We start from the raw sequence: 57,671 nt of genomic DNA, 5'->3' as shown, positions 1-57,671 counted from the left end.
GCTTAGCGATGAAATAATCTAGGCTAGTGTAACGACCACCGCCTAAGGTAAAAAGCGCCAGCAACATAATAAAATAGGTGATCGCAAACTCAATACCATTATTAAGCACAGCAAAATCACCTGAACTGGTCAGCCAGTCATAGTTACCGTGCTCCTGCAATAACTCTTTGGCTTTTATCAGTTTATCCCCTGCTTCAAGCACTCTGTCGTTGGCTAGCCAAGAACTACCATCTGCAATCGCTAACCAGCCATTTGGCCAATGCACAGTCAATGCGGCGACCAACATAGTGACCATTAAAGGGATTGAAATCAGTCGCGTCGCGAGCCCAAGCAGTAACAAGATAGCGCCAAAGAACTCAGTTCCCGCCGCCAGTCCTGCCATTAACGCCGGCATTGGCAGACCTAAGCCCCAATCGGGATTGGCAAACCAAGCAACCGTATCTTCAAAGTGAGCGAGCTTGTTATAGCCTGCTTGCATCAACACAGGTGCAAGGTAAATCCTAAGGGCTAATGGCGCTAAGCCTTCGAAATAGCGGCTCATATTGAGTAGTTTCTGATAAAGGGATACGAGTGGCATAAGGTCTCAATTTAGTAGTTAGTAGGCTGATTTATTGGCTTGCAGGAATAGACCCTAGCAAGGCAATAAATCTTTCATGGCCTAGGCTTCTTTTTCAATCGCTTCTTGATTCAGTTCCTTGAGATCTTGAATGAGTCCACCTAACTTTTTATAAAAATGCTTAGACTGCTGCTCCGATAAGCTCGCATTCATCGCCAACAACAAAGTCCCAAATGCCTCAGTATTTTTACGTAAAAACACTTTATGTTGTTCTGACTTAAGCTCATCGGGCTGCGTCATCAGCAAGGTTAAACGCTCGGTTAATAATGTTTTATCGGCGCGCTGACCCAGTGCAACTTCAAACTGGCGTAACCATTCGTGTCTGTACTCAAGCCACATATCTAAGGTGGATAAACGCTGTTGATTATATTGGTGAATAAGCACTTTTTGCTCCACAGTTACACTTCCAAGCCAATCATCAAATTGGGTTTGAAGGTTTTCATCGGCATCTTTTTGTAACTGTTCAGGGGTTTTTCCCGCAAATTCTTTAACGAGCTCCTGCTCTTCCTCCCGTAATTTTGTGAGGATCTGCTTCACCTGTTCATCGGACAAATACATTATGATAGGTAGAAGCTCGGGCAAGGCGAACTCAAACAATCGAAACCAATGCCGCTTAGCAATATTCACATGATCTGCCCATAGCACTGGCGTTAACGTATTGGTTTTTATGAGGCCTTCGACTTCGGTCAATTGCACCACATAATGAGCTAACTCTTTGGATTGGTGCCAAATGACAAATTTTTCAATGAGGGCATCAAATGCCTTTTGCTGAGATTTATCTAAGGTAACATAATCCTCTTGCTCCCAGCCGATGGCCCAGTCGAGGAAATGGTAACTGAATTTAGTGGAGCAGGCGCTTAAGCCTAAGAGACACACAAGTAGCATCACGCCTTTTTTCATACTGAATAATCCATCCTAGAATTGTTGCTAATAAGACGCTTGAGACTATATAAAGTTGCTTTTTATATCAAACAAGTTTGTCTAATAAAGGTTTTCAGTATGTTCTACCCGCATGTCCCACCATAGCGCGGTCAATGCCATAAGGGAATGAGCCATTATCATCAGATGGAAACTAAGCACACGCAATAATGACTATTTGGGGGTGATCAGCGGCCAGAAGCAATCAAACCAAGCAAGGTAGTCGGCGCTACGACTGGGTTCTGTTTGCGCTGCCATCAATAATGCCCAGTAGCAAGCAAATACCCAATACATGTCAATAGCGGCAGGCACTGCCGTTACGGCTTGTGCAGTAACATAAGGATGTCCACTCAGATACTGTTTCACCAACACACTTTGCTGATAGGGCGTTAACGCATGGGTCGCTAACACTACAGCCAACTCACACAGTGGATGCGACGCCGTCGCATACTCAAAATCAATACAACACAAGCGGTTATTTTTAAGTAACAAATTATGGGGATTAAGATCGCGATGGCAAAACTGCGGCTTGATTATGCAGGCTGCTAACTCATCACACCAATGTTTAATGTCGATTTGAATTGCAAGCAGCTTAGCCACCCGCTCATTCCAATCGTGAGTATTGCTATCACCAATATCACTACCCTGCTTCAATGGCACAGGTCGCCTTAATACTGGCTCACTAAATGTTGCAGAAGCCTGATAGGCAAGTATTTGCTGGTGATATTCCTGCCACTGCTCAGTGATACTAATAGCGTAAGGCCCTGTAGGCAGATTGCGTAATTGCAGCAATAACGCCAATAGCAAACAATGGGCTTGGTTAGGATGCGTTTCTTGTTCTGCTGCCGGACACTGTAAATAATTAAACGTCGATTGCCCCAGCACAAAATCAGCAGCACTCGTTTGGCGCTCTAACGCTGGCCAGTGGATTAAGCCTTCGTTTTCAATATCGTCACTTTCAATATAATCACTTTCAATAAAATCACTGAGGTAATAACGCTCATCTTCGCTCACCCACAACAGTTCAGGAGCAAGTTTAGCTTGAGCCAATTGCTGCCAGTAAAAACGCTCCTGCTGGCGGTTGCAAAAACTGTCCGCCGCATCCGCATTCACCCGCAGCACATAACTGCCTGTGGGCGTAGTGATTTTATAGTTGTGATTACTTAAGCCGCCCGCAAGCTCATGAATACTTAACACGTTAACTAACCCTGCACTTTTGAGTAAGGGGTAAAGTGCTTTGAATGGCTCGCCTGCTGAGCGTTGCATCGAGGCGTTTATATCGAGCATTAACTGAGTAACTTCAAGGTATTAGCTTCACGGGCGTCGGCTAACGCGGTTCGCCACAGGAAATACCCCACGACCGCCAGCCCCACATAAAGCACGAATAACAAGGATGTCAGCATCAAGCCTTTGCTGAGGTAAAGGTAAATCGACACTATGTCGATAACCACCCAATAAAGCCAATTCTCAAGTACCTTTTTTGCCACTAAATAAGTCGTCATCACGGCGAAACAGGTTGTCGCCGCATCTAGATACGGGAATGCGGCTTGGGTATACGTCGCCATACCGTGACCAACCAAAAGCGAAATCACGCCCGTCGCTGCGATCAACTTTAAATGGGTTTTCAATGGCCAAGTGGTCACTTTTACGCCTTGATGCTTATCACCACCTTGGGTCCAGAGCCAATATCCATAGAGCGCCATCGCCATGTAATAGACGTTAAGCACAGACTCCATCAGTAGCGACACCTTCCAAAACAACACAGTGTAAATGGCTGTACTGGCAAAGGCCGCCGCCCAGCACCACACACTGGCCTTCATCGCCAGCAGTAAATATGCCATCGCCAGCAATACCGCGAGTGCTTCCCATACGGTCATCACATGGACTTCACCAAAGGCCGTATTAACGCTCTCGACCAAGGTTAACCATAAATCTGTCATAGTGTTGTTCTCATTGCCTATTTGTCGCTTACATGGCGGTCAATCATTATTCGCTGTGGGCTAAATTCAGCTCACCACCGATAAACTTACACACAAATACCGCCTTGCCCCACTTCTCATGGGCCGCTTGCATCTCGGTCGCTAGCATAGTCATCACATCTAAATAATCGCCGCACACTTGAGTTGCCATCGCATTAGTCACGCGCTCGATATTGGGATAGCTATCCACGCGGCCAATAAACCACTTGATAGGATCGAGGTAATTTTCATTAAAGGGATACATGCTAATTTCTGCGGTCAGTTTCATTTTAATTCCTTGATATTCTGAAGTAAGGCTGTAGCCCAAATACTGGGCTACAGTTCAGTTAACACTTAAATAATTATGCTCATTTTAAAATGAGCTATTACATAAACTTAACGTTAAAGGTTACGCCAATCTGACGCGGATCGCCGTAACGAATATATTGCTTTTCCGCCCAACCGTTATCTGGCTCATTGCCAAAATAGAAGCCACGCACACCGTATTCTTCATTAAACAGATTGCGTCCCCATAAATATGCCGACCAGGCGCTCGCCTCATAACCCACGCGGGCATTGACGATAGTGTAGGGTTCAGAGCGGGATTCATTGCTGTCTGAATAATAGAATTCACTCTTACCGCTAAGATTCAGGTTAGCAAACCAACCCGAATTAGCACGATAAGTCCCGCCAAGGCTGTAGGTAACATGTGGAGAATGGGCTAGATCGCGGCCAGTTAAATCCACCTCAGTGCCATATTTGTCCTGATACTGATAGTCACCGTAGGCCGTTTCTAACCAACCTAAGCTTGAGTAAACTTGCAGATTATCCGTGGCATACCAGGTTGCATCTAACTCAGCGCCATAGTTATTCGAACTGCCTGCATTTTCAGTGAACAAGATAAAACGCTGTGGTTTATCGGGATCTTGCTGTGATGCAGCCACCTGTTGATCTTGTCTGTCCATATAGAACAGCGCCAAATTAGTATCGATAAGTCCCGCTAACCAATGGGATTTAAGGCCGATTTCATAGTTATAGAGCGTCTCAGTACTAAACTCTTTTTTATCGTTCAATTCGACGGGCAAAGTCATGTTGAAACCGCCCGCCTTGTAGCCGCGTGCGACTCGGACATAAGCATTGTGTGAGTCGTTCAGCACTTTACTCACAGCAATATGACCACCCCACATGGTTTCGCTCGGGTCGAAATTATCGTTATTCGTATCAGAGTAATGGCTGTTGCGGCGCTCTAAACGTAGCCCCACAGATAAAGCATAATTTGAGCCCAAATCCGTATCAAGCTGGCCAAACAGTGCATAGTTTGTCGCCTCATACTCTGAGTCTAAGACTTCATCTAGCGAAGTATTGTACTCAGAATACAATTGGTTATCTTCTTTCAGATTCATGGCATACACACCAAGCAACCAATCAGTACTCTCTGCAAAAATACGGCCCTGCTCGGTAGAACTTAGGCGAAACTCTTGCGACGCGGTTTTACGCTGACCCGTTTTATCCCAAAAATAATCGTATTGACACGGCGCCAGATTGCCATTGTCATCATTGCATTGCTTAGAGGCCCAATATTCTGAGTTAGCCCAATCGCCATCGTAACTGTAATGGTGATCGGTATTCGCAAAAGAGGTTAACGAAGTTAATTCGAAGTTTTCTGCACCAGAATAGGTCGCTTTAAAACCCGCACCTGTGGTGCGTTGGCTATCAACACCCGGTTGATCCGATGTTGTCTGGGTTGGTGAATTGGTTAAACTCCACACATCATAGCCATTATCAAAATCGGCATGCAGCACAGTTAAATCAAACTGCAAATCATCTGTCGCATACCAGCGCAGCTTAGCGCGGCCGCTGAATTCATCGCGACCATTGGTATCATCACGGTCTAAATACAGGTTATCGTGGTAACCATTTTGCTGGTGCTGCTGCATTGACACACGATAAAGCAGCTTGCCAGAATCCGTTAATGGGCCCGAGCTAAACCCGCTAAAAGTGCGTAAATTATCATCGCCTAACGACACTTCGCCGCCATGCTCAAACACATCAGTTGGATCGTTACTCTTCAGATAAATCAATCCCGCTAAGGCATTCGCGCCGTAACGCGTCCCCTGCGGTCCACGAAGCACTTCGACCTGCTGTAAATCGTACATGCTCGACACCATACCAATACCGGATAAATCGATATCATCTATGATGTAACCCACGGAAGAATTAGGTGCGCCTTGGTATTGTTCCTGTTCCCCTACACCGCGAATTTGAAAATATTTCGGCCGAGAGCTTCCACCTGACCAGTTAAAATTGGCGATAGAATTAAGCAGATCTTCAAAGTGTTGCGCACTTTCATCTTGAATTTTTTGACTGTCGATAACGGTAATGCTGGAGGGCATTTTTTCTAAGCTTGAACTGCGAAAATCCGCCGTCACCACCATGACTTCCATCTCAGGGTTGGGCTCGGGTTTATCGATAGCATCAGTTTGTGCAAAAACAGGGGTGCTCAGCGCTGCGGCGATGGCTAACGCCAGCGGCGCTCGGGCTAAAAATAAGCTTGGCGATACGGTTGAAAATGGAGATTGATGGTTTGACGTTTTACGGTTTGACATAGGACCTCAAATATAATGTTTGAGATCCGGCAACGAATAAGCGATTCAGAAGTGTGCTGTTGATTGGCCCATTCCTACGCCGGTATTAGCCGGATCAGGTTCTAAGGGTTCGTCAGATGACATCTCAGTTTGCAGCCGTCAACGTTAAAATCAGAGTAACATTAATGCACAACAAACACCCCTTGGCGGCGCCTAGTATACATGACGGAAATAAAAAGTGGGCACTCTTATCTCTGCGATTCAATTAAATGTCGCGAAAACCACTGCCCTTCACTTCGTATGATGAAAATGTCTTTAGTATCAGCCTAAATCCTTTCGTCCATTTGACCGCCTATCATGATAATGCTATAGAAGGTCGCAATTTCGAACACAGTAAGAGGATCATAGTCGATGCAGCTAAAACCTTTATCGAAAGGACGTTATAGCCAGCGATGGGAGCAAGACTATCCACTTATTGAAGCGGTTGTACTTAGCTGCATCAGCGAAATAAAAATGCTCAAAAAAGGCGCTCACCTCATGACGCAGGGGGAAGCGATGGCATCACTTGTATTGGTGAAGCAAGGTCGCGTATCACTCGGCCATACCGCGAGAAATGGTCGGTGTTTTCAATTAGGTACTATTGATTGTGATTCACAACTGTTTGGCGAAATGGAGTTCTTCACCCAGTACCACTGTCAACTAGACATTATTGCCAGTGAACCCTTAGAAATCATGTTGATTAGCGCTGAAAAACTGCAACATTGCCTCGGTCAGCACCCTCAACTCGCGCTATTCTTCGCCAGTGCAATTGCGATTGACTACCAAGACACAGTGGATATTTTTACTCGGCGACTGCTCTATCCCATCAGTTATAATGTGGCATTTGATATTTACCATGAATACTTAAATGACTTGCCCGTAGATGGCTTTAGTAAACGCTATTTAGAGGCTGAACGATTTGGCACTACCGACCGAGTCTACCGTCGGGCGCTACAAAATCTTGAGGAACGAGGCTTAATTGAGCGGAAAAAAGATGGCATTCGGATTTGTGATCTCAACGCACTCAAGAAATTTGTTGAAGCAGGTATATAACCGCTTTCAACATAACCCACACTCGACTTAATTTAACAACCGAGTGTGGGATGGATGCACAGGTAAATTAACTTACCGATGGCGAGTGTTGTTCCATAGCCGATTTCATCCGACTTGAAACGATCAATAGCATAAATATCGCTGCGTAAAGCAAAGGAATCACATACATCACAGTTTGTAATCCGATAATACGTTCAAAGAAAGAACTGATGGCTGGGCTAAACATCGCCCCTGCACTTCCGCTAATAAGTATATATGACACATTTTTGCTGCTGGCTTTTTTTACAAAAGACACGCCATAAGCAATAAATGCATTATAAAGCGCGGCACACACAAAACCATAACCATAGGTTAAATAAGCTATCCAATTAAGATTATTGGTACTGACAATGGCAGCGGTGATCACCATAGCTAAAGCAATAATACCGACTAAGAAATGGTGAATTTTTACACGAGTCACAATCACAGTCGAAATTAACGCCCCAATTAGCGCAGCGGACCAATACTGGGTAATAATATTACCGGCATCTTCAAACGGGATATCAAATTTTTGTTTTACAAATAAAGGTGCCCAAGTTAAAAAAGTATATAAAGCCTGCATTCCTAAAAATAAACCAATACCCCCACTAATAATACCGAGATTCCATTCAGACTGTTGTTTCTCTTGTGTTGTAGAAGATTGCTCGCAAATAGAGAAATGAGTGAACAAGGTAATAATGACTGTACCGAACGCCACTAAACCTACGGCTAAATAGCTATAACTCCATGATAGTGAACTTGTTAATGCATAAGTCGTTATCAATGGAAAAATAACGCCTGCAATATTAAACGTCGCATCTTGCACCACTAACATTGTGCTTTGTAATTTCTCTTGCCACACAGACACCACAATCGTACCAGCAATACATAAACCGATACCGCCACAAAAACCAATTAAGGTCATTGCTACCATCACAACTTGTAGGGAATTGGTTAGATGTAAAGCCAGAGCAGAAAGAGCAACCAGACTGTAACTTATCAAGGTCATTCTTTTGATACCCATTTTTTCAATAAATAAAAATGCTGCAATCGTCCCCGCGAGTGCACCACCATTGAGCAATGAAAAGATTGATGCAACTTCGTTAACATTAGCGGCAAATTTCTCAGCTATGGGTTCAATCAACATCCCAAATTGGGTCGCAAAGCCCGCCATAATAAAATTGGCGAGAAAACTGATGGCTGTTAAAGTAATTTTATTATTCATTATGTCATTCCATAAGTGAAATGCTAAGGGTTCAAAGGATGGCTTTAAACCTAATTGAGGGCGGTTTCTAACGCGAGCTCGATCATATTATTAAAAGAGAGTTGGCGTTCTTCGGCCGTTGTTTCTTCACCGGTTAAACAATGATCCGATACCGTTAAAATGGCTAATGATTCGATACCTTGTTGGTGTGACAATCCATAAAGCCCCGCCACTTCCATATCAATACCTAATACCCCAAAACGTTCAAGTGCGGGGATCATATCTTCATCGGGATCGTAATAAAGATCACCACTAAAGATATTGCCAACTTTTACACTAATGCCTTTCTCATTCGCTGTTGTATAGGCTTTATGCAATAAAGAAAAGGTCGCAGAAGTTGCCATTTGGTAGCCGCTACTACGCTTAGCGTTAGTAGGTGAATCCGTGCCTGCGGCTTGGGCTAAAATGACATCTCGCATTTGTACATGTTTTTGTGTTGCACCTAAACTGCCAATACGAATAATGCGTTTCACGCCAAAATAATTAATCAGCTCATGGCCATAGAGCACCATAGATGAAATCCCCATACCATGACCCATAACGGAAATGCGCTGTCCTTGGTAAAAGCCCGTGTAACCAAGCATATTGCGAACATTCGTGACTTCTACGGCATCGGTGAGATAGGTTTCAGCGATATATTTAGCACGTAGTGGATCACCCGGCATAATAACAGTTTCAGCAAAATCAGTAGGTTGAGCATTAATATGAGCAGTCATCTTTCTATCCTCATGTGGTAATATGCTGATAGTAGTGCTCAATCACTGAATGTATTTAGGACTAAAGTCCGGATTTCATCTTGCCGTAAACCTTTTTGCTTAAAAATGGGTAATTTATCGCAACTTTCAAGGTCAAAAAGACGAAAGCTAATAACATTTGAGTGACCTTAAGGTCATTGAACGTTGATGTAAAACGAATAAAAAGGCTTACTCCTTAAAAGAAGTAAGCCTTTTTAGAACGGGTTTAATATCAAAAAATCAATTAAACACGGAATAAACTAAACAGAAGCAAACTCAAGCTTAGTTTGAAAAGGTTTCACGCACGTATACATCAAATTTAACCACTTGGGCATTAGGTGCTACGGCGCCGACTTGCAATTGCTGTTTGCCGTGTAATTTCACCGATTTCCAGCTGGTCGCTTCATCTTCGATAGTAAAGCCGCTGGCATCGTACCAAGTGAATTTATATTGCACACGCATATCGGACGAGGATTTACTAACAATCAACGCAGAGCCCTGCACTAAATCACCGACTCGGCGTGCATCCACACTCTGTACCGCAATATCTCGGGCAAAGCTGGAATTATCGACGCGGGTTTCACCCAGTGAACTCACTGAAATCCCTGCGGTATGTGAGGCACAAGCACCTAAGGTAAGCGCTGCGGCCAGTAATAACCCTGTATAAACTTGTTTCATATATTCTCCTAGTCACGCCACAAAATACGCAGCTAGCGCATCATTTCCCATTAAACGACAAACTAATCGAACTGTGCTGAACTCATGCTTAATAACATAGGCTAAATAAAGCATTCTCAATCTAAAATAGTGAATCAGTCATGCTTCATCAATCTAAACTTAATCAGATTAATCAATCAAAAAATGTGCCCGTGCCGTAGCAATAAGCTGCTTACGATTGGTTTGCCAACAATCAATATTCACGTTGGCGACTCGTCGACCCTGACGGGTAATACGACACTCAGCAAAACTATCCTTGTGCAGACCTGCACGTAAATAGTCGATTGAAAAATCAACGACTTTAGGCACCTTTGCCGTTTGCATAAATACCATTAACTGCACTATCGCTGACATTTCCATAAAGCCCGCAATCACGCCACCATGAATAGCGGGCAACACAGGATTACCGATATTGTCGTCTTTAGCGGGCAATTTAAAAATCAGTTCATCACCAAAACGCTCCACCTTCATGCCAATAAATTTGGCATAGGGAACGTGCTCAAGTAAATGGCCAAAATCATTAAGTTCAGTGGCGCGTTTAACTATCCCTTGCACATCAATAGGCGCTTTAACCTGTGCGTTTTGAGTTGTACTGGCTGCATCTAGTATCGAATTATTTGCGCTCATCACTCTCTCCTATCGCAGGCACGGCTTCACCCATTAACGCTTGCCTAAAGGCATCACCGACCATTTCAGGGCTTATCCGCATAAAAGAGCCGACGGCATGGGCGATGGGATCGTCGATACTGTCTTGGTAAGCAATTGCACGGGTAAAGGCAATATTAGAAGACAACTTGTAGCATTCCGCAAATCCAAACACTGGCTTATGGGGCTGAGCGGGCTTCATGTAGTCCACCCGTAAATCGAGCGTAGGTGATATTTCTAATAATTTGAATTTATGGAAAATAGCGCTCACGACTGCACTACCACACGCGGTATCCATTAAAGTAGTGATCACCCCACCATGGATAACGCCCGTATCGGGATACCCAATTAATTCAGTGCTGTAGGGCAACTCAATCAACACATGGTGCTCACTCGCCTCCAATACGGTTAAACCGAGACGGCGACACTGAGCGAGTTGATCCACAAACCGCTGCGCCATTTGGGTCAGCGGGAAAAAATCCGAATTGACCTTCATTTTCCTTGGCTCAACATGGGCCCCAGAGGCTCCCCGCCCACAAGGTGGAAATGAATGTGATAGACTTCTTGTCCACCATGTTGATTGCAGTTCATGATCAGTCGGTAGCCATCTTTAGCGATACCCGCTTCCGCCGCCAATTTCGCCGCAACTGTCATCATACGGCCAAGCACGGGCTCATCAGAGGCTTTCATGTCGTTAGCCGTTGGGATCAAGTGATTCGGCACAATCAAAATATGAGTTGGCGCCTTAGGGGAAATGTCTCTAAAGGCAGTCACAAGTTCATCTTGATACAGAATATCCGCGGGAATTTCGCGACGAATAATTTTGCTGAAAATCGTTTCTTCGGCCATGGGGCGTCCTCCTTGGGTTAGTTGGCATAGTATATACCCAAACAACTTGAAGATGCATGATTCAGCGGGAGTTTAACGCACTTTAGGCAAGGCGGTTATTTGCGGACCTAGTGGGCTAAGTTAAAAATAACCAACACAGCATAAAGTGCGTTAAAACCCGCCGGGACGGAGCGTCTAGGGTACTCCACTCCCGTGTTGCATCAATTCAAAAGGTGGCCGACATTCTGTCATTGATGCGCCTTGAATTGAAGCACCCTAGGCGCTCTGAACTCGTATCTTCAGGTTGCTTGGGTATATTAACAATTCAATACTTTGTGTCTGCAGATATTTTGCTTTTCATTTGCCAGTTGCAGGCATTTTTGGCAGCATGGCCACCATTAAAACACTCAGGTTTTGCAGGATAAATATGATCCATTACCAGATAATCCCCGTCGATCCGAAAGCCCATTTATTCGCTGTCACTATGACATTATCACAACCCAAGCCAGTGCAGGTCTTTAGCCTACCCGCTTGGCTGCCAGGCAGTTATATGGTGCGCGACTTTGCCAAAAATATCATTGAACTCAAGGCACAAGATGCACAAGGCCAAACGCTTAAGCTCACCCAACTAGATAAGCAAACTTGGTCGGTTGACAATAATAGCAGCGAAATTATTCTGACTTATCAAGTGTATGCTTGGGATCTGTCGGTGCGCACCGCGCATTTGGACACGACCCACGGCTTCTTTAATGGCAGTAGCGTGTTTTTATCCGCCCATGGTTTCGAAGACTCTTTACACACCGTCTCTATAGAGCCACCAACAGAGCCAACATTAAGTGACTGGCGCCTTGCTACCAGCATGACTCGCACCAATGGTGACGATTTTGCCTTCGGCCAATTTTCAGCTAAAAGCTATGACGAGCTCATCGATCATCCGGTGGAAATGGGCTTATTCACCTTAGGGAGTTTTGATGCCTGTGGCGTGCGGCATGATATCGTACTCAATGGTCGCCACCGTGCTTGCATGCCAAGGCTCTGCCAAGATTTAAAGGCCATTTGTGAGTATCAGATTAACTTCTTTGGTACGCCTGCACCGTTTAAGCGTTATTTGTTTATGACCACAGTATTAGACAATGGCTTTGGCGGTTTAGAGCACAGAGCTTCTACTGCATTAATGTGTTCACGCAAAGACTTACCACTGTCGCTAGATATGCCAATCAATAATGACTATCGCACTTATTTATCCCTGTGCAGCCACGAGTATTTCCACAGCTGGAACGTTAAGCGCATTAAGCCTGAATGCTTTTTACCCTATAAACTTGAGGCCGAAACCTATACGCCACAATTATGGGCCTATGAAGGCATCACCTCCTATTACGATGACTTTCTTACCTATCGTGCAGGTCTGGTAGATGAACAAAACTATTTAGATATGCTGAGTGATACCTTCACCCGTGTCTATCGCAGCCAGGGGCGCTTTAAACAAAGTGTTAAGGACTCAAGCTTTAATGCTTGGACTAAGTTCTACAAGCAAGATGAAAACGCACAAAATGCCATCATCAGTTATTACACTAAAGGGGCTCTGTTTGCGCTGTATTTAGATTTAACCCTGCGCAGCGAAACCCAGGGCAAATACAATCTCGACCATGTTATGCAGATTTTATGGCAGGAATATGCTCTGCAAGATAAAGGCACCACAGATACTTGCCATCAAGCCATCGTGGAACGACTCCTTGGTCGTGATTGCCAAGATCTGTTTGCCTACTTAGATAGCACTGACGATATTCCGTTAGCGGCTTTACTCGCCGAATTTGGGGTCAACTTGAGTCTTCGATCCAGTCAAGGTGCGCAAGATGTGGGCGGTGGGCAAGCGAAAGGTTATGAGATTGCATTCGGCGCGAAAACCCAAGCAGCACCTATAGGATTAAAAATCGTGACTGTCACCCAAGGCAGCCCTGCACACCTTGCAGGGTTAAGTGCAGGTGATGTGTTAATTGCCGCGGATAACCTACAAGTCACAGGACAATTTGAGGCGCAGCTACAGCAGTATCCGCTGGGTGAATCGTTGAATTTACATTGGTTTAGACGGGATGAATTGATGACGGGTGAATTGATGATAACTGCCGCGCCTAAGGATACTGTCGCCCTATCCATTCGTGACAAAAGCAAAATAGCGGCTTGGCTTGGACGTTAATAGACTTTCGGCTTAAGAACACTTTTGAGAAATAATAAAAGGGGCATTAGCCCCTTTTATCTGACATAAGACTTAACTTAAACGTATATCCGTTTGTATATCAATACTGATATCGACTTAAACCACCACATCGTGCAAATAGGTTTGTGCCCACGCAATCGCTTGACCACGGCTAGACACTCCAATTTTACGGAATACTCGGTACAAATGGGTTTTTATCGTGCTTTCACTGACAAACAACTGATTGGCGATATCTAAATTAGTACTTCCCGTCAACAATGCTTGTAATACTTCACGCTCACGGATAGTTAACGGTTCAGTGTCTTCGAACAACCCAAAATCATCATTTACCCCGTTAATGAGCTGTATTGGGATGACCCTATGACCTCGTAAAATATTCGAGAGTCCTAGGCTTATCTCAGTTAAACCTGCATCGAGATAAAACACCCCTGCAGTTGTGGCAGCTTGCATTAAGAAACGAGCATCCACTTGTTTAGGGAACTGTAAATAGACAACTCGCACACTCGGTTGCTCACGGGCAAGTAAACGCTGAAATTGGTGGGCTTTTTGAAGATCAACAGTCGCTAAATCGATCACGACCATGGAGGCATTATTATCTTTGATTTTCTCACACATCTCATCAGGGCTGACTTGGGTCAACTTAACGAGAAACTCCTGCGGCCAACGTCCTGCGAGCAATTCCATCAATACTTGCGATCGTGACACTACAATCCAATGTAATATTTTGAACATCCTGCTCACTCCCTGTCTGGTTAACGATTATTCACTTTAAGGATCTAAGATCCTCCAAATACGACTTCAACATCCGTTCAATAGACTTCCAAGTCTACCGTGGTCACGATATTAGCATTAGATAAAACAGATTAAAAAGACTTACGTAAAAAATATTTACCGTACGCAAATCAAAAACTTCTAACACTTTCGTTGACTACACTATCAATCAGAAGTCTTAATTGAAACTGAAAAAAATTACTGAAATTTTAGGATAAAAGCGTAAGATCATACCAACACAAAAAATAAGGAAATTCCATGTCCAGCAGTAACCCCACCGCTTTTGAAATAAAATCCTATCCTGTGTGGGACAAACCGACACGATTATTTCATTGGATTAATGTCATTCTTGTGCTCGCACTCATCTTAGTCGGTGGCATCATGATGTATCGCACTGAGCTAGGCATATCTGAGTTAACAGGTAAAATTGGCTTGAAAACTTTACACGTGTGCATAGGATATGCGTTTGCAATAAACCTCATCGTCCGCCTTGTGTGGGGTTTTATCGGTAACAAATATGCGCGTTTCAGCCACATGTTTCCCAATGCTAATAGCAAAAGCGAATTAATAGCTTATAAGACTGAATTAGCCGCGGGGAAAAATCCGCAGTATTTAGGTCATAACCCTAAAGGTAAATTTGCCGTGCTGGCCATCATGTTGCTATTAGTGACCATAATGATCACTGGACTTTTGCGTGCAGGTACAGATATTTATTATCCGCCGCTAGGTAGTGCTGTACAAAGTTATCTTGCTGATACCAATGTCGAACCAACAAGCTTAAAACCCTATGATGCAACGGGTGTGAACGCAGAAAAAGCGGATGCACTTAAACCAATGAAAGGATTGGCAGGTCAAGTGCACGTCTATGCGGTTTATGTGTTGTTACTGCTGATGTTATTACATGTATTCGCGGTGATTTATACTGAAGTAAAACGTCAACCAGGGATTATTTCAGCCATGTTTTCGGGTAAAAAAATCATCCAAGGCCAACCCAAAGATGAGTAATGAGTGACTTTAGTCATAAAAATAACGCCAGCTATTCGCTGGCGTTATTTATTTAGACATGAAGGTATATACCAACTTTTCTAAACGTATTTTTGAGATTATTTTTTCAGAACAGTTGCAGGGGTACGACCATCATCATGGCAACTTTCACAGGTAGGTTTTTGACCGACATTCATATCATGTACCGCATGACAATCTGCACAGACTAAATTACCGTCATGTGGCTTATGCACAGCGTCCATTTCAGCATAGGTACCATGACAACTTTGGCACTGTGCAAATTCAAAGGCACCATCCGCAGAAGGTGTACCATCTTTATGACAGCTTTCGCATCCACCCGACTCAGCATGGAAATCAGACAATTTTTGATCTGCAGCAAATGCGGTTGGCGACAGCGCTAACGCTGCAAGACTTGCCCCGAAAAGCGCACTTAATAGTTTTTTGCTCACAATAGTATCCTCCAATGGCGATTGTCAGTGGAAATTCTTGTCAGGGTGACTTCCATCTCTCAACCAAAATAAATAGCACGACTCGATATAACTTAGCTAAGGATGAACGAATAAGCAAACCCAAACTAAGCGACACAACTTTATCAACATACTCAAGGGTAAAATGTGCGCTGCATCATGTAACCACATGCTTATATAAGAGTTTTACATCTACCTAACCTAGAGGCTACATAATGTAAATCCCTAAACTGGCAAGCGATAGAATAAATCCCCCTTAATCTAAAACTAAAAGCTCGATTCATGGTGATACTTAAGACAAAGTGATAATAAAAAGGAATGACAATAAGTGAATGGGTACAGAGTACTAGACGAGGATGCTTTAAATAGTGAAGGCACAACATTCAACCAAAACGCCTCTGGCACTTAATTCAAATGCCAGAAGGAGAATGAGCGATAACGGTTAACTCGCCCACTATAACCAATGATACAAATAGCTATTAGACAGGTAGGCATCAACTCGCATCAAGTTTATTGTCAGCCTCAAGCTCTGTTTTAGGCCAAGCGTTAATCACGGCTTTGACCAACGATGCTAATGGAATGGCAAAGAATACTCCCCATACACCCCATAAACCGCCAAAGACTAAAACGGCCGCTATGATGATCACCGGATGTAAATCCACCGCATCGGAGAATAAAATAGGCACGAGTAAATTACCGTCGAGCGCCTGAATAATACCGTAACCCAACATTAAATAGCCAAATTCAGAACTAAAGCCCCACTGAAAAAATGCCACTAGGGTGATAGGTAATGTAACTAAGGTTGCACCGACATAAGGGATCAATACCGATAACCCCGTTAACACACCAAGCAACGCCGAATATCGCAGTCCCATCAAGGCAAACAAAATATAAGTTGCAACGCCAACAACCACGATTTCAATCACTTTGCCACGAATGTAATTAAAAATCTGTTGGTGCATTTCAAACCACACTTTACGCGCTAACTGGCGATTTGCGGGAAAAAATCGCTTACTGCCGCTAATCAGTTGATCTTTATCTTTTAAAAAGAAAAATACCAGTAAGGGCACTAAAATCGCGTACACCATCAAGACGAGTAAAGAAGCTGAATAACCGATTAATTGCTTAGCAATATCCAACACATGTTGAGTATCGAGCAGTTTTTTAAGCTCACCAACCATCAGATCTAACTGCTCTGGATTGATAAATCGTGGATATTGATTGATCAGCGTTTGTATTGTCAGCAGGCCTTTATCTATCATGCTAGGCAAGTCGGCAATTAAGCTAACACCTTGACGCCACACACTCGGAATTAAGCCAAATGTCAGTAAAACCACTATTCCCAAAAACAACACAATAACCAAGGACGCACCAGCGGTGCGATTAATCCCCAATTTAAGCATTTGCGCCACAGGCCATTCCAATAGAAATGCCAACACAAGAGCGACCAACAGCGGAGCAAGTAAACCTGCCGCAAAATAAATCACTAGCGCGAGCCCGACAAGAATAGCCATTAAGGTCACAGCTTGTGGATCACTAAAGCGCTCTTGATACCAACGAGAAAAAACAGTAAACATGGATCATTCCAATAGTGATGGTTGGCGAGGCTTCCCAAACGCTCAGGAAAGTTTATTTATCATGATGTTATTCGAGACTTTACTCAGTTAGACTTTCGCTTCTACACATCAGCTAAATCAAAAAAATACTGACAAGAGTAAACAACCTAGCCTGAGCGGCACTCTGGCTCAGAATGAGGCGCTTGATGCTAGTCTAAGAGGATTTAAACATAAAAATCCTCAATTTATCCCTGAGATAGATCAACTTTGGTGACCATCAAGGCTAACAGACTTGCATCATTACGCAACTCTTGCACGACATGCCCTTGTTTTTTTAAATATTGGGGAACATCTCGCCGCGAACCAGAGTCTGAGAGTAAGATATGCAACTGCTCACCCTCTCGCATTGGCTTTAATGCAAGCTTCACTTTCACTAAGGGTACTGGACAACGAAAGAGCGTTAAATCAATAAAAATCATAATGAACTTGCTATAGACGAACTTGGGCCATTATCCTAAGTTGCACCTCAAACTACAAGCTAAGTGCAGTATCTGCCTTTAGTTGAGATAATTAGAAATAAAAGGATCCGCTTGCGTAACTTGACTTTTTTGACTCGATTCAAACCTTTTGTTGCAGGCGCACTCTCCTTGATGCTGCTAACCTTCGCCGCCAAAAGCTTTGCCAACAATGACTTACCGGATTTAGGTACTGCCGCAGTTAACACCTTCAGCCTTGAAAAAGAAATGGTTTACGGTGATGCTTATATGCGCATCATTCGCTCATCGGCACCTATGCTAAATGACCCCGTGTTGAGTCAATATCTTACCGAGCTTGGCAATAAACTGGTCGCCCATGCCACAGGCGTAAAAACGCCGTTTTATTTTTTCCTATTACAAAATGATGAAATCAACGCCTTCGCCTTCTTTGGCGGCCATGTTGCCGTGCACACAGGCTTATTTCTCAATGCCGACAATGAAAGCGAACTCGCTTCAGTATTAGGCCATGAAGTGACTCACGTTACTCAACGTCACCTTGCCCGATCCCTTGAAGCACAGCAAAAAAGTAATCCTGCAACAATTGCCGGTTTACTCGGCGCCATTTTGTTAACTATTGCGGTACCACAAGCAGGTATGGCGGCGCTTGCGACAACCCAAGCTATGGCAACACAATCGAAAATCAACTACACCCGTTTGCATGAAAAGGAAGCCGATCGCATCGGAATGCAAATTCTAGTGGATGCAGGCTTTAATCCTAATGCTGCAGCGGATTTCTTTGGTAAATTAGCCAGTCGTTATCGCTTTACCACAACACCACCACAAATGTTATTAACTCACCCATTGCCTGAATCGCGGATCACTGAAGCCCGTAACCGTGCCGAGCAATACCCTAAACGTTATATCCCTGATAATCTTAATTTTCAGCTAGCAAAAGCCCGTATTCAAGTCCGTTTTTCCAGCTATAGCGACGAAGCAGTATTAAGCATGTTTGATCGGCAGCTCAACAAACAGACCTATAGCTTCAAAGAGGCGGCACTTTATGGCAAAGCGCTGGCTTTATATAGATTGAAGAAGTTTAATGAATCAGAAAAAATCGTCGATGAGCTGTTAAAAATCGATGATAACAACCTGTTTTATATAGACACTAAATCTGATTTACTGATCGAACGTAAGGACTATGCAAAAGCGATTACTATGCTCGAAGCCCAGCGTAAAATGAAACCAACGTCTCAAGTGATCAATGCCAACTTAGCCAATATATATATCGAAGCCGATCAAGCCCCCAAAGCAATCCCTTTGCTGGAAGATATGATTTTCCTCGATAAACAAAATGAACTGCCCTATCAATTGTTGACTATGGTGTATAAAAAAACCGGCAATCAAGCATTGGAATATTTTTCCACCGCAGAGCTGATGGCCTTAGGTGCTAATTATAAGGGCGCAATCGATCAACTTAACTTTGCCTACCGTGCATCCGAAAATAATCCATTACAGCTTGCACGTATTGAAGCACGTATTCGCCAGTTTAAAATGGCTGATAAAGAGATGGATGCGCTTAAGTAATAAGTTGTTTTACAAATAGATTAAAGACAATTACCCATTTATGCGCCCCGAACACACTGACGGGGCGCGGTTTTTTCTGTTATTATCCGCGCCATTGTTATTTCAGCCCGTATTGAGCCTCTAGTACTATGACCCAAGCGACGATTTACCATAACCCACGTTGTTCAAAAAGCCGTGAAACCTTAGCTTTACTCGAGCAACAAGGCTGCGACATTACCTTAGTGGAATACTTAAAAAATCCCCCTACGGCTAAAGATATCGGCGACATTCTGGTTAAATTAGGCATCAGTGCTCGCGAATTAATGCGCGCCAAGGAAGCAGAATATCAAGCCTTGGGACTTGCAGACTCATCACTAACAGAATTGCAGTTGATTGAGGCTATGGTCAACACACCTAAACTCATCGAACGGCCAATTGTGCTCGCCAATCAAAGCGCAGCCATCGGCCGTCCCCCTGAGAATGTGCTTACTATTCTTTAACCCATAATTTTTAAACAAAAATGGCTTTTATTTTCAACCCTTAGGTAGACTTATGACGTCCAACACCTTATTTATCCTTAGCCGTTTAGGCTACTTTGCGCTAGTGCTGCTGTTAGGCGGTTGGTTTGTTGGCCAAGGGATTAGCGGTGAATACACCCTGCTATTTAGCCTCTTATGGATAGTGCCGTTATTACTACCCGCAAAGGGTGTTTTCCAAGGTAATCCATACACTTACGCTTGGGCAAGTTTTATTCTGTGCTTATATATGTTACATGGGCTCACCCTGCTTTATGTCACCAATGACGCCTTCGCTTTTGCCTTAATCGAAGTATTATTGATTGGCGTACTGCTAATCGCTTTCCCATTTTATGCCCGCATACGTGGTCGTGAACTGGGATTAGGCCTGAAGAAAAAATCTAAAGAATAGTCAGTTCAATGTATTTTCAGTGCCGTTTAACCTTGCTGGGTATGGCGGCATTTTTTATATTAAAAGGCCAAACCTTGGCTCAAATATCCCTTATGATCTCAGTCTGAATATCCATTTCAACCTTAGTTTCAACCTCTGTTCCGACGTCAATTCCCATCACGACAAAATTAACACTTATTATACTTACACTGACTTTTTGCAACTAAGTACCCGTGCTATAGTCAGTTTCTCACAGTATAAGCGTCCCATGACGCCACAAAAGTCTAAATAGCACAGCAGAGTTAGCAAGGGAGAATGGTGTAATGGGAATGTCGATACCACTGAAATTTTTCGGATTTATGGCTTGCTCTGGCCTACTTGCGGCATGCGGGGGCGGTGGTGATAGTAAACCAGATGATAGTGTAGTCACGCCACCATCCACTTCACTAGCACGCTGCACAGATAGCATTTCGCCACTCATTACCACCACGTCATCCTCAATTCGCTTTCAAACCGAGCCAAATTATGTGGCGGGTCAATCCAGTACTATCATTGCCAATATCCTAAATCGTGACAGCCAAGACTTAACCTTCCGTTGGCAGCAAATCGATGGCCCTAACATAGCACTCGTCAGTCAAAACAGCCCGGTATTAGCCTTTGATACTCCCACCTCAGGCGGCTACCGTTTTAGCTTGCATGTGACGGGCAGTAATCTAGATGCCACCGGAGAAATTGGCATTAATGTCGATCCCGCATCGACGGGTGTGCTAAACGTCCGTCAAGATCACCAAGTGGTTGAAGGCAATAATGTGAGCTTAAGACTCGGACAACAATCAGAATTAAGCGCAGCAAATATCTCTTGGTGTGTAGCATCTGGCCCAGATTTAATGGTCGATGTGAGCGATCCGTTTAGACCCTTGTTTACCGCGCCAACGGTCACCCAGGATACAATCACTCGGCTCAAAGTGAATGCCAACGTCAATGGCAATCAGCTTAGCGATGATGTCTTTGTGCTAACAACCTCGGCGCCAGCGATCAGCTCACCATACTTCGATACCCCAGTTGCGCGCACCCATGCCTATCGTCCGGATTCACCTTACGCCAATGTGCTAGCAAACTGTGTTTACTCCAATCAGCTTAATGATAGCTGCACTATCAATACCTTACCTTTGATAGGTCAAACATCAAGCGATCTCAATCACGAGACGATTCTAAATCGAGTACTGGTTTCCCACGATTGGATGGGTGATAGCTTTGCCGCTTTCTTAGCCCAGATGGACCCCAATAGTGACTTTGCCCGCCTGTTACAATCCGTTACAGCCGTGGTGATTAGCTATGATGTACGCCCTTCTTTTTACTGGGTAGTCACAGGGGCGATTTATCTCGATCCCAATGATTTATGGCTTACACCTACCCAGCGCGACACTATTAATGAAGCGCCGGATTACCGCAGTAATTTCGGAAATGATCTTAACTTTGTGATGCCTTGGCGTTATGTAAAAGATAACCAATATGCCTCCCTTGGCGTGCCTATCACCGTCAGAGCAAACCGCACATTAGCGCAAATCAATCCCGATCTGGCGTCCTTGTTGTACCACGAGCTCGCCCATGCCAATGACTTTTTTCCACGCAGCGTGCATGCCACACTCACAGGGCCAAGACTGTTAGATGACTACAGCCGCCGCAATACCAACAAGAGTCTAATTTCAGATCAAGTCAGCAAAACCTACCCATTAACGAGCACTGAAATGATGGGACTTGCCAATGTTAGTTTCCTCGGCGCAGCGGCGAGTAATGTGCAAAAGACCTATCAAGCATCGGATGTCAGTACTTTCTTTTCTACCGATATCGCCAGCGACTTCTATGCCTATTCCAGTACCCGTGAAGACACGGCCATGTTATTTGAGGAAGCCATGATGAGTTATCGCTATCAAATATTGCGTGATGTCGCCGTCACCAATAAACCTGCGATATTAACTGCGGATTCGCTGATTATTGACTGGGGACAAAGGGGTAGAATTGCACAAGACAGTCTAGAAAATCGCGCCGCGTTGGTGATTGATGAAATGCTGCCGGAGCTTAATGGGATCAGTCTGGTCGAAAGCCTACCCGAGCCAATTAATATGGTGCAAGGTCAAAGCTGGCGTCAAACATTAGCAATATCGCCTGCGAATACGCAGCTCAAAGGCCAAAGCAATGCAACTGCAATTAATGCCGAGTCTCGTTTTGAAGCCGAACTTCGCTTAAGTGGTGACCGTCACCAACATCCACAACAATAGCGTTTTAAATTTTAGATAAACAAAAGCCCGTATGTATTCAACATGACGGGCTTTACTCTTTTTGGCTTTAATGCCAGTAGGTTTTGTATCTTCAGAACGAACACAAGCCATGCTGTATCTAAAGGTGTAGCATCTCTTTAGCAAACGGAATCGTGAGCTTACGCTGATGCACTAATGAGGCCTTATCTAACTTATCCAATACATCAAACAAGGTACGCAAATCCCGCGCCATACGGTTCAGTAAAAAACGCCCGACATCTTCCGGTAATTGCAGGCCACGCATAGCGGCGCGGCGTTGCAGTGCGGCAAGTTTTTCATCATCTGCCATGGGTTGCAGTTGGTAATTCAACCCCCATTGCATACGTGAAACAAGATCTGGCAAGAGGAACCCAGCATCCGCAGGAGACGAGCTGCCGCTGACCACTAAGGCGCAATTCTTATTTTCTGCGACGCGATTGTAGAGATCAAAAATCGCCTCTTCCCAAACGGGGTGGCCGGCGATGGCATCGACATCATCGATACAAACCAAATCCAACTGTTCTAGGCCTTCAAGCAATGCGGTCGAAATACTCGCATGTATGCCTAAGGGAATATAAAAGCTGCGACGCTCCACTTCATTAGCGTGCGCGCAAGCAGCGTGCATTAAATGGGTTCGACCCGATTTAACTGGGCCCCACAAATAGATGGCGGCTTCACCATGCCCTTCGGCATTCGCTCTCAATTTTTGAATAAGTTCATCATTACCCGCGGCGGGGTAATAACTATTAAAGGTTTCGTCATCTGGCAAATGCACAGGTAGCGAGAGTTGCAAAGGTGAGTTTAAGGGCACTCGGTCTTCTCAATATTAAATAAAAACAATGCCGTGCTTAACTAAGCACGGCCGATAACATCTTAATGTAAACGCCATTCATACACAGGTTTGCCAGTTTGATTAGAGACAGGGCTAAATTCACCTGCACTCACAGGTGCGACCACAGAAATACGCGGCTCTAAGCTTAATAAGCGTTGTAAATCCGTCTCTGAGCCAAATAAATCTAACGAGAAAGTCACAGTATTACCTTGAATATGCGTTAACGTGGCATTTTTAATCGCGCTGAGTTGCTTCAAATATTTTTCAACTTCAACTAATTGCGCCATTTTTTGGATATTAACGAAGGTAACACTCGCACCAAGCTGAGTACCAGTATCGGCAATCGCATACTTAGTAAAATAGTATTCACCTAACGCCGCCATCATAGCGGTAATCGCTTGGGCCGAATTTTCAGCAGTACCGTTGTAACTGAATAACGGTGGCGTCAAAGAATCAATGGTAGCCTTAGTATAAAGATTTAAACGATAACGAACCTGATTCCCGGCGGCATCAATTGCCACTAGCGCCAAAAAGTCAGCTTGATAGCGGCCAGATACACTAGCTACTATGTCGGCAAACATCCCTTTAATATCGTTAGGATTAATACCCATCAACTCATCAAGATCTAAGATAGGCAAGAGTACAGGTATACCGCGGGCATAGGAAAAATCGCTAAAAATCTTACGTTCGGCTAACGCAGATGAGTCACCCAATATCATAGTGTCGCCATCACCAGGCATAGCGACCCAAAATAAGGTCAGCGGGCGTTGAGTTCCCCAAACAGGCAATTGTGCCTGACGCAGTAACGCCACTATGCGGCGGTGCTCAAAACTCGCGGTCAACAGCAATTGGCCATTTTGCTCGATATAACCATACTGGCTCAGCAAGGTATCAGGATTACTGAGCTGAGATTGGATTAGGCTGTTATCGAGGGATCGCGCAGTCCCAGTGTTCTTGATAATGACTTGCTCAAGTGCACTTTTTAAGGCTTTGTCGCGTTCAGCAACTGCGCGCGAAGACACAGGCACATTGGCCTCATCTAATTTACTCACCTCAACAGCATTGACGCTATTAATCGTGAACAGACAATATAGAAATGCAATTAAGCTCGGCTTCAATAGGAATTTCAGCATCTTTGAGTAGTTGAAGTAGCGTCAGATGAGGCAAATTGTACCATAGTTAGCGCCTTAAGCGAGTCTTGCCAAAATTTAGCCCCATTTCCGTGCCTGCCATAGCACAGAAAACCCAAACAGTGATCAACGTCGGCAAAACAGGCGATTTTCTCCTGCTCAAAATCCAACAAACTGTTATCATTTGGCGGTTTACCCTAAATTAACGAGAATAATAAATGAGACGACTCGCTATCCCCCTACAGGGCGCGCAAATGCTATTTGTGGCCTTCGGTGCCCTAGTACTAATGCCGCTACTTACAGGGCTCGACACCAGTGTGGCATTGTTTACCGCAGGTATCGGTACCCTACTCTTCCAATTGATTACTAAACGCCAAGTGCCTATCTTCCTCGCATCTTCCTTCGCCTTTATTGCCCCCATACTTTATGGCGTGCAGACTTGGGGAATTCCATCCACAATGGGCGGCATTATGGCCGCGGGCGTGGTCTACGTCATGCTCGGCGCCTTGGTTAAAGTGCGCGGTACTGACTTTATTCACAGACTATTGCCCCCAGTCGTAGTGGGACCTGTGATCATTATTATCGGCCTTGGCTTAGCCCCCGTGGCAGTGAATATGGCATTAGGCAAGAGTGGTGATGGTAGCTTGACTTTAGTCGCTACAAATACGGCGTTATTTATTTCGCTCGCATCACTTGGTACCACTATCGCGGTGGCGATTTTCGCAAAGGGCCTACTCAAAGTGATGCCGATTTTAGCAGGTATTATAGTAGGTTACAGTTTAAGCCTAGCCTTTGGTATTGTTGATTTTGCCGTCGTGACTGCTGCAAGCTGGATTGCTATTCCTAAATTTGTCGCGCCAGAATTAAACTGGTATGCCATTGCATTTATGATCCCAGTGGCAATCGCCCCAGCGGTAGAACACATAGGTGATATTCTGGCGATATCCAACGTCACGGGTAAAGATTTTATGAAAAAACCCGGCCTGCATCGCACGCTAACGGGTGACGGTATTGCCACAATTGCAGCCGCAGCCTTTGGTGGTCCACCGAACACGACTTACTCAGAAGTGACAGGTGCAGTAACCTTAACCCGAAATTTTGATCCGAAGATCATGACTTGGACTGCCATTACCGCCATCACTTTAGCCTTCGTTGGCAAACTAGGTGCGCTGATGCAAACTATCCCCGTCCCAGTGATGGGCGGTATTATGTGTTTGCTATTTGGTTCCATTGCCGCAGTTGGCCTCAACACCCTTATTCGTAATCATGTGGATTTATCTGAGCCACGTAATTTAAGTATTGTCGGTGTTACCTTAGTCTTTGGTATCGGCGGCATGGCATTTGGCATAGGTTCATTCAGTCTTACTGGTATTAGCTTGTGCGGTATTGTCGCTATTACCATGAACTTACTATTACCCGCGACTAAGCCACACAATAAACACCATGAGTCTGATGTGACGCCTCATTAATTACGGCTTGAAAACACGATCAATTTCGAAGTAGGCCGTTGAAAAATGACCACTTTATAAAATTGATCGTTTCTTAAGAAACCACCATAAAAAAGCCGCCGTGATATCAATCACGGCGGCTTTTTTATGAAGCAATATTTTTATGAAGTAAGAATTAACTCTTACTCTTCAGTCTTGATCTTAGCGGCAGCCGCTTTGATCAAAGGTTGTAATTCGCCTTTTTGGAACATGTCCACTACGATATCACACCCACCGATCAACTCGCCTTCAATCCACAATTGTGGAAAAGTCGGCCAGTTAGCAAACTTAGGTAATTCTGCGCGAATGTCTGGATGCTGAAGAATATCCACGAATGCAAACTGCTCGCCGCAGTTAATCATGATCTGAGCTACCTGTGACGAGAAGCCACAGCTTGGTAACTTAGGAGAGCCTTTCATATAAACAATGATAGGGTTTTCCGTGATCTGCTGCTTAATTTTCTCTACTGTTTCCATTTTGATTCCTAAGTAGGATGACGTTGACTCAATGCGACTATTGTACGTCAGCTAGACGCAGAACAAAATCCCACAGTTTGTAAGGTTATGTCGACATTTGATTTTTCGATGGCGTCTATCTAGTCAATTAGCTAAACAATGATTCACATCACAAATTTTATCGGTACAATAGTCCCAAGTGAGCACGTTTAAGAAACGATAACCTAAGACCATGGAGAGATACTAATGGCTTTCGAATTACCCGCATTACCATATGCAAAGAACGCACTAGAACCACACATTTCTCAAGAAACCATAGAATACCACTACGGCAAGCACCACAACACTTATGTTGTGAAGCTAAACGGCTTAATCGAAGGAACTGATTTCGCTGGCAAATCTTTAGAAGATATCATCAAGACTTCTACGGGTGGCGTATTTAACAACGCAGCTCAAGTGTGGAACCACACTTTTTACTGGAACTGCTTAGCCCCTAATGCTGGCGGCGAACCAACAGGCCCAGTTGCTGATGCAATCAATGCCGCTTTCGGTTCATTCGACGCATTCAAAGCACAATTTACTGATTCGGCAGTAAACAACTTCGGTAGCGCTTGGACATGGTTAGTGAAAAAAGCCGATGGCACTCTTGCTATCGTTAACACTAGCAATGCAGCGACGCCACTGACTGACAGCACAGTAACGCCAATCATGACAGTTGACGTGTGGGAACACGCTTACTACATCGATTACCGTAACGTGCGTCCTGACTATCTTGCCCACTTCTGGCAATTAGTTAACTGGGACTTCGTTAACCAAAACTTCGCAGGTTAATTCATTTAACCTAACATTGTTTACTGCCGAATGAGCAGTGGGTTAATCCCAGTAAAAAGAGCCCTAGTGGCTCTTTTTTTATGCCCCTCGTTTGCCGCCCATCCCTTAGCCTACCGATTTATCCTCCGCTAACTACAAGTGCAATAATTGCGTTTGCAACTATTTGTTATTGTTTTTATTTGATATTTTTTTGACACAGATAGTGAGTTTGTGTCTAAGATTAGAGTAGGAGGCTGGCTAGCCAGTTATCCGTTCCATGACATCACTGGCGTTTCAGGGGGTTTATATGGGCATTTTCGAGCATTACCAAAAGCGCTACGAACAAAAACTCGATGAAGAATATTCTTTGCAAGAGTTTCTGGACATCTGCAAGGGAGATCGCAGCGCTTACATGTCAGCATCAGAGCGACTACTGCTTGCAATTGGTGAAGCAGAAGTCATTGATACCGCAAAAAATCCAACACTTAGCCGTATTTTTTCGAATCGACTTATTTCACGCTATCCCGCATTTAAAGATTTCTTCGGCATGGAAGACGCCATAGAGCAAATTGTGGCTTACCTAAAGCACTCGGCTCAAGGATTAGAAGAATCCAAACAAATTCTATACCTACTGGGCCCAGTGGGCGGCGGTAAGTCATCGCTAGCCGAAAAACTCAAAGCCCTAATGCAAAAAGTGCCCATTTACATTCTGAGCGCGAATGGAGTCCGCAGCCCAGTCAACGATCACCCTTTCTGCCTGTTTGATGTGGAAGAAGATGGACAGCTGTTAAAAGATGAATTCAACATTCCCAACCGTTATCTGAAAACCATCATGTCGCCTTGGGCGGTAAAACGTCTGCATGAGTTTGGTGGCGATATCTCCAAATTTCGCGTGGTAAAAGTCTTTCCATCCATTCTGGACCAAGTGGCAATAGCGAAAACTGAACCTGGTGATGAAAACAACCAAGATATTTCGTCCCTTGTCGGTAAAGTCGATATTCGGCAACTCGAACATTTCTCCCAAGATGATCCCGATGCTTACGCCTATTCAGGCGCATTGTGCCGTGCAAACCAAGGGGTGATGGAATTCGTCGAGATGTTTAAGGCACCAATTAAAGTGCTGCATCCACTACTGACTGCAACGCAAGAAGGTAACTATAACGGCACAGAAGGCTTATCGGCCCTGCCCTATAGCGGGATTATTCTGGCTCACTCAAACGAGTCCGAGTGGTCAACCTTCAAAAACAACAAAAACAACGAAGCCTTCCTAGACCGTGTTTACATAGTCAAAGTGCCCTACTGTTTACGGGTCTCAGAAGAGCTGCAAATCTATCAAAAACTGCTAATCAACTCTGAGTTATCGAAAGCGCCCTGCGCTCCCGGCACCTTAGAAACCTTAGCGCAATTTAGTGTGTTGTCACGCATCAAGCCGCCTGAAAACTCCTCCATCTACTCTAAGATGCGGGTATATGACGGTGAAAGCCTGAAAGATACCGATCCTAAGGCTAAGTCTTACCAAGAATACCGTGATTACGCAGGTGTCGATGAAGGCATGAATGGACTATCCACCCGTTTTGCCTTTAAGATTTTGTCGCGGGTATTTAACTTCGACCATTCAGAGATCGCCGCCAACCCAGTACATTTATTCTATGTCCTCGAACGACAAATTGAACAAGAACAGTTCCCCGGTGATACCGCCGAACGTTATCTTGAATTCCTAAAAGGTTATTTGATCCCTAAATATGTGGAGTTTATCGGTAAAGAAATTCAAACCGCTTACTTAGAGTCTTACTCTGAATACGGCCAAAATATCTTCGACCGCTATGTCACTTACGCCGATTTTTGGATCCAAGATCAAGAATACCGTGACCCAGAAACGGGTCAGCTATTCGACCGCGCCGCCCTTAATGCTGAACTTGAAAAGATTGAGAAGCCCGCCGGGATCAGCAATCCTAAAGATTTCCGTAATGAAATCGTTAACTTTGTGCTGCGCGCCCGCGCGAACCATGAGGGTAACAATCCGCTATGGACCAGCTACGAGAAACTTCGCACTGTGATCGAGAAGAAAATGTTCTCCAACACAGAAGATTTACTGCCTGTTATTTCCTTTAACGCCAAAACGTCGAACGACGATCAACGCAAACACGATGATTTCGTCAATCGCATGATGGAGAAAGGCTATACCAAAAAACAAGTCCGACTCTTGTCTGAGTGGTATTTACGAGTTCGTAAATCTTCTTAAACTTGCGCTAACTAAGTATAGGGCTTTGGTGTTGCCAAAGCCTTCGCTGGGTTTTGGGAGGTGCGTATGGCGAACTTTATCGATAGACGGTTGAATGCGAAAGGAAAAAGCACAGTCAACCGCCAACGCTTTATCAATAGATATAAGCAACAAATTAAAAAAGCCGTCAGCGATGCAGTGACTCGTCGCAGCGTAACGGATGTAGATAAAGGCGAAAAAATCAGTATCCCAACACGGGATATCAGTGAACCTATGTTTCACCAAGGCAAAGGCGGTGTCAGGGATAGAGTGCATCCCGGTAATGACCAATTTACCCGTGGCGATAAAATTGACCGACCACCTGGTGGTTCAGGCGGCGGTTCGGGCAAAGGTGAGGCCTCAAACTCGGGTGAAGGCGACGATGACTTTGTGTTCGAAATCTCTAAAGACGAGTATCTAGAGTTATTGTTTGAGGACTTAGAACTCCCCAATCTACAAAAAAATCGCCTCAATAAACTGGTGGAATACCAAATCTACCGTGCGGGGTTCACCAATGATGGCGTCCCCGCTAACATCAATATTGTCCGTTCATTACGTTCATCCCTTGCTCGTCGCATTGCGATGTCGGCCAGTAAAAAGAAACTATTAAAAGAGTTAGAACAAGAGCTTGCTGAACTGGAAAATATTCCAGGTACTAAGGCAGAGTTGATTTTGGATTTAAAAGCCCAAATTGAGGAGTTAAAACAAAAGATTGCCAGAGTGCCGTTTATCGATACCTTCGATCTACGCTTTAATAACTATTCCAAAAGGGAAATCCCTTCTAGTCAAGCCGTGATGTTCTGCTTGATGGATGTGTCTGGCTCAATGGATCAGGCAACTAAAGATATGGCAAAACGCTTTTATATCTTGCTGTATCTGTTCCTCACTCGTACCTATAAAAATTTAGAAGTGGTTTACATTCGCCACCATACCCAAGCCAAAGAAGTCGATGAACACGAGTTCTTTTACTCCCAAGAAACGGGCGGCACCATAGTGTCCAGTGCATTGAAATTAATGCATGAAATTCAACAAGCCCGCTACCCCGCCGATGAGTGGAATATTTACGCAGCCCAAGCATCCGACGGGGATAACTGGGCTGACGATTCACCTACCTGTAGGCAATTGTTAGAACAAAAAATATTGCCACTGGTGCGCTACTACAGCTATATCGAAATCACCAATCGCGCCCATCAAACCCTGTGGCGCGAATATGAATCCCTGCAACAGCATTACGACAACATCGCCGTGCAGCATATACGTCAAGCCGAAGATATTTACCCTGTCTTTAGGGAGCTATTCAAGAAACAAGCGGTTTAAGGGGGCACTATGGGGATAACTAAATCAACACCTTGGACACCACTGAGCGATGGTCCCGACTGGAGCTTCGAGCTACTTCAGGACTACCTCAAGGAAATTGAGCGGGTGGCAGCGCTCTATAAACTCAGCACTTACCCAAATCAAATTGAAGTCATCACAGCTGAACAGATGATGGATGCGTATGCTGGCATAGGCATGCCCATAGGTTACACCCATTGGTCTTTCGGCAAACGTTTTATCGAAACCGAGCAAGGTTACAAACGTGGCCAAATGGGGCTCGCCTATGAAATTGTGATTAACTCTAACCCCTGTATCGCTTACTTAATGGAAGAAAATACCATCACAATGCAGGCGCTGGTGATAGCTCACGCCTGTTTCGGACATAACAGCTTTTTTAAAAACAATTACTTATTTAAGACATGGACAGATGCGAGCTCGATTATTGACTACCTTGTCTTTGCTAAAAACTACATCAGTGACTGCGAGCAAAAATACGGTGTAGAACAAGTCGAAAGCGTCATAGACTCCTGTCATGCGCTAATGAACTATGGTGTCGATCGTTATAAACGTCCCTCTGAAATCTCATTCAGGGAAGAACAAGCAAGACAAAAGGATCGCGAGGCTTACCTTCAAAGCCAAGTAAATGATTTATGGCGCACCATTCCAACCCATCAACATGAGCAGTCTCAATCTAAAAAACGCCGTTTCCCCGCCGAACCGCAGGAAAATATTTTATATTTCATCGAGAAAAACGCTCCTTTGCTTGAACCATGGCAAAGGGAAATAATCCGTATTGTGCGTAAAATGGCGCAATATTTTTATCCGCAAAAACAAACTCAAGTGATGAATGAAGGCTGGGCAACCTTCTGGCATTACACTATCTTGAATCACTTATACGACGATGGCGTGGTTACTGACCGCTTCATGATCGAGTTTTTGCAAAGCCATACAGGCGTTGTGGCTCAACCCGATTACAACAGTCGTTATTACAGTGGCATCAACCCATACGCCTTAGGTTTTGCCATGTTCACCGATATTCGGCGTATTTGTGAAAATCCAACCGATGAAGATAAAGCTTGGTTTCCCGACATTGCTGGCAGTAATTGGATAGAAACGTTGCATTTTGCGATGCAAAACTTTAAAGATGAAAGTTTTATTAGCCAATATCTCTCACCTAAAGTTATCCGCCAATTTAAATTGTTTGGTATCCATGATGATGAGAAACGCAATTATCTTTCGGTATCTGCAATCCACGATGAACGGGGCTATCAAGATATTCGCCAGTTACTATCACAACAATATAACCTGTCTAATATTGAGCCAAATATCCAAGTACATAATGTGGAAATCAACGGTGATCGATCCTTAACCTTACATTATGTGCCAAATAACGATATTCCCTTAGCCAATAGCCATAAAGAAGTATTAAAGCATTTACATCGATTATGGGGTTTCACTGTCACCTTAGAGCAAAAAAATGCAGATGCGAGTATTAGCGTCTTAGCATCCTGCCCTGAAGCCAATAAACCAGAATAATAAGCACAATAAAAAGGCCGTTTCCAATTGAAACGGCCTTTTTGTTTATTTAGCGCAATCTTAACGCGATATCACTCACAGAGTTTAATGATCTTGAGCAATAGAAGCTGGCATATCTTCGCGTAATTGTAACCACATCTTACCGCTATTCATGCCATAGGTACGCATTAGCGCAGAGACATCGAGGTAATTTTTCGCCTGAGCCAACAGTTCTAATTCTTTGTAAAAATTCAATGCTAATAAACGCGCATCTGAGCTCGTAAAGTAATAACGACCAACACGACTATACAAACCTTTAAATCCGTTTAATATCAAAACGTAAAGTGGATTTCCTGACGAAAACGCTAAGGTGTGATGCAGTAAGTAGTCAAATTCAGCATAGGATTCAGCCGTATCTTCAAGCTGGTGTATCTTTGCAAGTACCTCCACAGCGGTATCCGGGTTATAACGCAAAGCACCGCGAAAATAGATAGCACTGACGTTCGTTCTAGCTGACAAGAGTTGGTCAACCAATACCGGAAAACCCTCGGGATTCAAATCAGCAATAGTCTCAAGGATGTTTAAGCCTGAGGTTTCCCAAAAGTTGTTAACCCGTGTTGGTTTGCCATGCTGAATTTTCAGCCAACCGTCACGCGCCAAGCGCTGTAGCACCTCACGCAGAGTGGTGCGAGTCACACCAATCAATTCTGAAAGCTCACGTTCAGCCGGTAAAATGGACCCTGGAGGAAATTTGTTTTCCCAAATTGATCTCACAATATACTTCTCTGCAAAACTTGCAGGTCCTTTGGCATTGATAATCATCAGCCCACTTATCCAGTTGTTGTGCGTCGTAATGGTCACTGATCATACCAGAGCGGTAAAAAATGGAAACCATTCACTTAAAATCACTGTGTTATCGCCGTGTAAATGTCACAGAATCGTTCAAAAAAACGACCAAGGTCAATACAGGATGGGCCAATTTTGCCGCTTAGCTCCGCTTTTTGAAATGTCGGTATCAGTAACTCATTACATTAGCTTTCTCTTTAGGCTAGACTCATTTAACTAACGCAGGTATTGATAATAATCACGTGCAATTTTTAACATAATTAGAAGAGAGGCTGCCATGCCGGCGACAATGAGTCAGGCGTTTATTGGGAACTTCTTAGGAAATTCTCCTAAGTGGTACAAAACCGCAATACTGTCATTTTTAATTATCAATCCAATACTCTTTTTCTATGTCGACCCCTTTGTGGCTGGTTGGGTATTGGTGCTTGAATTTATTTTTACCTTAGCAATGGCATTAAAATGCTATCCATTACAGCCTGGCGGATTATTGGCAATTGAAGCCGTCGCGATCGGAATGACATCGGCAAGCCAAGTCTTACATGAAATAGAAGCCAACCTCGAAGTATTATTACTCTTGGTGTTTATGGTCGCTGGTATATATTTCATGAAGCAATTGCTGCTATTTGGCTTCACGAAAATCATTACTAAAGTGCGCTCTAAAATTTTAGTGTCATTAATGTTTTGTTTGGCTTCAGCCTTTTTATCAGCCTTCTTAGATGCGTTAACGGTTATTGCCGTCATTATCGCGGTCGCTGTGGGTTTCTATTCTATTTACCACAAGGTCGCTTCTGGAAAAGATTTCGGCGCCGATCACGATCATACCTCTGAAGGTAAAAATGATGATGGTGAAGATCAGTTAAACGAAGAAGAACTCAGTGCATTCCGTGGTTTCCTACGTAATCTGTTAATGCATGCGGGTGTGGGTACTGCGCTGGGCGGCGTGTGTACTATGGTCGGTGAACCACAAAACCTTATTATCGCCGCGCAAGCAAATTGGCAATTTGGTGAATTCGCAGTGCGTATGTCACCCGTTACTGTTCCTGTATTAATCTCGGGTATTTTAACTTGTTACTTAGTTGAAAAATTTGGCATTTTTGGTTATGGCGCTAAGTTGCCAACGGCCGTTCATCGGATCTTATGTGAATATGCCGCCCATGAAGATGCGCGCCGTACCAATAAAGACAACATGAAGTTAATCGTCCAAGCCTTAGTGGGTGTCTGGTTGATCGCAGGACTTGCATTACACTTGGCTTCTGTGGGCCTAATTGGTCTTTCTGTGATTATTTTAACCACAGCCTTTAACGGCGTTACCGATGAGCATGCCCTCGGTAAAGCTTTCGAAGAAGCACTGCCTTTTACCGCGTTATTAGCTGTCTTCTTTGCGGTTGTTGGCGTGATTATCGACCAGCACTTATTCGCACCAGTGATCCAATGGGCACTGAGTTATCAAGGCAATACTCAGTTGGTGATTTTTTATATCGCCAACGGATTGCTGTCTATGGTGAGTGATAACGTGTTCGTCGGCACTGTGTACATTAACGAAGTGAAAGCGGCATTGATTAACGGTCAAATCAGCCGTGATCAATTCGACTTGCTGGCCGTTGCGATTAATACTGGAACTAACTTACCTTCGGTTGCCACGCCCAATGGTCAAGCGGCGTTCTTGTTCCTACTAACCTCAGCCCTAGCGCCACTTATCCGCTTATCCTATGGCAGAATGGTATGGATGGCATTACCTTACACTATCGTGCTGTCTATTGTAGGTGTCATGGCGATTCAAACGGGTTTCTTAGAACAAGCCACCCAATATTTCTATGATTCCCAGATAATCATCCATCACAGCGCTAGTGAAGTTTTAGAGCCGATGACTGGACATTAATCTTCTTTATTGACTGAACTTTATTTAATAAGTAGAGTCCAAAAAACGCCCCATGTCTGAGGGCGTTTTTTGTTGATATGGAGCTCACTTTGACTGTAATGACTCGCTTTGCCCATTCCCGTTCATCTTGGTTTATTCTCGCAGGCACAGCCCTTGGGTTAGAAGCAGCCGCCCTGTATTTTCAATATGTCATGAAACTGGAACCCTGTGTCATGTGTATTTACCAAAGACTCGCTATTTTTGGTTTATTGGCAGCAGGCCTCATTGGCATGACAGCCCCAAAATATCGAATAGTAAGGATCTTAGCTGCCGTGCTCTGGGCCATCAGTGCAACTTGGGGATTAAAACTAGCTTTATCGCTCGTAGATATGCAAGCCAACCCATCCCCTTTTTCAACCTGCTCATTCTTACCTGAATTTCCAGCTTGGATGCCATTACACGAATGGTTCCCTGCCGTTATGATGCCTACTGGCATGTGTACTGATGTACCTTGGGTCTTTATGGGTGTAACGATGCCCGAATGGATGGTAGTTGCCTTCAGTGGCTTCTTAGTCGCTTGGTTACTCTTTATTGTGCCTGTCCTAAGTGGTTCAAATAAACCGTCTCTTTATAAATAACAAGTTTGAGATAAGGCAGGCATAAAACCTGCCTTTTTATTGACGATTGTATTCCACTTATCCCATTCAATCCTCGCAACTTAAACATATGCCAATAGCAAAACAGTGAGAAAGCGCTACACTGGCTCAATGAAAAGTGGTGATTTGGAAACTGGGGATTATGGGAAAAAGTTCGACATCTGAGCCACGCACGCCATTAACCCAATGGCAAAACAGTTTGCCATTCAAATTTAGCCTTATTCAGCTCGTCATTGCCGCTATTTTGATTTGTAGTACAGCTTGGGTCATGCTGAGCATTCAACGCCAACAAGTTCTTGATCAGCAAGCCGTGTTAAACCAAAACTATGGCCAGTTGATTATCGCCAAACTGCAAGAAATGACTTCACAGGTTGAAACCGTAGTCGACTCTATTTCCAGTATTGCCAAACTTTACCGCTATGATCATGAGCAACTGGTGAAAACCATTCCCACGTTGCTGAAACTCGATAGTCAACAACGCATCATCTCTGGCGGTGGCGTCTGGCCGGAACCCGGCGCGTTTAATCAGCAAAAATTTCGAGATAGCCTGTTTTGGGCACACAATGTAAACGATGAATTAGTCGCCATTGATTCCTATAACAAAGACACATTCCCAAGCTACCACACCGAAGAATGGTATCGCCCGACGCGCTATTTTCCTGCTGGTAAAATTTTCTGGTCAAAATCTTATTTCGATCCGACAACCCATGAGTCAATGATCACAGCCTCAGGCGCTATGTGGATGGACCATCAGTTTATTGGTGCCGCCACTGTGGATATCAGTTTAGAAAAGCTCAATGTGCTATTACGCAATACTATGATTAATGTCAGAGGCTATGTCATAGCCTTAGATCATCAAAACCAAGTACTCGCCTATCCAGATGCCAATAACGATCTTAAGCATCAAACCAATACCAATCATTCTTTCGTCACCTTCAATCATCTCACCAGCCAACAGCCAGATTTCAGCCCCGTCGAAGTCGCATTACAGAGTGCAGATAAAGCCTTTATAGAAGCGGCGATTGCCGAGCGCGTTTTTACCCAAGAACAGATGCAGCATCTAACGAGACTAAGTCATCAAAATGAGCGTGACATGTTAGCGGCCATCGTAAATAACAATGCCTTAAATCATTTTACTGTCCCGAAATTACTGACGTCGGTAACTTTGACCCATGATCCAATCCTTAAAACGGCATCTCTCGTTTCGGTATTTCTCATGCCAAATACCTATTGGAAGGTACTTGTCGTCACCCCAATTTCACCGCTGCAGGATACCGCTAAACATTTAATCGAAAAGGTCGGCGTTTATTTAGTCTGTATTCAACTATTAGGCTTAATTCTATTATTCTTACTCCAGCACCGACTATTTATCACCCCCATTATTGAAATCGTCCAAGCCTTAAAACGTAATGATTCCGCCTCTATCGAACTCAAAGCCAATAACAGCCATGACGAAATTGGCTTATTGGCAAAAACATTCCTATCGCGTACTCGACAACTTGAAGTGGCAATGGCGAGCTTAGATGCGAGTAACCTGGCACTAGAACAGCAATTGCAGAGCCAAAATCTGTTTCAACTGGAGTTAAAGCGCCATAAAGAACAATTGAGGGCTTTGCTTAAATTTTCTCAAAATCTCATCTATATCAAAGATCTTCACGGTAAATATATTCTAGTCAATGACAAATATTGTGAAATCTTAGGTATAGAACGCAGATGCATTATTGGCACCTCTGATTTTGAGATATTTCCCAGCCAATTTGCCCACGAGTATCAACAAAATGATCGACGCGTTCTGCATAATCATGAAGCCATAAACTTCGAAGAAGCTATTCCATCGCCCCTAGGCAATCTTATTTATATCGTGACTAAATTTAAGATCAAAGATGATGACGATACCGTTATTGCAGTCGGTGCTATCGCCTTTGATATCACCTTACAAAAAATTAAAGAGCAAGAACAAGAAAAGTTACTTTTAGGGCAAGTCGAGGCGCTTAATCACCTACAAGAACAAGTTCGCCTCAGTAATCAACATAACCATGAACTCTATCTGCTCCAAGACAAATCAACCCAATTGCTTGAGAAACATCATCAACTCAATCTCAGTCGTGAACAAAGCCAACAGCTAATGCAAAATTTTCTAGCTGAAATGATGACGCAAATTATGCATGAGCAAGATCAGCTACTCGCCAAAGTGTGCCAACTTCAGCCAATAGATAATGCTAACGACCAAAATCAGATCACCGAAATCATGGTGACTCAGGCAGATAAATTGCGACATATTGCCCAGTTATTAACGAATTATCAAAATGACATTCGGCCACTGCATCTCGCACAATTTATGCGCCATCTCTTAGGGTTGCTAAAGGTACAATTAGCTAAAACAAATGTGGAAATAGCGTTAAATTGTGAAGAAAATATCATCATTGATGGCCCTTCATGGCAATATTTGCAGCTGTTTTATCGTCTAATCACCAACACGTTGAATCATGCATTTAAAGCTCACAATGAACAGCGTGAAATAACCATTAATATCGACAAGTCGAGCGAAGAGTTACACATCAGTATTATCGATAATGGGATAGGTATGACAGAGCCGCAACTCGCACAGTTACGGCAAGAACTAGCGCAAGAACTCTGCCTTGGAACGCTGACCTGTATAAATCTGTGGCTTAAAAATGATCTCAATGGCAGCCTTAGCATCAGTAGCCACTTGAACCAAGGCACACACATTCAATGTCGTTGGCCACTGAGTACAGATTTAGAACCGCAATAAACAAAGGTGCGTTATTGATCTAACCATGCCTTGGCTTGGCTATGTTCATCGGCGGTAAATACCTTTACCGGACATGGCAGCATGCAGGCTAGTGCATTAACCATAGCATTTGTTTGAGTGGCATTGGCAATCATCACGACCCTTGAAAAATCACTTAAATGAAATAAACCTAATACCGCATCATCCCACAGGGCCCCAACGGATATACCTTCAAATTCAGGGGAAAACTCGTACCAAAGGCGAATGCTGGCGTGGTCTTGCAGCTTGGCTTCTATGGCGGGAACCAAATAGCCTTCAACATCCCCATGGTTAACACGGCCAGATGCGACCACTGCCAATATATCATCAGCATGACCCGAAGAAATCGTTAGCATTGAACACTCCTTATCAATACATGAAGGGAAAAATAGTTAAAGCTCATACACTAAAGATACACAGACAATGACATAAATGCGGGAAAGATGGGCTTTTTATTTTAAGCTAACACCATTTTATACATACACATCAGCAATGCAAATGACGCCAAAAGGAGCGAATCCACAGCGATAACTCGCATAACCCAGTAACAAAACTTAGTCGCAGAACTCGATGAAAAATGGTGACCATACGAAATAACATGAGGTGAAGCAAAGAGAAGATATTTACCTCACACTCAAGGCTGCTACTGCTCGAGGTTAACAATAAGTGTGAGGAAACACATGGTACTCAAACGATGGTGATTTACGCTGCTAAAAAATAGTATTAGTCATGACTTACCTAAAATCATGCATTAATAAATAATCTAATTGCTATTCTGACTAAGCACTCACTTGAAGTTTAGCGATTTCTTGATCGAACAAATTCTTAATCAAACTAGAAAACTCAGTAATAAATAAAGTCTGTGCGGGAGTCGCTTTATGGTTGGCAACTGAAGCTAAAATCTCTTCTAAATCATACACAATTGCATCCACTTCACGGATAATCACATTACGTTGCGTAAAAGACAACGATGGATTTTGGCCACACACCATAATGATCTGTGCCGACAATTGCTCTTCAAATAATTCCATCACAGTATCGTCTGAAACTACCTCTGAACTTGGTGTTTCAAATAAGCCAAGATGTTCAGTTAAATACTGGACCAAATGCATGTAACCATCTTTATCTGTGACCATTTTTTACCCTTTAAACTCATTAACTTAATATCTATTGTGATGCTATTAATAGCACATCAGAAAATATCAAAGAAGCCAAAAGCTCGGCTTCTTATCAAGATCTCGCATACGCCACTTATTTAACTCTAGCCTATCTTCGATAACAGACGTATTGATCTATACCAATCTTATTGAAGTTACTGAGTTAAGGTTAGTACAAATGACACAGGAACAGCTTGACTAATGCTCGATAAACCCGCAATTTCACGTAATTTATCAATCCCAGCCACAAGATCAAACTCATTGGCATTAACAATTACCGGTTGAAAACTGTTCACTAAAAGTTTGTTATCAGAAACTTTAGTGATAATCACCGAAAAAGCCTTAGTTTGCGATTTGCCGTGTAACGCAATTTTTCCATCAATATCAAAAACTTTACTCTCACCGACGCCAAGATTTTTTAGTATCTTAGGGTCTACTTGTGATGACAGTTTAAGCTCTGGATACAAAGACACTTCAAATAACAAATTTTGCATCCGCTCATCGCGGACATCAATACCCGTTGCCACACCGATTAGTGGAATTGTTAATTCAAATTGACCGTTATCTTTTAGCGTACCTTTGAGTTGTTTAAAGTGATGGACTTCACCTATATCACCTTTCTTTACCGAAATAAAACTGACTCGCGAATCTTGTTCCATCACTTGCCATTGCGCGGCACAGCTAAAACTGGCCATAGCAGATAAGGCGACAATTCCCATCCATTTTTTCATCGTATCCGTCCTTAAAGAGTGAGTTTAAAAGCCATGCCGTAAAGAAAATCGACATCCGCAACAGGCTAAAATCCTGCCCAGTTAAACGTGATCAACATCACCTAACTTAAGCTAAAGATACTCTGTTTATCCATTAGCGACCAGTAAACTATGATTCATACGCGCACTAACCATTTATCTAAGCTATTGGCAAAAGCCTGTTTATCAGCTTGAGAAAACGAATCAGGCCCGCCGGTGTGCACGCCAGAACCGCGCAAATCCTCCATAAAATCGCGCATCGTCAGCTTTTGTTTTATGTTATCGACGGTATAAAGCTCGCCACGGGGATTGAGCGCCAAGGCGCCCTTTTCAATGATTAAAGCCGCTAAGGGGATATCCGCAGTGATCACTAAATGCGTCGGTTCAACATGATCGACAATATATTGATCTGCCACATCAAATCCCGCACCGACTCTAATTTGGCTGATATAGGGAGATGGCGGTACGCGGATCATTTGATTAGCCACCAGCACCAGCGGCAGGGCTTTGCGCTCCGCCGCCCGGAACAGGATTTCTTTGATAGGATTAGGGCATGCATCCGCATCAACCCAAATTTTATAATCACTCAATGTCTTTTAACTCTGTTGTTAGGTTCACGAGCTCAGTTTTATGCCGAGCTATCGAACTATGCACCGTACTAAGGCGCTAAACGATCGATTTCCCACTCTGCATCATGGCGAGAATAAATAAAACGATCATGCAGCCTATGTTCTCCACCCTGCCAAAACTCGATACTCGAAGGTCTCACTAAGTAACCGCCCCAAAAACTGGGTAAAGGCACATCGCCCTTAGCGAACTTAGCCTTCATTTCAAAGAATTTGCCTTCAAGTACTTGTCTAGCGCTGAGTTTACTCGACTGCTGCGATACCCAAGCCGCAATTTGGCTGTCCTTAGGACGGGTCATAAAGTATTTAAGCACTTCAGCGGTGGACAGTGCCTGCGCTTCACCGAGCACCGATACTTGACGCTCTAGAGGATGCCAAGGAAAATGCAAACTGACTTTATTATTAGCAGCAATTTGCTGTGCTTTGCGGCTGCCAAGGTTAGTAAAAAATACGAAACCTGTGTCATCAAAACGCTTAAGTAATACTATTCGTTGAAAAGGTTGGCCGTGCTCATCCACAGTCGCCACACACATGGCGGTGGGATCGCTAAGCTCAGCATCCCTCGCCTGCGTCATCCACAATTCAAACAAGTCCATCGGGTTTTGCGGTAAGTCGGCACGTCTTAAGCCGCCTTTGGCATACTCGCGGCGGATATCACTGAGATCTGTCATAGGGTTTCCTTAAGCAAACACCAAAAATTCACATGAGTTCAGGGATCAGCACTTCAGCCTGAAGCTGCTGATAGTGGCTAAAACCAATGTCATAACCTTGCTCGGTCGTTAATGAACACCGCCCTAAGCATAAATGGGCAGGAAATCCCTGCGTTGAGTCGTCGGTATTAAAGCGGATTGTGTCCCAACTGACAGGAGCAAACAAGGTTAATAGACGCGCTAATAGATCTTGCGGATACTGCGCTAAATCCAGATTCGTTTCAAAGCTCACATAGGAGCTAGCGCACGCATTCTCGCTTTGAGGCGTAATATGCAAAGTAACATAATATTTGCCCCAAAGACCGTTCATCGAAAAGCCTGACGGATCAAATAAATGGGCGTCAATCTCAAATTCAGGGAGTAAATCGTTAAGCTCGAGTGCGGCGCAAATCTCATCTTTACTCTGCGAGCCGCCATTAAGATAGTCGGCAAATTCGCCACGAATGTGGTACATCAACAGCTCACTGGTTTGATCATCCTTTGGTGCTCGATAATCACTGTCAGAGCAGAAAAAATAGTGATGATGGCTGTCGAGATGGCCCACTCGAAAGGCTTTACCGGCAATACGTTGGCGCAGTTTGCCAATATCTTCGGCAAAACTCGTGGTTTGCAGATGAGCTTGGTATTCGTTTTTACGCTGATAACTCACCAAGGCCATCGCAGGTGCGCCAAGCGCGCCGATAAAGTAACAGGCGGCGTCCACTAAGGTACTGTTACCACAGGTGAGCATGACAAATCTGTCGTGCCATACAAACAAGCTGGATTCACTCAACAGATAGGCATCACAGTCCGCATTACTTAACTGCGACAGTATCTCGGCGTGGGCACAGTTGACTAAGGCAGACCAAAAACTCACATCGAGTTCGCGTAAATTCGGCGCAGACGCCGTCACGATAATCTCGAGTTTTTTTTCTGAACCTTCAAAAAACATCAACCCTTTGACCTCATGATCGTCACTCATCCTTTACTTGATCCTAGAACAACGCGATTTTACACGACTAAAACGGCAATAAAAGCGAAAAATCTGTCCTTATAAAAACAAAAATCAGCCGAGGTTACCCAAGGCTGATTTATTTTAACACGCTAGAAATTAAGAAAAATCTTCTAAATAGGTATAGCCTTTCAGCCCTAGTTGCAATTCTTCTAAAATTTGTGCGCGTTCACCTTCGGCGATATGCAGATTCACTAACTCTTCATAAGTGCGCATAAAGGCCACCGCATCTAAGTTAACGTAACGCAATACGTCAGCAACCGTGTCACCCGCCAATACCGATTCGATGTTAGTCACACCATTATCTTCGATGCGAACCACTGCTGAGTTTGTATCACCAAACAGGTTATGCATATCACCCAAGATTTCTTGGTATGCACCCACAAGGAAGAAACCAATCAGGTATGGGCTATCCGCACTCCATGCTGGCACTGGCAGCGTGGTTTCAATCCCTTGACCATCAACGTATTGATCGACAATACCGTCAGAGTCACAGGTGATATCGAGCATGACAGCACGGCGCTCAGGGGCTTTATCTAGGCCCGATAACGGCAATACTGGGAACACTTGGTCAATACCCCAAGCATCCGGTAATGACTGGAATAATGAGAAGTTAACAAAGAACTTATCGGCTAACTTTTCATTGAGTTCATCAATGATAGGTCTGTGATAACGGTTTTTCGCACTCAATAGCCCTTGCACTTCATGACACACGCGCAGGTTAGCTTGCTCAGCCCACGCACGCTCCGCTAAGGTCAATTGACCTAAAGCGAATAGCGAATGCGCTTCTTGTAAGTCACTTTGGCTATCGTGGTAAATCTCAATCAAAGCACGTTGATCGGCGCGGCCGCTGATCTCAGACCATGAATGCCACATGTTATGCAATAACTGTGGTGAATCTTCCGCTGGCGGTTGAATATCTTCAGGCTGATAAGCTTCAGTACCGATAACATCGGTGATAAGCACTGCATGGTGCGCCGTTAAGTAACGACCCGATTCTGAAATAATACGTGGCATAGGTTGCTCGTATTCATTACAGATGTCAGTCAATACGTTAACTATGTTGTTGGCGTATTCGGTCAGGCCATAGTTCATCGAGTTATTACTTTGGCTACGAGTGCCATCGTAATCCACCGCTAAACCACCACCGACGTCGAAGCAGTTAACGCTTGCGCCTAATTCACGTAATTCACAGTAGAAACGACCCGCTTCACTCACACCTTGGCGAATATCACGGATATTAGCGATTTGCGAACCTAAGTGGAAATGCAGCAATTGCAGCGAATCCAGCATATCGTGTTGCTTAAGTTGCTCTACAACCAACAAAATTTGCGCAGCAGATAAACCGAACTTAGATTTTTCACCGCCGCTCGCCTGCCACTTGCCTTTGCCTTGGAACGCTAAACGTGCACGTAGACCTAAACGCGGTGTCACACCCAAACGTTTAGATTCAGCTAACACCATTTTCAGTTCAGACAGTTTTTCTAAAACGATGTAAACCTTATGGCCTAACTTTTCACCAATCAGTGCTAAACGGATATATTCATTATCTTTATAACCATTACATACAATGACTGAACTGGCTTTTTGCGCCATGGCTAACACAGCCATCAGCTCAGGCTTACTGCCCGCTTCTAAACCCAGTTGTGGTACTTCTTTTGATGCCTGACTCGCCAGGATCTCTTCCACCACAGTTTGCTGTTGGTTTACTTTAATCGGGTAAACCAGCAAATAGTCCGCCTGATACTCGTACTTCTGTATCGCTTGGTCGAATGCTTGGCACAAACTGTTCACTCTGTGGTGCAGGATCTGCGGAAAACGAACTAGTACAGGTAAAGCGACTCCCGCCTTAACCATGTCTTTGGCTAGCTCATTTAAGCCAATCTTGTAATCAGGATTTTTGGGGTCCGGTGACACAGTCACCTCACCTTGATCGCTAATCCCATAAAAACCTTGGCTCCAGTGAGTAACATTGTACCCAGCACGAGCATCATCAATAGACCAATCATTCATTATTATTTAGCCCGTCTATTAAAAAATGGGTTAAACGGTTATGGCTTAATAGCACAACCGCCCGTTCGACAAACCCAGGCAAAGGGACACCTTACCTGACATACACGAAGGTAGATTTTACCTTCTACTTAATGCCGCAACGTCACGCTAGTGTAAGTGACATTGCTGCGATTTTCATTAATAGCGCTAGAGACAACTCATCTTAGCGCAATACATCGTATCATATTGACGGGAAAGCTTATTCCCTTACCTCAGTAAAGCTATCTTTACTTGCCTCGCTTGCATTTATCCTCAGCCTAAAGGGCGCAAATACCGCCCAAAAGCCAAATAAGATCCTGAGTCGCATCCTTAAAACATCAAGCTAATAAGTAGCTTAAAGACGTTCGAAAGAGGTTAAGACCTTCAGAAACCGATAACACAAGTAGAAAACGAAAACCGATAACACTGAACTAGCGAAAACGCCAAACCAGCTTATCGCTAGGCAAGATTATTTTAACAGGGGACTATTGGCTTCTTCGCGGCCAGAATTGATGCGGATCAACGTGAGATGCTTAAGGCCAGTATCATCGTATGGTACGACAATCGAGTGTTGGCATTGTGACACTTTTAGGCAAAGTGCAAAAAATGGATGCTTGTGCATTAGCTAATAAAAACCCTCTTAACCCCATGTAAATCGATATGTTGTCAATTACACGGTTAATGACTGGTGAACCATAAAACCTTTATTACTCACGTAATATTTGTAATGTCTGCAACGAGCAAAGTCGTTGAACGGCGCAATTAAACCGCGCAATGTCACAGAATGCAAGCAAGAATCTCATTTAATCTTTTGCATTAAAATATAATAAACACTTGCTTAACAACCACCCGCCACCCATTGGTTTTAAATAGAGTAATATTAGTTAGTTAACCCATAAACGTCGTACAAGTCTGTTCAATATTTTTTATATCCCCTTTGTCACTTTTATTGACATTTACCCCTGCAAATATCCCTGATTTTTGTGTGTCACTCAAGTGATGCACATTTGCCAACATTAAGCGAAGCCAAACAACCAATATCACAGCGCCAAACCCGCCACAAATCAGTGGTTCCTCCGAGACACAATGCGTGGTTAAGCCTGCGCTGAGTGACGACTCACACATGCTAAGATAAAGCTCAAAGACAATAATGCTGCAGTTTCAGCACCGAAGTGTATAATCGCAACCGAATCACATTCCATTATGCACAGAGAGATCCATGGTACAGATAGGTAAAACCTGCAAACTTGAGGTTGTAAAACAAGTCAGCTTTGGCGTGTATTTAAACGCCCACGAATTAGGGCAAGTACTGCTGCCAAACAAAGTCACCCCAAAAGACTGCCAAGTCGGTGATCTGCTTGACGTGTTTCTGTATCTAGATTCTGAAGATATCGTGATTGCTACCACGCGCCGTCCATTGGCACAGGTAGGCGAATTCGCCTACTTAAAAGCCGTCGCAACCGGCCCTTATGGCGCTTTTTTAGACTGGGGCTTAGATAAAGATTTATTACTGCCCTTCGGTGAGCAACATAAGCCTATCGAAGAAGGCCGCTCATATCTGGTCTATGTACACGCCAACCGCGCCGATGAACGCATCATGGCCTCATCAAAAATCGATAAGTTCCTCGATAAGACAGAGCCTGAGTACACAGTGGGTGAGCAGGTCGATTTATATATCGGCGGCACCACAGATTTAGGCTACAAAGCCATTATTAATCATGCCCATTGGGGCGTGATTTATGAAAATGAAGTGTTCCAAAAACTGCGTTTCGGCCAAAGACTCAAAGGTTTCATCAAACAAGTGCGCCGCGACGGCAAAATCGATCTTGTGCTGCAACAAGGCAGTAAACAAGAGTTAGATAAGCACGCCCACATCATTCTGATCAAACTCAAACAGGCTGGCGGCTTCTTAGCCCTGACCGATAAAACCGATGCTGAAATCATTTACGATCAGCTTGGTATGAGTAAAAAAGCCTTCAAAAAAGCCATAGGTGGCTTATTTAAGAATGGTCAACTGAGCATAGATAATGATGGTTTGCGTTTGACTGAAACCGCAGAATAATCAACTCTATTCAGGACTTAGCGTTAAAATTGTACAGTTTACCATCACTAAGGCTGAGTTTGACTGACAACTCCTAGGATATTAAGCATGGCTCTGTTATAAACAAAGCCATGCTTTTTTCTTTGGAGCTTATATGGAACTCACGTTACACGAAGCCAGAGTCATCGGATGTCTGCTTGAGAAAGAAATCACCACCCCCGAGCAATATCCACTCTCGCTAAACTCATTGACCTTAGCCTGCAATCAAAAAACCAGCCGCGAGCCCGTACTAGAACTCAGTGAAACCCAAGTGCAAATCGCCGTTGATTCCCTAAATCGGAAACGTTTGATCAGCGAACAGTCGGGATTCGGCAGCCGCGTCGTTAAATACAAACACAGGTTCTGCAATACCGAATTCAGCGAACTTCAACTGTCCCCCGCCGCACTCGCCATCGTCTGTTTGTTGCTATTACGTGGTCCACAAACACCGGGAGAACTACGGACCCGCAGCAATCGCCTACACGAATTTAAAGACGTGATCGACGTGGAAGATTGCATCCGCCAATTAATGAGCCGTGAAAAGCCCTTCTTAAAACAATTACCCAGAGAAGCTGGTCGCCGTGAATCCCGTTATGTGGAATTATTCTCTGCAGCGTCATCGCACGAAAGTGCTAGTCAATCCCATAGCACAAGTCATACCTTAGCCCATGTCGCTGTATCTGTAGACGCAGAGCCGCTTGAATTAGTGAACAGAGTGACAGAGCTTGAACAACAAGTCGCCGAACTGACGCAAAAGCTCGATGAATTAATCGCCTCATTGAGCTAATTAGCGATAGATAATGACTGATAAATACCGATGGATAATAAGTGCTATGTGAGCAACATGGCACTTATGGACCAATCCACTGTCTACCCAAGGGTGAGAAACTTAACCGCGCCAAGCACCATAGCCCCTGAACCTAGCGCAAAAAAGAATAGAGACAGCACATGACCAATAATCCACCCAGCAGTTTCAACAACATGTTTATTATCGCCATGTTTGAACTGCGCAAATTTTTATTTAATACCCGCGGGATCATCGCCTTGGTCGCCTTTGGTTTAGTTTGGGGTGTACTTCTGCTTTACCCCATTCAAAGTGCATCGGCCATGTTATTGCAGCCCAATGTAAAAGATATCATCGACAGCTTATTTGGTGCCAATACCCTCAATGTGCTCTTTGAGTGGCCCGTGGCCGAAATGGCAGTGTTTTGGTGTTTTGCGCTGTATTTGTTTCCACTGTTCAGTATTCTTATCGCCGCCGATCAGTTCTCATCGGATAAAACCCTCGGCACGCTGCGCTTTTTAACCATACGCACTAGCCGTGACAGCTTATTGTTCGGCCGTTTTCTCGGCCAAATTCTGATCCAAGGTTTACTGATCCTATTAACGATTATCGCCACTGTCGCCCTCGCGCTCAGCCGCGACAGCCAACTGTTTTTATCTGCGTTAACGTCTGGCGCCTTGGTGGGTCTTAACCTCATCATAGTGATCTTGCCCTACACGGCTGTGATGACTTTATTGTCCCTGTATGCGCGCACGGCACGCCAGGCTATGGTGTTTGCCACCATTTTATGGACGGTGATTTCCATCACTATCGTGGTGTTAGCGAATCAATCTAGCCTACTCGCACAACTCCAGTGGGTATTACCCGGTGCTCAACTGTCGGACATGCTCAATACCAATGGACTCAATAGCTTAGTCTATGCCCCAATTCCACTGTTACAAACCGCTGTGGCCCTCTTGCTCGGCAGAATTTATATGCAAAGGAGCTCGCTATGAGTCTGATCCAATGCCAAGGGCTATCGAAGCTTTACGGCAGCAAAAAGGCGCTGAATAATGTGAGTTTCAGTCTTGAAGCGGGTGCCCCCATCGCCCTTGTCGGTCCCAATGGCGCGGGTAAAACCACGCTTTTTAGCCTGTTATGCGGCTATTTATCACCCAGCTCTGGAACCATAACCCTACTCGGTGAAGCCCCCAATAGCCCTAAACTCTTAGGCAAGATTGCCGCTTTACCCCAAGATGCAGTGCTCGATCCCAACTTGACGATTGTCAGCCAGTTAATATTTTTCGCTCGCCTGCAGGGCATGAACGTGGAGCAAGCAAAGCAAGAGGCACTGCGCGTGTTGGCCTTGGTCGATCTAATTGATGTTGCCGAACAAAAACCGCCTAGCCTTAGCCACGGTATGAGTAAACGTGTATCGATTGCGCAGGCGCTGATTGGCTCGCCAGAATTAGTATTATTAGATGAACCGACGGCGGGACTCGACCCTGCCAATGCAAAAAAAGTCCGTGAACTGGTTAAAGCCTTATCACCCACCACAACTTTTATGATCAGCTCCCATAATCTCGATGAGCTCGAAAAGCTGTGCGATCAAGTGTTGTATTTAGATAAAGGCCAACTGAGCCAAGCTGTGTCAATGCATGCGTCGACCGACAGCGATTACCTGACGTTAACCATGCAAAACTGTGACAGCGATGCACTGCAAGCGGAAGTGGCAAAACTGGCGGGAGTGGTGAACATTAGCTCAAAACAAAGCAATGTGTTTATTATCCAGCTAGACACAAATACAGAAAAAGCGCACAACAGTGATATTGAGATGCGCCTATTCGCCCTCTTCAATCAGCATCAATGGCAATACAAGATGCTGCTGAAAGGTCGCACTCTGGAAGAAACACTCTTTTCATAGGCAAGCGTTAAAAGGGTTTCTCATCACCCAACGGTTGATTAGTGTTCAATTTATAGCCTAAGCGCAATACGCCTTGCGCTTAGGCCTTTTAACTAAGGTTTTAAACTAAGGCTTTCAATAAGCCTTTAAATTAAGTCAGTCACTTCGCCCAGTAAAATCAGCCCACCACTCAATCCGACAAACTTGTACCTACTTTAGCAACACACAATCACCAAAAGCTTCACAAGCCTGTCAATAAAACACCAATCAACCGCGCTGAGCTTGCTATGGCTTTTAATCTCGGGACGAGCTTGTTATAACTCCCCTTCGATTGAACCTAAGCTGACTTCAGAGGTTTCTATGAACAAAGCACAACTTATCCAACGTATTGCCGCCGAGCTCAATGCATCGCAAGCGAGTACTAAACCTGTGGTTGAGCAGATACTGCAACAGATCCACGCCGCCTTGAGCGAAGGCGAGAAAATTTTCCTGCCACAATTTGGCACCTTTGAACTCAGATACCATGTCGCTAAAACAGGGCGTAATCCACAAACGGGCGAAGCCATAGAAATCGACGGTTACAATCAGCCCAGCTTTAAAGCCTCAACCGCATTGAAGCAGCAAATCAATAGCAGCGCTTAGCTTCAATGTGCAGGCACTATTTTGCGAGATTTTGCGAACATTAGTCAGCAGCCTTGATAGAAATGAGCCTCAACATAATTTGAGGCTCATTTTTTATCAAAAGAAAAATAACCGTTCCGCTTAGGGGAAAGCCTTAAACAATTATGCAGTCGCTAAGTATTGCTCTCCTCACCTTGATAAAGTGGCGCAATATCGACATAGTCAGCAGCGTTTTCAGCACTTGGATCCTCGAGAAATGGCACACAACCGAGGAAAGGTGCCGTCATCATCTCTTTAAGGCTCGTCAGATTCTCCTCAAACATACTCATATTCGGGTCGACACGATTAGCAACCCAGCCTGCAATCTTAAGCCCATCGGCCAATATCGCCTCTTGAGTCAGCAATGCATGATTTAAGCAGCCGAGTTTCATGCCAACCACGAGTATCACTGGCAGTTCTAATCTCTGTACGACTTCCGAAAGATACCTGCCATCACCTAAGGGTAAACGCCAGCCTCCCGCGCCTTCAATCAAGCAAAAATCCGCTTGAGCAAATGCCACTAAATCTAAACTTTCAATAATAGCTTCAGGCGCTAAACTCACGCCCACTTGGGCGGCGGCAATGTGCGGTGCAATCGCAGGTTCGAAGGAAAAAGGATTGATGAGTGGATAAGCCAATTTTAACGATGATGACGTCATCAGCTGTAACGCATCGGCATTACGCAATCCTTCAGAGGTTTGCGCGCAGCCCGAGGCGATGGGTTTAACACCTAAAGTCAACATAGTGTTGGCTGCAAGAATACTCACAGCGGAGTCAGCATTGGCTATGAGCCCTAAACGATTCACAGCGGTTAATAATGCCGCCGAAACCAAAGTCTTACCGCTATCGGTATCTGTACCTGTTACAAAATACATATTAGATCCTTATCTGTTGCTATGAGTTGTGCTTTGTTAAGCACACTCTCCATAAGCTAAATGTCCATATAGCTAACGATCTCTATACGTAATGTTAAAAATCCAACGTTTTCTAGATATTAGTGCTAATTGATAATGCCATGACTAAAGGCATAATATGTGAACTTTAAAACCTGCGCCGAGCACGTATTTGAACTATCTGGTAGGTTAAAGGCAAACCTTCGGGTAAACGTAGCGATTCAGCTTTGGCCTGCATGGCCTGCCAATCTTGACGACCACGCAGCCGTGGAGTGAATTCTGAAGCACTCACTGTTGAACCTGAAACCCGAGTTGTTGAACTGGCGACATGTACAGAAGCCCCCACACCTTTAATTGAATAGAGTAGTGCCTTAAGAGTGTCAAAATACACTGTCATAGGGACGAGTTGCACTTCAAGTAATTGCCATGTATCGAGTTTAAATGCAGCCTTGAGTGCTTGCATCGTCGAAAAGTCATTCACTCTTAACCCTAATTCAGCTAATTGATTCAAACTCCCCTGCGCTACTAGGCTCAAATGACACTCGCCGTTCGGCTTAAGTACCCGCGCCATTTCGGCTACCGCAGCAGGAAAATCAGCACACCATTGCAGGGCTAGATTAGAGTAAATAACATCCATGCTGCCATTGGTAAAAGGTAAACACTGCGTATCGGCACATACGCCATGATAATCGGGATAAGTTTGTTTTAGCTTGTGTAACATGCCAAGGGCAATATCCACGGCAAATACTGTTGTGGATGAATTTTGCGTAGAGAGATCTGCTGGTTGAGAGACACTGTGATACCCAGAAAAATCCGTGCCTGGGCCTGCCCCTATGTCTAACAGATAACCTGCTGCCGAAAACTCACTGAGTAAACTGACAGCGCTCAGGCGTTGTAATTGATTATGATCTTGGTAACTATGGGCCGCTGCGGAAAAACGTTCAGCAATTTGAGTCCCGTGCACATTGGACACAGTCCCCGCGAGAACGCCCCCATAAGAAACGCCCGCATTAAGCTCACTCAGCTTAAGATCGCAAGAAATAAACTTGTTTGACTCATGAGCAAACTCACTACAGCTTGGATCACTAGACTTTATCAGGCTTGGCATTTTAACTAACACTCAACCATAAAAACTTAACATTCAATAAAATAACGCGATCTATAGGGTACATTTATCTGTACTCATCGGCAGATTCTCGTTCACTGACAAGCGGGATACCAACACGACTGAGCACTTGGGCTAATTGCTCAACACAAACAGCAATATCTTCAGGGCTATGGGTCGCCGTTAAGGTAATGCGTAACCGCGCCGACCCTACAGGCACCGTTGGCGGGCGAATCGCCCCAACCCAAATGCCCGCGGCTCTTAACGCTTCGGCGACTTGCAGGGTTTGCTGCGCATCGCCAATGATCAACGGCTGAATTGCGGTATCCGAACCTAAAAGGGGCACGGCAGCATCGAGGCATAACTGTTTGAATAGCGAAATATTCTCAAGCAGCTTTTGCTGTAACTCAGGATGTGCAGTGCAGTACCGAGTCGCAGCTAACGCTAATGCGGCATTGGCGGGCGATAAGGCGGTCGAATAAATATATTCACGGGCATTACTGACCAAAAAGTCGATCAGCGCCTGACTCCCCAAAACCGCTGCGCCTTGGCAACCTAATGCCTTACCAAAGGTCACCACTTGCACATCGATAAGCTTGGCGGCTTTATCTCTTACATCACTATTTTGATAGTCATCGAGCACCGCAAAACCATGGGCATCATCAACAATCAACCAAGTATTCTGTTGACGACAAAGCGCCGATAACTGCGTGATCGGCGCACAATCCCCGTCCATGCTAAACACGCTTTCTGTGATTAACGCCGATGCGTGATTTCGAGTTAGAAGCCGCTCAGCACTCTCAAGCGAATTGTGTAAAAAACGTTTAAGCTGCGCGCCACTATCTTGTAAACCATCAATAATTGAGGCGTGCACAAGTTTATCGGCAATCACAGTATCTTGCTGATCAAACAAGGTTTTCATTAACGCAGTATTGGCACTAAAGCCCGAACAGAATAGTAATCCCGCTTCATGCCCCGTTAAGGCGCAGAGTTCACGTTCAAGTGTGACATGCGCATCACTGTACCCTGTCACTAAGGGCGATGCGCAGCTACCCACACCGTAGGTCTGCGCCCCAAGGTGCAGCGCTTCAACCAACTCAGGAACGCGGGATAAGCCTAAATAATCATTACTGCTAAAATTAACATAGGATCGCCCTTCGAACACAAAGCGCGGGCTCGAAGTGGGTGCGTTAACATCAAAGCTGTGATCAACACTCAGCATTTTACGTTGCCGTAATAAACCTTGCTCACGTAAGGCTTGTTGACGGGCGGCAATTTTCATCTCGAGCAGAGAACTCATCGATTTAGCCTCAAGAATGATTGTCTTAAAAATGCTGCTTGAAAAATGGAGTGCGGCCAATAAAGCTATCGGCCGCAATCAAAATAGGCTGCAGCCAACAAGGTTAACAGGCTATTCGACCTGTTTGTCGGACAACATGCACTCAGTAATATTACAAAGCACCCGCGTCATAGAATTGTGCCGATGACTTATCTTGATAGGCCGCCGCTTTTGCTAAAACAGCACTTTCTTCTTCCAGTTTTGCCGCTGCGCCCTGCTCGGGACGTAAGCCTAAACGTCGAAATAGCCCCATATCATCGCTTTCTTCTGGGTTTGGTGTGGTCAGCAATTTACAACCATAGAAAATCGAGTTAGCGCCAGCAAAGAAACACATGGCCTGCAGCTCATCACTCATATTTTCGCGGCCTGCCGATAACCGTACGCGGGAAAGCGGCATTAAGATACGCGCCACAGCGATAGTGCGCACAAATTCGAGTGGGTCTAGGTCGTCAAGCTTCTCAAACGGCGTGCCCGCCACTTTGACTAACATATTGATTGGTACTGAATCAGGATGCTGCGGTAAATTAGCCAGCTGTTGTAGTAAGCCTGCACGATCCGTCGCCTTTTCACCCATGCCGACAATCCCGCCCGAGCACACTTTCATACCAGAAGCGCGCACATGTGTCAGTGTATCTAAACGATTTTGATAGGTACGTGTCGTGATCACATCGCCGTAATATTCAGGCGAAGTATCTAAATTATGGTTGTAATAGTCTAAGCCAGCACTGGCTAAATCGTTCGCTTGATCTTCAGAAAGCATGCCAAGCGTCATACAGGTTTCCATACCTAAGGCTTTAACTTCTTGCACCATTTGTTTAAGGTACGGCATGTCTTTTTCTTTGGGATTACGCCAAGCAGCGCCCATGCAGAAACGAGAGGCACCCGCGGCTTTAGCACTGCGTGCCTCGGTCAGCACAGTTTCCATTGCCAGCAAACGCTCTTTCTCTAGACCTGTGTCATAGCGAGCACTCTGCGGGCAATATTTACAATCCTCAGGGCAAGCACCGGTTTTAATCGATAATAAACGGCTAATTTGCACTTCATTAGGATCGTATACCTCACGGTGAATACTGTGTGCTTTAAATAATAAGTCATTCATCGGCAGCGCAAATAAGGCTTCGATTTCTTCCCGCTTCCAATCATGACGAACTTGCAACTGCGACATTGAACACCCTTTTTATTCTGTTTTTTATCTTGGCTAGGATAACCTCAGCCCTTAAACTGTCAACGCCAACCAGTGAACCAAGTTTACTAATGGCTACTTTATCACCAAAAAAGTGAGCTTTTATGCGCAATTTACTCGATTTTGACTTTGATAGCGCCCATATTTGGCATCCTTACACCTCAATGACCCGATCTCTTCCTGTTTTTGGTGTACATAGTGCAAAGGGCTGCGAGCTTGAACTCGTCGATGGCCGCAAGTTGGTCGATGGTACTAGCTCGTGGTGGGCCTGTGTGCACGGCTATGCACATCCCAAGATATTAACCGCGATGGAAAAACAGTTGCATCAACTGAGCCATGTGATGTTTGGCGGTATCACCCATGAACCCGCCATTGAACTGTGTAAAAAACTTATCGCTATGACCTGCGAACCGCTGACAAAGGTCTTTTTGTGCGACTCTGGATCTATCTCAGTCGAAGTGGCAATTAAAATGGCGCTGCAATATTGGCAAGGTCAGAGTTGGCAAGGGCAAAGTATACATGGAGAAGAGCGACCGCTAAAACAACGCATTCTTACCGTTAAGAGGGGTTACCACGGCGATACCTTTGCCGCGATGAGCGTATGCGATCCCGAAGGCGGCATGCACACTATGTTTGGCGATGCAGTAACCAAGCAATCATTTGTGCCCGCGCCACAAACCGCCTTTGGCGAAGCCTTACAAGCCGATGATTTAACCGCAATGCGCGACATATTAAGCATTAATCACCATGAGATTGCCGCTGTGATTATAGAGCCGATAATGCAAGGCGCTGGCGGTATGCGTTTCTACAGCGCAGATTATTTAACGGGTCTTCGTGCCCTATGTGATGAATTTGATGTCCTGCTGATCTTAGATGAAATAGCCACTGGCTTTGGTCGGACAGGCAAGCTTTTTGCTTATGAACACGCCAATATTACCCCTGATATCTTATGTTTAGGCAAAGCGCTAACTGGCGGTTATATCAGCCTAGCGGCAACGCTATGTACCGATAAAGTTGCCCAAGGCATAAGCCAATCTCCCGCGGGCGTGTTTATGCATGGCCCTACTTTTATGGGTAACCCGCTAGCCTGCGCCGCGGCGTGTGCAAGCTTAGACATAATTAACCGTAATGAATGGCAAGCGCAAGTGGCTGCTATCGAACAGCAAATGCGCGTTGAACTTAACGATGCGATTGACTTACCCAGTGTTAAAGACGTGCGAGTGCTCGGCGCAGTGGGCGTGTTAGAGATGCACGAACCCGTCAATACCGCTGATTTACAGCAGCAATTTGTCGATTTAGGCGTCTGGGTGCGCCCCTTCGCCAACCTTATCTATATCATGCCGCCCTATATCATTAGCTCAGCACAATTAAGCCAACTCACCAGCGCGATGAAGCAAGTCGCAGCAGGCATTAAAGTATCATCAAGCAGTGCCGAGCCGCAGCTTATCAGCCACGGTTGATACTTTAACGCTTGGCCATCTTTTAGCTTAACGCTCTTTCAACTCAATAAGCCTTTAATGTCGAATAAACGAACCCCTGCGCACTGTGCGCTAGGGGTTCGAACTGCCTGGCTTATATCAGACTCAGCAGCCCTTCCCTTGTTCGAATCTCGCATCCTCTCGATAGATAAACGCGCTAAGGTTGCAATTGCAATATTGCTCACAATTTCCATTAAAACTCTGTAATTTAGTGCATTTATTTAATCCGCCAACTGGAATTTTTATCAAAGCCAACGATGCTTATATCACTCACTTTACACAACATATCTTTCGCCAAAAGCTGACAACAACTTGAGCAGAGGGAATGGCTTAAATCGCTACACAAAGAAAAGGAGATCATATGTTCAAACTCGCTGACATCCCCGTTAATCGAAAACTCGCACTACAGCTCATTATCGCCCTCGCAGGTGCCTTAATTTTACTCACTATTTCCGTCACAGCCCTCAAGCACAACCTGATGGCAGAGCGTGAAGCACGACTTAATGCCGTATTGTCCCTCGCCAGCAGCCGTATCCAAGCGTTGTCGCAATCACTGCCCCTAGAGCAAGCACAGCAAGCCGCTAAAGACATGTTGAACGACATGCGTTTTGATAGTGATAACTACTTGTTTGTAATTGATGAATCGAGGCACGTTATCGTTCATCCCATCAAAAAAGAACTGGTTGGCCAACAAATGGGGAATCGAGGCGAAGAGAATTATTGGTTCGAAATGGTCGAACTCGGCCGTGATGGCAAACAAGGATTAGTCGAATACCGCTGGACGACGGCGAATGGCAAATCAGCGCAGAAAATCTCACTTGTCATGGGATTTAAACCTTGGGGCTGGATCTTAGGCTCAGGTATGTTACTCCAAGATATCGAAGCCACCATTTGGAATGAATACCTCACCATGGGAGGCATTACATTTGTCATTATTGTGCTTATGGCTTGGCTAGGTTATGCCATTAGCCGCTCTATTACTCAGCCATTGGATGATGTGAATCTGGCTATGCTCGCCATCACAAAAGGTGATTTAACGACTCAGCTAAAAATCTATGGTAAAGATGAACTTGGCATCTTAGCCCACAATATAAACCAAAGCATAGACTCCATTCGTAGCACTTTACTTCAAGCGAGTCATAGCGCTGACAATGTTGCACAGGCCTCGGCTCGGATCGCCTCAACTGCAGAGGAAACTAATCAAGCGGTAAATAATCAGCGGGATCAACTCGCCCAACTTGCCACAGCCATGAATGAAATGAGCGCCACTATCGCCGATGTCGCGAATAATGCGGAGAGCACAGCCAAAGATACCAAAGAAGCCACTTGGGAAGCTGGCCTTGGCGACCAAGATGTTCACGCCAGCGTAGATGGTATTCATGCTCTTGCCAAAGAAGTGGAGCAAGCGACGGATC

Annotated in this window: 54 protein-coding genes and 1 riboswitch (2 of these 55 cut by a window edge); of the genes, 22 read left to right on the top strand and 32 right to left on the bottom strand. The window is 44.5% G+C overall.

Annotated elements, in window-relative coordinates:
* The 6 genes from L5L77_RS11855 to L5L77_RS11830 all read right to left on the bottom strand — a co-directional run.
* Positions 1-577, bottom strand: partial view of a DoxX family protein gene (locus L5L77_RS11855; RefSeq protein WP_263185967.1) — the 5' portion only. The gene continues 17 nt to the left of window position 1, outside the view; the window shows 577 of its 594 coding nt (coding positions 1-577); the start codon lies at positions 575-577; its stop codon lies off the left edge, out of view.
* 81 nt (positions 578-658) lie between these two features.
* On the bottom strand, positions 659-1,516 hold the full coding sequence (locus L5L77_RS11850; RefSeq protein ID WP_263222770.1) for a DUF6279 family lipoprotein: 858 nt from the start codon (positions 1,514-1,516) through the stop codon (positions 659-661).
* A 192-nt stretch (positions 1,517-1,708) separates the two neighbouring features.
* On the bottom strand, positions 1,709-2,821 hold the full coding sequence (locus L5L77_RS11845) for a phosphotransferase (protein WP_263222769.1): 1,113 nt from the start codon (positions 2,819-2,821) through the stop codon (positions 1,709-1,711).
* On the bottom strand, positions 2,821-3,474 hold the full coding sequence (gene pnuC / locus L5L77_RS11840) for a nicotinamide riboside transporter PnuC (RefSeq protein WP_028760296.1): 654 nt from the start codon (positions 3,472-3,474) through the stop codon (positions 2,821-2,823). Before pnuC ends, L5L77_RS11845 begins: the two co-directional genes overlap by 1 nt.
* A gap of 46 nt (positions 3,475-3,520) precedes the next feature.
* Positions 3,521-3,781 carry a hypothetical protein gene (locus L5L77_RS11835; RefSeq protein WP_028760297.1) on the bottom strand — a complete coding sequence of 87 codons (261 nt, stop codon included), beginning with the start codon at positions 3,779-3,781 and terminating at the stop codon, positions 3,521-3,523.
* 97 nt (positions 3,782-3,878) lie between these two features.
* Positions 3,879-6,098 carry a TonB-dependent receptor gene (locus L5L77_RS11830; protein ID WP_263222766.1) on the bottom strand — a complete coding sequence of 740 codons (2,220 nt, stop codon included), beginning with the start codon at positions 6,096-6,098 and terminating at the stop codon, positions 3,879-3,881.
* 54 nt (positions 6,099-6,152) lie between these two features.
* Positions 6,153-6,291: riboswitch (TPP riboswitch) on the bottom strand.
* Between the two features lie 197 nt (positions 6,292-6,488).
* On the opposite strand from L5L77_RS11830, the gene L5L77_RS11825 reads away from it, so the two are divergent.
* Complete coding sequence (locus L5L77_RS11825; protein WP_012196926.1) at positions 6,489-7,169, top strand: Crp/Fnr family transcriptional regulator; 681 nt, start codon at positions 6,489-6,491, stop codon at positions 7,167-7,169.
* Positions 7,170-7,236: 67 nt separating this feature from the next.
* Here the strand turns inward: L5L77_RS11825 and tsgA are convergent, their stop codons facing one another.
* The 6 genes from tsgA to hinT form a co-directional block, all read right to left on the bottom strand.
* A complete protein-coding gene (tsgA, locus tag L5L77_RS11820) occupies positions 7,237-8,412 on the bottom strand; it encodes an MFS transporter TsgA (protein WP_263222764.1) in 1,176 nt (391 codons plus the stop codon).
* Between the two features lie 50 nt (positions 8,413-8,462).
* Positions 8,463-9,167, bottom strand: coding sequence for a purine-nucleoside phosphorylase (deoD, locus tag L5L77_RS11815; protein ID WP_012196924.1), 705 nt, complete (start codon positions 9,165-9,167; stop codon positions 8,463-8,465).
* Between the two features lie 300 nt (positions 9,168-9,467).
* Positions 9,468-9,863: a YcfL family protein gene (locus L5L77_RS11810; RefSeq protein ID WP_028760301.1), complete on the bottom strand. Its 396-nt coding sequence runs from the start codon at positions 9,861-9,863 to the stop codon at positions 9,468-9,470.
* A gap of 168 nt (positions 9,864-10,031) precedes the next feature.
* A complete protein-coding gene (locus tag L5L77_RS11805; protein WP_168823948.1) occupies positions 10,032-10,529 on the bottom strand; it encodes a PaaI family thioesterase in 498 nt (165 codons plus the stop codon).
* The gene (locus L5L77_RS11800; protein WP_028760303.1) at positions 10,516-11,043 is read right to left on the bottom strand and encodes a PaaI family thioesterase; all 528 of its coding nucleotides are present in this window, start codon (positions 11,041-11,043) and stop codon (positions 10,516-10,518) included. The genes L5L77_RS11805 and L5L77_RS11800 overlap by 14 nt, the downstream gene beginning before the upstream one ends.
* Complete coding sequence (gene hinT, locus L5L77_RS11795) at positions 11,040-11,396, bottom strand: purine nucleoside phosphoramidase (RefSeq protein WP_006081303.1); 357 nt, start codon at positions 11,394-11,396, stop codon at positions 11,040-11,042. Before hinT ends, L5L77_RS11800 begins: the two co-directional genes overlap by 4 nt.
* A gap of 406 nt (positions 11,397-11,802) precedes the next feature.
* Here hinT and L5L77_RS11790 point away from each other — a divergent pair, with 406 nt between their 5' ends.
* The gene (locus L5L77_RS11790; protein ID WP_263222761.1) at positions 11,803-13,569 is read left to right on the top strand and encodes a M61 family metallopeptidase; all 1,767 of its coding nucleotides are present in this window, start codon (positions 11,803-11,805) and stop codon (positions 13,567-13,569) included.
* 117 nt (positions 13,570-13,686) lie between these two features.
* Here L5L77_RS11790 and L5L77_RS11785 read toward each other — a convergent pair whose 3' ends face one another.
* The gene (locus tag L5L77_RS11785; RefSeq protein ID WP_028760305.1) at positions 13,687-14,322 is read right to left on the bottom strand and encodes a LuxR C-terminal-related transcriptional regulator; all 636 of its coding nucleotides are present in this window, start codon (positions 14,320-14,322) and stop codon (positions 13,687-13,689) included.
* A 297-nt stretch (positions 14,323-14,619) separates the two neighbouring features.
* Between L5L77_RS11785 and L5L77_RS11780 the strand changes: the two genes are divergently transcribed.
* Positions 14,620-15,366, top strand: coding sequence for a cytochrome b/b6 domain-containing protein (locus tag L5L77_RS11780; protein ID WP_105252822.1), 747 nt, complete (start codon positions 14,620-14,622; stop codon positions 15,364-15,366).
* A 98-nt stretch (positions 15,367-15,464) separates the two neighbouring features.
* On the opposite strand, the gene cctA is transcribed toward L5L77_RS11780, so the two are convergent.
* The 3 genes from cctA to L5L77_RS11765 form a co-directional block, all read right to left on the bottom strand.
* Positions 15,465-15,815: a tetraheme c-type cytochrome CctA gene (cctA, locus tag L5L77_RS11775; RefSeq protein ID WP_105252823.1), complete on the bottom strand. Its 351-nt coding sequence runs from the start codon at positions 15,813-15,815 to the stop codon at positions 15,465-15,467.
* Positions 15,816-16,327: 512 nt separating this feature from the next.
* Entirely contained in the window at positions 16,328-17,410 is a 1,083-nt protein-coding gene (locus L5L77_RS11770) for an AI-2E family transporter (RefSeq protein WP_131523891.1), read from the bottom strand.
* Between the two features lie 224 nt (positions 17,411-17,634).
* On the bottom strand, positions 17,635-17,868 hold the full coding sequence (locus tag L5L77_RS11765) for a sulfurtransferase TusA family protein (RefSeq protein WP_028760309.1): 234 nt from the start codon (positions 17,866-17,868) through the stop codon (positions 17,635-17,637).
* 111 nt (positions 17,869-17,979) lie between these two features.
* Here L5L77_RS11765 and L5L77_RS11760 point away from each other — a divergent pair, with 111 nt between their 5' ends.
* The 4 genes from L5L77_RS11760 (at position 17,980) to L5L77_RS11745 (ending at position 22,613) form a co-directional block, all read left to right on the top strand.
* On the top strand, positions 17,980-19,449 hold the full coding sequence (locus tag L5L77_RS11760) for a M48 family metalloprotease (RefSeq protein ID WP_168823942.1): 1,470 nt from the start codon (positions 17,980-17,982) through the stop codon (positions 19,447-19,449).
* Positions 19,450-19,577: 128 nt separating this feature from the next.
* Positions 19,578-19,928 carry an arsenate reductase (glutaredoxin) gene (arsC, locus tag L5L77_RS11755; RefSeq protein WP_263185957.1) on the top strand — a complete coding sequence of 117 codons (351 nt, stop codon included), beginning with the start codon at positions 19,578-19,580 and terminating at the stop codon, positions 19,926-19,928.
* 52 nt (positions 19,929-19,980) lie between these two features.
* Positions 19,981-20,355 (top strand): DUF2069 domain-containing protein, encoded by a 375-nt coding sequence (locus tag L5L77_RS11750; protein ID WP_028760312.1) that lies wholly within the window; start codon positions 19,981-19,983, stop codon positions 20,353-20,355.
* A 302-nt stretch (positions 20,356-20,657) separates the two neighbouring features.
* Positions 20,658-22,613 carry a hypothetical protein gene (locus L5L77_RS11745; protein WP_263185956.1) on the top strand — a complete coding sequence of 652 codons (1,956 nt, stop codon included), beginning with the start codon at positions 20,658-20,660 and terminating at the stop codon, positions 22,611-22,613.
* A gap of 118 nt (positions 22,614-22,731) precedes the next feature.
* Here the strand turns inward: L5L77_RS11745 and hda are convergent, their stop codons facing one another.
* Together hda and L5L77_RS11735 are read right to left on the bottom strand one after the other, a co-directional pair.
* Positions 22,732-23,442: a DnaA inactivator Hda gene (gene hda / locus L5L77_RS11740; protein ID WP_168823935.1), complete on the bottom strand. Its 711-nt coding sequence runs from the start codon at positions 23,440-23,442 to the stop codon at positions 22,732-22,734.
* A gap of 62 nt (positions 23,443-23,504) precedes the next feature.
* Positions 23,505-24,596, bottom strand: a complete 1,092-nt coding sequence (locus tag L5L77_RS11735; RefSeq protein ID WP_105252829.1) for a DUF2066 domain-containing protein — start codon at positions 24,594-24,596, stop codon at positions 23,505-23,507.
* Positions 24,597-24,811: 215 nt separating this feature from the next.
* On the opposite strand from L5L77_RS11735, the gene L5L77_RS11730 reads away from it, so the two are divergent.
* Positions 24,812-26,062 (top strand): uracil-xanthine permease family protein, encoded by a 1,251-nt coding sequence (locus L5L77_RS11730; RefSeq protein ID WP_028760316.1) that lies wholly within the window; start codon positions 24,812-24,814, stop codon positions 26,060-26,062.
* A gap of 161 nt (positions 26,063-26,223) precedes the next feature.
* On the opposite strand, the gene grxD is transcribed toward L5L77_RS11730, so the two are convergent.
* Entirely contained in the window at positions 26,224-26,556 is a 333-nt protein-coding gene (grxD, locus tag L5L77_RS11725) for a Grx4 family monothiol glutaredoxin (RefSeq protein ID WP_011846572.1), read from the bottom strand.
* 225 nt (positions 26,557-26,781) lie between these two features.
* Between grxD and sodB the strand changes: the two genes are divergently transcribed.
* From sodB to L5L77_RS11705, 4 genes are all read left to right on the top strand, one after another.
* Entirely contained in the window at positions 26,782-27,366 is a 585-nt protein-coding gene (gene sodB, locus L5L77_RS11720) for a superoxide dismutase [Fe] (RefSeq protein ID WP_028760317.1), read from the top strand.
* 286 nt (positions 27,367-27,652) lie between these two features.
* Positions 27,653-29,587 carry a PrkA family serine protein kinase gene (locus L5L77_RS11715; protein ID WP_131523897.1) on the top strand — a complete coding sequence of 645 codons (1,935 nt, stop codon included), beginning with the start codon at positions 27,653-27,655 and terminating at the stop codon, positions 29,585-29,587.
* A gap of 66 nt (positions 29,588-29,653) precedes the next feature.
* Positions 29,654-30,922 (top strand): YeaH/YhbH family protein, encoded by a 1,269-nt coding sequence (locus L5L77_RS11710; RefSeq protein ID WP_006081286.1) that lies wholly within the window; start codon positions 29,654-29,656, stop codon positions 30,920-30,922.
* A 9-nt stretch (positions 30,923-30,931) separates the two neighbouring features.
* Positions 30,932-32,458: a SpoVR family protein gene (locus L5L77_RS11705; protein ID WP_028760320.1), complete on the top strand. Its 1,527-nt coding sequence runs from the start codon at positions 30,932-30,934 to the stop codon at positions 32,456-32,458.
* Between the two features lie 84 nt (positions 32,459-32,542).
* Here the strand turns inward: L5L77_RS11705 and fadR are convergent, their stop codons facing one another.
* Complete coding sequence (fadR, locus tag L5L77_RS11700; RefSeq protein WP_028760321.1) at positions 32,543-33,259, bottom strand: fatty acid metabolism transcriptional regulator FadR; 717 nt, start codon at positions 33,257-33,259, stop codon at positions 32,543-32,545.
* A 301-nt stretch (positions 33,260-33,560) separates the two neighbouring features.
* On the opposite strand from fadR, the gene nhaB reads away from it, so the two are divergent.
* The 3 genes from nhaB to L5L77_RS11685 all read left to right on the top strand — a co-directional run bounded on the left by nhaB (position 33,561) and on the right by L5L77_RS11685 (position 38,570).
* Positions 33,561-35,162, top strand: a complete 1,602-nt coding sequence (gene nhaB, locus L5L77_RS11695) for a sodium/proton antiporter NhaB (RefSeq protein WP_028760322.1) — start codon at positions 33,561-33,563, stop codon at positions 35,160-35,162.
* 89 nt (positions 35,163-35,251) lie between these two features.
* A complete protein-coding gene (gene dsbB, locus L5L77_RS11690) occupies positions 35,252-35,779 on the top strand; it encodes a disulfide bond formation protein DsbB (RefSeq protein WP_028760323.1) in 528 nt (175 codons plus the stop codon).
* Positions 35,780-35,939: 160 nt separating this feature from the next.
* Positions 35,940-38,570 carry a PAS domain-containing protein gene (locus tag L5L77_RS11685; protein ID WP_263138243.1) on the top strand — a complete coding sequence of 877 codons (2,631 nt, stop codon included), beginning with the start codon at positions 35,940-35,942 and terminating at the stop codon, positions 38,568-38,570.
* An 11-nt stretch (positions 38,571-38,581) separates the two neighbouring features.
* Here the strand turns inward: L5L77_RS11685 and L5L77_RS11680 are convergent, their stop codons facing one another.
* The 8 genes from L5L77_RS11680 to L5L77_RS11645 form a co-directional block, all read right to left on the bottom strand.
* On the bottom strand, positions 38,582-38,944 hold the full coding sequence (locus tag L5L77_RS11680; RefSeq protein WP_028760325.1) for an STAS/SEC14 domain-containing protein: 363 nt from the start codon (positions 38,942-38,944) through the stop codon (positions 38,582-38,584).
* A gap of 423 nt (positions 38,945-39,367) precedes the next feature.
* Complete coding sequence (locus L5L77_RS11675; RefSeq protein ID WP_113938764.1) at positions 39,368-39,724, bottom strand: DUF3802 family protein; 357 nt, start codon at positions 39,722-39,724, stop codon at positions 39,368-39,370.
* Between the two features lie 176 nt (positions 39,725-39,900).
* Positions 39,901-40,476, bottom strand: a complete 576-nt coding sequence (locus L5L77_RS11670) for a YceI family protein (protein ID WP_028760327.1) — start codon at positions 40,474-40,476, stop codon at positions 39,901-39,903.
* A 155-nt stretch (positions 40,477-40,631) separates the two neighbouring features.
* Positions 40,632-41,084, bottom strand: a complete 453-nt coding sequence (locus L5L77_RS11665; protein ID WP_006081277.1) for a YaiI/YqxD family protein — start codon at positions 41,082-41,084, stop codon at positions 40,632-40,634.
* A gap of 68 nt (positions 41,085-41,152) precedes the next feature.
* Positions 41,153-41,791 carry a pyridoxamine 5'-phosphate oxidase gene (pdxH, locus tag L5L77_RS11660; protein ID WP_131523902.1) on the bottom strand — a complete coding sequence of 213 codons (639 nt, stop codon included), beginning with the start codon at positions 41,789-41,791 and terminating at the stop codon, positions 41,153-41,155.
* Between the two features lie 28 nt (positions 41,792-41,819).
* The gene (locus L5L77_RS11655; RefSeq protein ID WP_263185978.1) at positions 41,820-42,761 is read right to left on the bottom strand and encodes an S-adenosylmethionine decarboxylase proenzyme; all 942 of its coding nucleotides are present in this window, start codon (positions 42,759-42,761) and stop codon (positions 41,820-41,822) included.
* A 159-nt stretch (positions 42,762-42,920) separates the two neighbouring features.
* Complete coding sequence (speA, locus tag L5L77_RS11650) at positions 42,921-44,834, bottom strand: biosynthetic arginine decarboxylase (RefSeq protein ID WP_028760330.1); 1,914 nt, start codon at positions 44,832-44,834, stop codon at positions 42,921-42,923.
* 487 nt (positions 44,835-45,321) lie between these two features.
* Positions 45,322-45,474 (bottom strand): hypothetical protein, encoded by a 153-nt coding sequence (locus tag L5L77_RS11645; RefSeq protein WP_263185954.1) that lies wholly within the window; start codon positions 45,472-45,474, stop codon positions 45,322-45,324.
* A gap of 597 nt (positions 45,475-46,071) precedes the next feature.
* Here L5L77_RS11645 and L5L77_RS11640 point away from each other — a divergent pair.
* From L5L77_RS11640 to L5L77_RS11620, 5 genes are all read left to right on the top strand, one after another.
* Positions 46,072-46,914, top strand: coding sequence for a S1 RNA-binding domain-containing protein (locus L5L77_RS11640; protein WP_006086322.1), 843 nt, complete (start codon positions 46,072-46,074; stop codon positions 46,912-46,914).
* A gap of 133 nt (positions 46,915-47,047) precedes the next feature.
* Positions 47,048-47,719 (top strand): YceH family protein, encoded by a 672-nt coding sequence (locus L5L77_RS11635; RefSeq protein WP_113938766.1) that lies wholly within the window; start codon positions 47,048-47,050, stop codon positions 47,717-47,719.
* 161 nt (positions 47,720-47,880) lie between these two features.
* A complete protein-coding gene (locus L5L77_RS11630) occupies positions 47,881-48,711 on the top strand; it encodes an ABC transporter permease subunit (RefSeq protein ID WP_263211833.1) in 831 nt (276 codons plus the stop codon).
* Positions 48,708-49,619, top strand: coding sequence for an ABC transporter ATP-binding protein (locus L5L77_RS11625; protein ID WP_263185951.1), 912 nt, complete (start codon positions 48,708-48,710; stop codon positions 49,617-49,619). Before L5L77_RS11630 ends, L5L77_RS11625 begins: the two co-directional genes overlap by 4 nt.
* A gap of 321 nt (positions 49,620-49,940) precedes the next feature.
* Entirely contained in the window at positions 49,941-50,240 is a 300-nt protein-coding gene (locus tag L5L77_RS11620; RefSeq protein WP_263185977.1) for an HU family DNA-binding protein, read from the top strand.
* 152 nt (positions 50,241-50,392) lie between these two features.
* Here L5L77_RS11620 and bioD read toward each other — a convergent pair whose 3' ends face one another.
* The 4 genes from bioD to bioB all read right to left on the bottom strand — a co-directional run bounded on the left by bioD (position 50,393) and on the right by bioB (position 54,760).
* The gene (gene bioD, locus L5L77_RS11615; protein WP_105252838.1) at positions 50,393-51,133 is read right to left on the bottom strand and encodes a dethiobiotin synthase; all 741 of its coding nucleotides are present in this window, start codon (positions 51,131-51,133) and stop codon (positions 50,393-50,395) included.
* Positions 51,134-51,299: 166 nt separating this feature from the next.
* Positions 51,300-52,259 carry a methyltransferase domain-containing protein gene (locus tag L5L77_RS11610; protein ID WP_263222759.1) on the bottom strand — a complete coding sequence of 320 codons (960 nt, stop codon included), beginning with the start codon at positions 52,257-52,259 and terminating at the stop codon, positions 51,300-51,302.
* 64 nt (positions 52,260-52,323) lie between these two features.
* Entirely contained in the window at positions 52,324-53,556 is a 1,233-nt protein-coding gene (locus L5L77_RS11605; RefSeq protein ID WP_263185948.1) for an aminotransferase class I/II-fold pyridoxal phosphate-dependent enzyme, read from the bottom strand.
* Positions 53,557-53,707: 151 nt separating this feature from the next.
* Positions 53,708-54,760 (bottom strand): biotin synthase BioB, encoded by a 1,053-nt coding sequence (gene bioB / locus L5L77_RS11600; RefSeq protein ID WP_028760338.1) that lies wholly within the window; start codon positions 54,758-54,760, stop codon positions 53,708-53,710.
* A gap of 122 nt (positions 54,761-54,882) precedes the next feature.
* On the opposite strand from bioB, the gene bioA reads away from it, so the two are divergent.
* Positions 54,883-56,238, top strand: a complete 1,356-nt coding sequence (gene bioA / locus L5L77_RS11595; protein ID WP_263185947.1) for an adenosylmethionine--8-amino-7-oxononanoate transaminase — start codon at positions 54,883-54,885, stop codon at positions 56,236-56,238.
* A 379-nt stretch (positions 56,239-56,617) separates the two neighbouring features.
* Positions 56,618-57,671, top strand: partial view of a methyl-accepting chemotaxis protein gene (locus L5L77_RS11590; RefSeq protein WP_263211835.1) — the 5' portion only. It continues 548 nt past the right edge of the window; only the first 1,054 of its 1,602 coding nucleotides appear in the window; the start codon lies at positions 56,618-56,620; the stop codon falls past the right edge of the window.

This window comes from Shewanella sp. SM29, assembly GCF_025654245.1.
Classification (GTDB): Bacteria; Pseudomonadota; Gammaproteobacteria; order Enterobacterales; family Shewanellaceae; genus Shewanella; species Shewanella oncorhynchi.
The sequence above is the reverse complement of the archived record's forward strand: the minus strand, read 5'-3'. Positions and strand labels throughout refer to the sequence as shown.

Coding starts and splice junctions, on each gene's coding strand:
- L5L77_RS11610 (WP_263222759.1), bottom strand. CDS start 52,259: ATGCCAAGCCTGATAAAGTCTAGTGATCCAAGCTGTAGTGAGTTTGCT.
- fadR (WP_028760321.1), bottom strand. CDS start 33,259: ATGATTATCAATGCCAAAGGACCTGCAAGTTTTGCAGAGAAGTATATT.
- arsC (WP_263185957.1), top strand. CDS start 19,578: ATGACCCAAGCGACGATTTACCATAACCCACGTTGTTCAAAAAGCCGT.
- L5L77_RS11710 (WP_006081286.1), top strand. CDS start 29,654: ATGGCGAACTTTATCGATAGACGGTTGAATGCGAAAGGAAAAAGCACA.
- L5L77_RS11835 (WP_028760297.1), bottom strand. CDS start 3,781: ATGAAACTGACCGCAGAAATTAGCATGTATCCCTTTAATGAAAATTAC.
- L5L77_RS11670 (WP_028760327.1), bottom strand. CDS start 40,476: ATGAAAAAATGGATGGGAATTGTCGCCTTATCTGCTATGGCCAGTTTT.
- L5L77_RS11605 (WP_263185948.1), bottom strand. CDS start 53,556: ATGAGTTCTCTGCTCGAGATGAAAATTGCCGCCCGTCAACAAGCCTTA.
- L5L77_RS11635 (WP_113938766.1), top strand. CDS start 47,048: ATGGAACTCACGTTACACGAAGCCAGAGTCATCGGATGTCTGCTTGAG.
- L5L77_RS11630 (WP_263211833.1), top strand. CDS start 47,881: ATGACCAATAATCCACCCAGCAGTTTCAACAACATGTTTATTATCGCC.
- L5L77_RS11810 (WP_028760301.1), bottom strand. CDS start 9,863: ATGAAACAAGTTTATACAGGGTTATTACTGGCCGCAGCGCTTACCTTA.
- L5L77_RS11730 (WP_028760316.1), top strand. CDS start 24,812: ATGAGACGACTCGCTATCCCCCTACAGGGCGCGCAAATGCTATTTGTG.
- L5L77_RS11830 (WP_263222766.1), bottom strand. CDS start 6,098: ATGTCAAACCGTAAAACGTCAAACCATCAATCTCCATTTTCAACCGTA.
- nhaB (WP_028760322.1), top strand. CDS start 33,561: ATGCCGGCGACAATGAGTCAGGCGTTTATTGGGAACTTCTTAGGAAAT.
- L5L77_RS11645 (WP_263185954.1), bottom strand. CDS start 45,474: ATGCACAAGCATCCATTTTTTGCACTTTGCCTAAAAGTGTCACAATGC.
- bioB (WP_028760338.1), bottom strand. CDS start 54,760: ATGTCGCAGTTGCAAGTTCGTCATGATTGGAAGCGGGAAGAAATCGAA.
- L5L77_RS11780 (WP_105252822.1), top strand. CDS start 14,620: ATGTCCAGCAGTAACCCCACCGCTTTTGAAATAAAATCCTATCCTGTG.
- pnuC (WP_028760296.1), bottom strand. CDS start 3,474: ATGACAGATTTATGGTTAACCTTGGTCGAGAGCGTTAATACGGCCTTT.
- L5L77_RS11745 (WP_263185956.1), top strand. CDS start 20,658: ATGGGAATGTCGATACCACTGAAATTTTTCGGATTTATGGCTTGCTCT.
- hinT (WP_006081303.1), bottom strand. CDS start 11,396: ATGGCCGAAGAAACGATTTTCAGCAAAATTATTCGTCGCGAAATTCCC.
- grxD (WP_011846572.1), bottom strand. CDS start 26,556: ATGGAAACAGTAGAGAAAATTAAGCAGCAGATCACGGAAAACCCTATC.
- L5L77_RS11790 (WP_263222761.1), top strand. CDS start 11,803: ATGATCCATTACCAGATAATCCCCGTCGATCCGAAAGCCCATTTATTC.
- L5L77_RS11705 (WP_028760320.1), top strand. CDS start 30,932: ATGGGGATAACTAAATCAACACCTTGGACACCACTGAGCGATGGTCCC.
- L5L77_RS11680 (WP_028760325.1), bottom strand. CDS start 38,944: ATGCTAACGATTTCTTCGGGTCATGCTGATGATATATTGGCAGTGGTC.
- sodB (WP_028760317.1), top strand. CDS start 26,782: ATGGCTTTCGAATTACCCGCATTACCATATGCAAAGAACGCACTAGAA.
- speA (WP_028760330.1), bottom strand. CDS start 44,834: ATGAATGATTGGTCTATTGATGATGCTCGTGCTGGGTACAATGTTACT.
- L5L77_RS11685 (WP_263138243.1), top strand. CDS start 35,940: ATGGGAAAAAGTTCGACATCTGAGCCACGCACGCCATTAACCCAATGG.
- L5L77_RS11625 (WP_263185951.1), top strand. CDS start 48,708: ATGAGTCTGATCCAATGCCAAGGGCTATCGAAGCTTTACGGCAGCAAA.
- L5L77_RS11765 (WP_028760309.1), bottom strand. CDS start 17,868: ATGATTTTTATTGATTTAACGCTCTTTCGTTGTCCAGTACCCTTAGTG.
- L5L77_RS11640 (WP_006086322.1), top strand. CDS start 46,072: ATGGTACAGATAGGTAAAACCTGCAAACTTGAGGTTGTAAAACAAGTC.
- tsgA (WP_263222764.1), bottom strand. CDS start 8,412: ATGAATAATAAAATTACTTTAACAGCCATCAGTTTTCTCGCCAATTTT.
- L5L77_RS11770 (WP_131523891.1), bottom strand. CDS start 17,410: ATGTTTACTGTTTTTTCTCGTTGGTATCAAGAGCGCTTTAGTGATCCA.
- L5L77_RS11805 (WP_168823948.1), bottom strand. CDS start 10,529: ATGAGCGCAAATAATTCGATACTAGATGCAGCCAGTACAACTCAAAAC.
- L5L77_RS11785 (WP_028760305.1), bottom strand. CDS start 14,322: ATGTTCAAAATATTACATTGGATTGTAGTGTCACGATCGCAAGTATTG.
- L5L77_RS11655 (WP_263185978.1), bottom strand. CDS start 42,761: ATGTTTTTTGAAGGTTCAGAAAAAAAACTCGAGATTATCGTGACGGCG.
- L5L77_RS11675 (WP_113938764.1), bottom strand. CDS start 39,724: ATGGTCACAGATAAAGATGGTTACATGCATTTGGTCCAGTATTTAACT.
- L5L77_RS11715 (WP_131523897.1), top strand. CDS start 27,653: ATGGGCATTTTCGAGCATTACCAAAAGCGCTACGAACAAAAACTCGAT.
- L5L77_RS11825 (WP_012196926.1), top strand. CDS start 6,489: ATGCAGCTAAAACCTTTATCGAAAGGACGTTATAGCCAGCGATGGGAG.
- L5L77_RS11800 (WP_028760303.1), bottom strand. CDS start 11,043: ATGAAGGTCAATTCGGATTTTTTCCCGCTGACCCAAATGGCGCAGCGG.
- pdxH (WP_131523902.1), bottom strand. CDS start 41,791: ATGACAGATCTCAGTGATATCCGCCGCGAGTATGCCAAAGGCGGCTTA.
- bioA (WP_263185947.1), top strand. CDS start 54,883: ATGCGCAATTTACTCGATTTTGACTTTGATAGCGCCCATATTTGGCAT.
- L5L77_RS11845 (WP_263222769.1), bottom strand. CDS start 2,821: ATGCTCGATATAAACGCCTCGATGCAACGCTCAGCAGGCGAGCCATTC.
- bioD (WP_105252838.1), bottom strand. CDS start 51,133: ATGTATTTTGTAACAGGTACAGATACCGATAGCGGTAAGACTTTGGTT.
- L5L77_RS11750 (WP_028760312.1), top strand. CDS start 19,981: ATGACGTCCAACACCTTATTTATCCTTAGCCGTTTAGGCTACTTTGCG.
- L5L77_RS11850 (WP_263222770.1), bottom strand. CDS start 1,516: ATGAAAAAAGGCGTGATGCTACTTGTGTGTCTCTTAGGCTTAAGCGCC.
- L5L77_RS11735 (WP_105252829.1), bottom strand. CDS start 24,596: ATGCTGAAATTCCTATTGAAGCCGAGCTTAATTGCATTTCTATATTGT.
- deoD (WP_012196924.1), bottom strand. CDS start 9,167: ATGACTGCTCATATTAATGCTCAACCTACTGATTTTGCTGAAACTGTT.